The organism is Marinobacter koreensis, from assembly GCF_023156285.1.
GTDB classification, from domain to species: Bacteria; Pseudomonadota; Gammaproteobacteria; order Pseudomonadales; family Oleiphilaceae; genus Marinobacter; species Marinobacter koreensis.
This window is the reverse complement of sequence record NZ_JAKZAJ010000003.1, coordinates 1-57,671: the sequence shown is the minus strand read 5'-3', so window position 1 is coordinate 57,671 and position 57,671 is coordinate 1. Positions and strand designations below refer to the sequence as shown.

The 57,671-nt window shown below is 58.0% G+C and carries 55 protein-coding genes (1 of these 55 running past the window's edge); 22 read left to right on the top strand and 33 right to left on the bottom strand.

The features are described from left to right. The 3 genes in view from hda to MLD04_RS08525 are tightly spaced (at most 21 nt apart) and all read right to left on the bottom strand, a layout consistent with a single transcriptional unit that may run on beyond the window. Window positions 1-214, bottom strand: the start of a protein-coding gene (gene hda, locus MLD04_RS08535) for a DnaA regulatory inactivator Hda (protein ID WP_248157024.1). Its footprint begins 485 nt before the window's first position; the window shows 214 of its 699 coding nt (coding positions 1-214); it begins with the start codon at window positions 212-214; its stop codon lies beyond the left edge, outside the window. Next, the gene (locus tag MLD04_RS08530; protein WP_248157023.1) at window positions 211-771 is read right to left on the bottom strand and encodes a CDP-alcohol phosphatidyltransferase family protein; all 561 of its coding nucleotides are present in this window, start codon (window positions 769-771) and stop codon (window positions 211-213) included. The genes hda and MLD04_RS08530 overlap by 4 nt, the downstream gene beginning before the upstream one ends. A 21-nt stretch (window positions 772-792) precedes the next feature. After that, window positions 793-2,121: a DUF2066 domain-containing protein gene (locus tag MLD04_RS08525; protein WP_248157022.1), complete on the bottom strand. Its 1,329-nt coding sequence runs from the start codon at window positions 2,119-2,121 to the stop codon at window positions 793-795. Window positions 2,122-2,254: 133 nt separating this feature from the next. Here MLD04_RS08525 and purM point away from each other — a divergent pair, with 133 nt between their 5' ends. The 3 genes from purM (at window position 2,255) to MLD04_RS08510 (ending at window position 4,807) form a co-directional block, all read left to right on the top strand. Beyond that, complete coding sequence (gene purM, locus MLD04_RS08520; protein WP_248157021.1) at window positions 2,255-3,319, top strand: phosphoribosylformylglycinamidine cyclo-ligase; 1,065 nt, start codon at window positions 2,255-2,257, stop codon at window positions 3,317-3,319. Next, complete coding sequence (purN, locus tag MLD04_RS08515) at window positions 3,316-3,978, top strand: phosphoribosylglycinamide formyltransferase (protein ID WP_248157020.1); 663 nt, start codon at window positions 3,316-3,318, stop codon at window positions 3,976-3,978. The genes purM and purN overlap by 4 nt, the downstream gene beginning before the upstream one ends. A gap of 76 nt (window positions 3,979-4,054) precedes the next feature. Continuing rightward, a complete protein-coding gene (locus tag MLD04_RS08510; RefSeq protein ID WP_248157017.1) occupies window positions 4,055-4,807 on the top strand; it encodes a DUF3108 domain-containing protein in 753 nt (250 codons plus the stop codon). Here the strand turns inward: MLD04_RS08510 and MLD04_RS08505 are convergent. The 4 genes from MLD04_RS08505 to apbC form a co-directional block, all read right to left on the bottom strand. Continuing rightward, window positions 4,804-6,081, bottom strand: coding sequence for a valine--pyruvate transaminase (locus MLD04_RS08505; RefSeq protein WP_248157015.1), 1,278 nt, complete (start codon window positions 6,079-6,081; stop codon window positions 4,804-4,806). The genes MLD04_RS08510 and MLD04_RS08505 overlap by 4 nt on opposite strands. Window positions 6,082-6,147: 66 nt before the next feature. Then, window positions 6,148-6,747, bottom strand: coding sequence for a YjaG family protein (locus MLD04_RS08500; RefSeq protein ID WP_248157014.1), 600 nt, complete (start codon window positions 6,745-6,747; stop codon window positions 6,148-6,150). Beyond that, a complete protein-coding gene (gene dcd / locus MLD04_RS08495; RefSeq protein ID WP_008937974.1) occupies window positions 6,744-7,310 on the bottom strand; it encodes a dCTP deaminase in 567 nt (188 codons plus the stop codon). The genes MLD04_RS08500 and dcd overlap by 4 nt, the downstream gene beginning before the upstream one ends. A gap of 333 nt (window positions 7,311-7,643) precedes the next feature. Next, the gene (gene apbC / locus MLD04_RS08490) at window positions 7,644-8,744 is read right to left on the bottom strand and encodes an iron-sulfur cluster carrier protein ApbC (protein ID WP_248157012.1); all 1,101 of its coding nucleotides are present in this window, start codon (window positions 8,742-8,744) and stop codon (window positions 7,644-7,646) included. A gap of 192 nt (window positions 8,745-8,936) precedes the next feature. Between apbC and metG the strand changes: the two genes are divergently transcribed. The 8 genes from metG to nth are packed head-to-tail and all read left to right on the top strand — an operon-like array spanning window position 8,937 to window position 17,124. Beyond that, complete coding sequence (metG, locus tag MLD04_RS08485; protein WP_248157010.1) at window positions 8,937-10,967, top strand: methionine--tRNA ligase; 2,031 nt, start codon at window positions 8,937-8,939, stop codon at window positions 10,965-10,967. Window positions 10,968-10,991: 24 nt separating this feature from the next. Continuing rightward, entirely contained in the window at window positions 10,992-11,573 is a 582-nt protein-coding gene (gene rsxA, locus MLD04_RS08480) for an electron transport complex subunit RsxA (protein ID WP_008937971.1), read from the top strand. A 16-nt stretch (window positions 11,574-11,589) separates the two neighbouring features. Beyond that, entirely contained in the window at window positions 11,590-12,168 is a 579-nt protein-coding gene (gene rsxB / locus MLD04_RS08475; RefSeq protein ID WP_248157000.1) for an electron transport complex subunit RsxB, read from the top strand. Then, window positions 12,168-13,988: an electron transport complex subunit RsxC gene (gene rsxC, locus MLD04_RS08470; RefSeq protein ID WP_248156998.1), complete on the top strand. Its 1,821-nt coding sequence runs from the start codon at window positions 12,168-12,170 to the stop codon at window positions 13,986-13,988. Before rsxB ends, rsxC begins: the two co-directional genes overlap by 1 nt. Before the next feature lie 21 nt (window positions 13,989-14,009). After that, on the top strand, window positions 14,010-15,062 hold the full coding sequence (rsxD, locus tag MLD04_RS08465) for an electron transport complex subunit RsxD (protein WP_248156996.1): 1,053 nt from the start codon (window positions 14,010-14,012) through the stop codon (window positions 15,060-15,062). A 3-nt stretch (window positions 15,063-15,065) separates the two neighbouring features. Beyond that, window positions 15,066-15,737: an electron transport complex subunit RsxG gene (rsxG, locus tag MLD04_RS08460; protein WP_248156994.1), complete on the top strand. Its 672-nt coding sequence runs from the start codon at window positions 15,066-15,068 to the stop codon at window positions 15,735-15,737. A 1-nt stretch (window position 15,738) separates the two neighbouring features. Further along, entirely contained in the window at window positions 15,739-16,458 is a 720-nt protein-coding gene (locus MLD04_RS08455) for an electron transport complex subunit E (protein WP_248156992.1), read from the top strand. Between the two features lie 27 nt (window positions 16,459-16,485). Continuing rightward, window positions 16,486-17,124, top strand: a complete 639-nt coding sequence (gene nth, locus MLD04_RS08450; protein ID WP_248156990.1) for an endonuclease III — start codon at window positions 16,486-16,488, stop codon at window positions 17,122-17,124. Window positions 17,125-17,180: 56 nt separating this feature from the next. On the opposite strand, the gene MLD04_RS08445 is transcribed toward nth, so the two are convergent. From MLD04_RS08445 to MLD04_RS08365, 17 genes are all read right to left on the bottom strand, one after another. Next, a complete protein-coding gene (locus tag MLD04_RS08445; RefSeq protein ID WP_248156988.1) occupies window positions 17,181-17,756 on the bottom strand; it encodes a chalcone isomerase family protein in 576 nt (191 codons plus the stop codon). A gap of 195 nt (window positions 17,757-17,951) precedes the next feature. Further along, window positions 17,952-18,938, bottom strand: a complete 987-nt coding sequence (gene rpoS, locus MLD04_RS08440) for an RNA polymerase sigma factor RpoS (RefSeq protein ID WP_248156986.1) — start codon at window positions 18,936-18,938, stop codon at window positions 17,952-17,954. A 199-nt stretch (window positions 18,939-19,137) separates the two neighbouring features. Next, on the bottom strand, window positions 19,138-19,923 hold the full coding sequence (locus MLD04_RS08435) for a peptidoglycan DD-metalloendopeptidase family protein (protein WP_345799618.1): 786 nt from the start codon (window positions 19,921-19,923) through the stop codon (window positions 19,138-19,140). 251 nt (window positions 19,924-20,174) lie between these two features. Next, on the bottom strand, window positions 20,175-21,152 hold the full coding sequence (locus tag MLD04_RS08430; protein WP_379883680.1) for a polyprenyl-phosphate transporter: 978 nt from the start codon (window positions 21,150-21,152) through the stop codon (window positions 20,175-20,177). Next, window positions 21,149-21,805: a protein-L-isoaspartate(D-aspartate) O-methyltransferase gene (locus MLD04_RS08425; RefSeq protein ID WP_248156969.1), complete on the bottom strand. Its 657-nt coding sequence runs from the start codon at window positions 21,803-21,805 to the stop codon at window positions 21,149-21,151. Before MLD04_RS08425 ends, MLD04_RS08430 begins: the two co-directional genes overlap by 4 nt. Then, window positions 21,802-22,572 (bottom strand): 5'/3'-nucleotidase SurE, encoded by a 771-nt coding sequence (surE, locus tag MLD04_RS08420; RefSeq protein ID WP_040886631.1) that lies wholly within the window; start codon window positions 22,570-22,572, stop codon window positions 21,802-21,804. Before surE ends, MLD04_RS08425 begins: the two co-directional genes overlap by 4 nt. 21 nt (window positions 22,573-22,593) lie before the next feature. Beyond that, complete coding sequence (truD, locus tag MLD04_RS08415; RefSeq protein WP_379883456.1) at window positions 22,594-23,637, bottom strand: tRNA pseudouridine(13) synthase TruD; 1,044 nt, start codon at window positions 23,635-23,637, stop codon at window positions 22,594-22,596. Then, window positions 23,634-24,113, bottom strand: coding sequence for a 2-C-methyl-D-erythritol 2,4-cyclodiphosphate synthase (ispF, locus tag MLD04_RS08410; protein ID WP_248156965.1), 480 nt, complete (start codon window positions 24,111-24,113; stop codon window positions 23,634-23,636). Before ispF ends, truD begins: the two co-directional genes overlap by 4 nt. 28 nt (window positions 24,114-24,141) lie before the next feature. Further along, the gene (gene ispD / locus MLD04_RS08405; RefSeq protein WP_248156963.1) at window positions 24,142-24,858 is read right to left on the bottom strand and encodes a 2-C-methyl-D-erythritol 4-phosphate cytidylyltransferase; all 717 of its coding nucleotides are present in this window, start codon (window positions 24,856-24,858) and stop codon (window positions 24,142-24,144) included. Window positions 24,859-24,910: 52 nt separating this feature from the next. After that, window positions 24,911-25,183, bottom strand: coding sequence for a septum formation initiator family protein (locus tag MLD04_RS08400; protein WP_248156961.1), 273 nt, complete (start codon window positions 25,181-25,183; stop codon window positions 24,911-24,913). A 192-nt stretch (window positions 25,184-25,375) separates the two neighbouring features. Further along, complete coding sequence (eno, locus tag MLD04_RS08395; RefSeq protein WP_248156960.1) at window positions 25,376-26,668, bottom strand: phosphopyruvate hydratase; 1,293 nt, start codon at window positions 26,666-26,668, stop codon at window positions 25,376-25,378. Window positions 26,669-26,746: 78 nt separating this feature from the next. Continuing rightward, window positions 26,747-27,592 (bottom strand): 3-deoxy-8-phosphooctulonate synthase, encoded by an 846-nt coding sequence (gene kdsA, locus MLD04_RS08390; protein WP_248156951.1) that lies wholly within the window; start codon window positions 27,590-27,592, stop codon window positions 26,747-26,749. 2 nt (window positions 27,593-27,594) lie between these two features. Beyond that, window positions 27,595-29,223, bottom strand: coding sequence for a CTP synthase (gene pyrG / locus MLD04_RS08385; RefSeq protein ID WP_248156949.1), 1,629 nt, complete (start codon window positions 29,221-29,223; stop codon window positions 27,595-27,597). 88 nt (window positions 29,224-29,311) lie between these two features. Beyond that, the gene (gene tilS / locus MLD04_RS08380; protein ID WP_248156947.1) at window positions 29,312-30,661 is read right to left on the bottom strand and encodes a tRNA lysidine(34) synthetase TilS; all 1,350 of its coding nucleotides are present in this window, start codon (window positions 30,659-30,661) and stop codon (window positions 29,312-29,314) included. Then, window positions 30,645-31,598 (bottom strand): acetyl-CoA carboxylase carboxyl transferase subunit alpha, encoded by a 954-nt coding sequence (accA, locus tag MLD04_RS08375; protein WP_248156945.1) that lies wholly within the window; start codon window positions 31,596-31,598, stop codon window positions 30,645-30,647. The genes tilS and accA overlap by 17 nt, the downstream gene beginning before the upstream one ends. Before the next feature lie 193 nt (window positions 31,599-31,791). Beyond that, window positions 31,792-35,274, bottom strand: a complete 3,483-nt coding sequence (gene dnaE, locus MLD04_RS08370; protein WP_248156943.1) for a DNA polymerase III subunit alpha — start codon at window positions 35,272-35,274, stop codon at window positions 31,792-31,794. A 43-nt stretch (window positions 35,275-35,317) separates the two neighbouring features. After that, a complete protein-coding gene (locus MLD04_RS08365; protein ID WP_248156935.1) occupies window positions 35,318-35,785 on the bottom strand; it encodes a TlpA family protein disulfide reductase in 468 nt (155 codons plus the stop codon). A gap of 72 nt (window positions 35,786-35,857) precedes the next feature. Here MLD04_RS08365 and arsC point away from each other — a divergent pair, with 72 nt between their 5' ends. Genes arsC through tfpB form a run of 3 tightly spaced genes read left to right on the top strand, consistent with a single transcriptional unit; the run spans window position 35,858 to window position 38,420 of the window. Next, window positions 35,858-36,211 carry an arsenate reductase (glutaredoxin) gene (gene arsC / locus MLD04_RS08360; protein ID WP_248156933.1) on the top strand — a complete coding sequence of 118 codons (354 nt, stop codon included), beginning with the start codon at window positions 35,858-35,860 and terminating at the stop codon, window positions 36,209-36,211. Between the two features lie 13 nt (window positions 36,212-36,224). Continuing rightward, window positions 36,225-36,584 carry a DUF2069 domain-containing protein gene (locus tag MLD04_RS08355; RefSeq protein WP_248156931.1) on the top strand — a complete coding sequence of 120 codons (360 nt, stop codon included), beginning with the start codon at window positions 36,225-36,227 and terminating at the stop codon, window positions 36,582-36,584. A gap of 36 nt (window positions 36,585-36,620) precedes the next feature. Next, on the top strand, window positions 36,621-38,420 hold the full coding sequence (gene tfpB / locus MLD04_RS08350) for a type IV pilus assembly ATPase TfpB (protein ID WP_248156922.1): 1,800 nt from the start codon (window positions 36,621-36,623) through the stop codon (window positions 38,418-38,420). Here the strand turns inward: tfpB and MLD04_RS08345 are convergent. From MLD04_RS08345 to smrA, 9 genes are all read right to left on the bottom strand, one after another. Next, window positions 38,417-39,475 carry a DUF3080 domain-containing protein gene (locus tag MLD04_RS08345; protein WP_248156920.1) on the bottom strand — a complete coding sequence of 353 codons (1,059 nt, stop codon included), beginning with the start codon at window positions 39,473-39,475 and terminating at the stop codon, window positions 38,417-38,419. The genes tfpB and MLD04_RS08345 overlap by 4 nt on opposite strands. Window positions 39,476-39,501: 26 nt before the next feature. Further along, window positions 39,502-40,191, bottom strand: a complete 690-nt coding sequence (gene mtnC / locus MLD04_RS08340) for an acireductone synthase (protein WP_248156918.1) — start codon at window positions 40,189-40,191, stop codon at window positions 39,502-39,504. Next, on the bottom strand, window positions 40,188-40,748 hold the full coding sequence (locus MLD04_RS08335) for a 1,2-dihydroxy-3-keto-5-methylthiopentene dioxygenase (protein ID WP_248156910.1): 561 nt from the start codon (window positions 40,746-40,748) through the stop codon (window positions 40,188-40,190). Before MLD04_RS08335 ends, mtnC begins: the two co-directional genes overlap by 4 nt. Further along, complete coding sequence (locus MLD04_RS08330; RefSeq protein WP_248158227.1) at window positions 40,745-41,371, bottom strand: methylthioribulose 1-phosphate dehydratase; 627 nt, start codon at window positions 41,369-41,371, stop codon at window positions 40,745-40,747. The genes MLD04_RS08335 and MLD04_RS08330 overlap by 4 nt, the downstream gene beginning before the upstream one ends. A 69-nt stretch (window positions 41,372-41,440) precedes the next feature. After that, window positions 41,441-42,439, bottom strand: a complete 999-nt coding sequence (locus MLD04_RS08325; protein ID WP_248156908.1) for an XdhC family protein — start codon at window positions 42,437-42,439, stop codon at window positions 41,441-41,443. Then, complete coding sequence (locus MLD04_RS08320) at window positions 42,432-44,636, bottom strand: xanthine dehydrogenase family protein molybdopterin-binding subunit (RefSeq protein WP_248156907.1); 2,205 nt, start codon at window positions 44,634-44,636, stop codon at window positions 42,432-42,434. The genes MLD04_RS08325 and MLD04_RS08320 overlap by 8 nt, the downstream gene beginning before the upstream one ends. Window position 44,637: 1 nt before the next feature. After that, on the bottom strand, window positions 44,638-45,117 hold the full coding sequence (locus MLD04_RS08315) for a (2Fe-2S)-binding protein (protein ID WP_248156905.1): 480 nt from the start codon (window positions 45,115-45,117) through the stop codon (window positions 44,638-44,640). A gap of 81 nt (window positions 45,118-45,198) precedes the next feature. Next, window positions 45,199-45,396: a hypothetical protein gene (locus MLD04_RS08310; RefSeq protein WP_248156903.1), complete on the bottom strand. Its 198-nt coding sequence runs from the start codon at window positions 45,394-45,396 to the stop codon at window positions 45,199-45,201. 45 nt (window positions 45,397-45,441) lie between these two features. Then, complete coding sequence (gene smrA / locus MLD04_RS08305) at window positions 45,442-46,023, bottom strand: DNA endonuclease SmrA (protein WP_248156901.1); 582 nt, start codon at window positions 46,021-46,023, stop codon at window positions 45,442-45,444. A 168-nt stretch (window positions 46,024-46,191) separates the two neighbouring features. On the opposite strand from smrA, the gene MLD04_RS08300 reads away from it, so the two are divergent. From MLD04_RS08300 to MLD04_RS08265, 8 genes are all read left to right on the top strand, one after another. Beyond that, window positions 46,192-48,105: a putative nucleotidyltransferase substrate binding domain-containing protein gene (locus MLD04_RS08300; protein ID WP_248156899.1), complete on the top strand. Its 1,914-nt coding sequence runs from the start codon at window positions 46,192-46,194 to the stop codon at window positions 48,103-48,105. A gap of 12 nt (window positions 48,106-48,117) precedes the next feature. After that, window positions 48,118-48,819, top strand: coding sequence for a 3'-5' exonuclease (locus MLD04_RS08295; RefSeq protein ID WP_248156897.1), 702 nt, complete (start codon window positions 48,118-48,120; stop codon window positions 48,817-48,819). 209 nt (window positions 48,820-49,028) lie between these two features. Next, a complete protein-coding gene (locus tag MLD04_RS08290) occupies window positions 49,029-49,292 on the top strand; it encodes a DUF4212 domain-containing protein (protein WP_248156895.1) in 264 nt (87 codons plus the stop codon). Window positions 49,293-49,298: 6 nt separating this feature from the next. Further along, window positions 49,299-51,065: a sodium:solute symporter family protein gene (locus MLD04_RS08285; RefSeq protein WP_248156893.1), complete on the top strand. Its 1,767-nt coding sequence runs from the start codon at window positions 49,299-49,301 to the stop codon at window positions 51,063-51,065. Window positions 51,066-51,162: 97 nt separating this feature from the next. Beyond that, entirely contained in the window at window positions 51,163-51,669 is a 507-nt protein-coding gene (locus MLD04_RS08280) for a hypothetical protein (RefSeq protein ID WP_248156891.1), read from the top strand. A 45-nt stretch (window positions 51,670-51,714) separates the two neighbouring features. Next, entirely contained in the window at window positions 51,715-55,233 is a 3,519-nt protein-coding gene (locus MLD04_RS08275) for a hybrid sensor histidine kinase/response regulator (protein WP_248156889.1), read from the top strand. After that, window positions 55,230-56,867: a tetratricopeptide repeat-containing response regulator gene (locus MLD04_RS08270; protein ID WP_248156887.1), complete on the top strand. Its 1,638-nt coding sequence runs from the start codon at window positions 55,230-55,232 to the stop codon at window positions 56,865-56,867. Before MLD04_RS08275 ends, MLD04_RS08270 begins: the two co-directional genes overlap by 4 nt. Continuing rightward, window positions 56,864-57,544, top strand: a complete 681-nt coding sequence (locus MLD04_RS08265; protein ID WP_248156885.1) for a sensor histidine kinase — start codon at window positions 56,864-56,866, stop codon at window positions 57,542-57,544. The genes MLD04_RS08270 and MLD04_RS08265 overlap by 4 nt, the downstream gene beginning before the upstream one ends. The last annotated feature ends 127 nt before the right edge of the window (window positions 57,545-57,671 follow it).

The following is a 57,671-nucleotide window of genomic DNA, read 5'->3' as shown; positions in this document are numbered from 1 at the left end:
CGCCCATCGCTTCCACCTGGTGGCAGGCGGCCTGGAGCAGGTGACTTTTCCCGGTATCCGAATCGCCGCAGACCACGACGACGGGAACACCTTCCGGGCGCTGGCATACGGCCCTCAGCCGCACTGCCACGTCCTGATTCCGGTCACCGTGAAAATTATCGAACCGGGCATCGTCACGCAGTTTTACGCCAAGAACCAGTTGGGACGCCATCATTCCTGTCTCGCCCTCCAGGCCCGCATTCCCCAGACCAGCAAATAATGGCCGCCACTTACTACCGCTGAAAGGGCAACCAGCAACACCCCGACATCACGCACCCAGGGCGGCATCGGGAAGCCCGCCAGAAGAATAATAATCGCCAGCACCACGAGAATCTGAACGAACGTGTTGATCTTGCCCGGGATACTCGGTTCCATTTCGAACCGACCAACGCCGTAATGGTAAGCCAGCGCCCCACCGACAATAAGCAGGTCGCGGCCCAGAACGATGGCGAACAGCCAGACCGGGAGTACCGACGTGAGGGTCAGCATAAGGTAGGACGTGATCAGAAGGGCTTTATCCGCCAGCGGATCGGCAATCGCACCAAACCGGGACCGCCAATTGAAGTGCCTTGCCAGAAAGCCGTCGAACGCATCGGTCACGGACGCCACGAAAAAGATGGCGAGAGCGTATCGATAGTTCTCCATCAGCAGGGCCGCAGCGAAGGGAACAATCAGGACAATCCGCAAAAACGTCAAGGCATTGGGTATCCAGCGCCAGCGTTGCGATTTCACAAGACTCCCTCCACTGTCGCCTTACTGTTCGGGATTTGATCCGATGTTGGGCGCAGGCTGCCAGCGATAATAAAGCACCTGATAAAGCGAGTCGAAGGCCTGGGACGCATCTGCTTTGTCGTTTGCCAACGGCTGGTAGGTAAACGTTGTGGATGCGACGCCTTTGTCCTTGAGGTCCGCACCCTTGCCCGGTAGTGACACACCGTCTGGGCTTCGAGCGGCCTCATTCGAAGCGTTCTCGGCGCCAGTGCCCGGGACATTCGCAGCCGACGCCTGGCTGCCTGTCTTTTCGAGCGTTTTAGGGGCTAATGACCCCGGGTCCATGGCGACGAACCGTGAGTCCAGTGCAATGTACTGCTTCAACTGGTCCAACTCCCCGGTAAAAGTCGCCCTCAATGTCAGCTGGGAACCTTTCACCCTGGCCGCACTCACCTCCTGTACCGGCGTGAGCCCTTCAAGGACATCTGTCACACCGCCATAATCGGCGACACTGTCAACTCCATCGATAACGATATCCACCTGCGGGGATTCGCCGACTTCGTTCGCGGACACTGCGTATTGGCTAGCGTACTGTTCAGTCCAGCGATCGATAACGGCGTTGACCAACTCATCGGGCGTAGCGGCCGTTACTGACTGCTCGCCACCATTGGCAGCGCCACCGTCAAAGACCCAACCAGCTCGCCATTGCCCGCCACTGCGGTTGATTCGAACGAGGGCCATGGCATCGTGGCTCAGATCCGAAGCAGCCGACTGAACGTTGCTGACAAACTGCCCCCATATTTCCGACAGCAGTTCCCGGTCGCCTTTGGCAGATGCAGGTGGCAGCGCCAGGGGCAGCCCTCGATCTGCAGCGGCTTCTTTGAAGGCAGCCCGCCAGGGATCTTCCGCTGGCCCGGCACCATCCGCATCACCTTCAGTAACAAGGCGTCGGGAGCCCCGTTCCTCAACCGCGACCCAGGCGAGCGTCAAAGGCCGGTTTGCCCCCCACACCGGGGCATTAACGGATGCCAGAGCCTTGTTAACGCCCACGGCACCAAAGGACATCTGCAGGCGGTCATTGCCGTTGTCATCCCTAAGAAACTGGTAGGAAAGCAGTAAAGACTCGGCATCGTCCATCAGCGACTGAACGCCATCAAGGCTCAAAACGTCTCGGCTTCCAGAGACGCGAACCAGCACACGTCCGAGGCCCTCCGCAGCTCCCTTCGCCAACTGATCAGCTCCGGAACCGGCCACCGGCACTTCTACCGAATACAGCCCGGAGACGGTAACGGCCTGCGCCTGGGATACCGTTATAATACTACTCAGCAGAACCAGTGCCGCCGCTGCGATTGTCCGTACTGTCCGCGCCAAGTTTTGTCCCGATACTGACATGAATCACCCTGGTGTTCGCATGGATGGCGCATAGGATACACCATGGCCTATACCGTGAGTAGCTGTTAAAATCCGCGGCCTGTCCCACTATTGCCAACGGTTCCAATACACCATGAGCGAACAGAAGCCCTCCCTGACCTACCGCGACGCTGGCGTTGACATCGACGCAGGCAACGAACTCGTCAACCGTATCAAGGACACTGCGGCCCGCACACGGCGCCCCGAAGTGCTTGGCGGCCTGGGTGGCTTCGGGGCCATGGTGGCTATCCCGCCCGGATACAACGAACCGGTATTGGTGTCCGGTACCGATGGCGTCGGCACCAAGCTCCGTCTGGCCATGCAGCTTGGCAAGCATGACACCATCGGCATCGACCTGGTCGCCATGTGCGTGAACGACCTCGTGGTGGGTGGCGCGGAGCCGCTGTTCTTTCTTGATTACTACGCCACCGGAAAACTGAACGTAGACGTGGCAGCGCAGGTGGTTGCCGGCATCGGTGAAGGCTGCGCCCAGGCAGGATGCGCCCTGGTCGGGGGAGAGACCGCCGAGATGCCGGGCATGTATGAAGGGGAAGATTACGATTTGGCAGGGTTCTGTGTCGGCGTTGCCGAACGCAGCGAGATTATCGACGGCAGCCGGGTTCAGCCCGGAGATGTCCTCCTTGCCCTGGGCTCGTCCGGACCGCACTCCAATGGCTATTCCCTGATCCGTAAAATTCTCGAAGTCAGTAACGCCGATATCGATCAGACCGTTGGCGATACCCGCCTTGCGGATGCCCTGATGGCCCCGACCCGCATTTACGTGAAGAACCTGCTTCAACTGATCCGCGAAGTCGACGTACGCGCCCTGTCGCACATTACCGGCGGCGGATTGCCAGAGAACATTCCCAGGGTTCTGCCCAAGGGTAGCGTCGCCACCATTGACACGGACAGCTGGACACTGCCGCCGGTATTCCAGTGGCTGAAGGACGCCGGCGGCGTTGCCGCTGAAGAAATGTACCGGACCTTCAACTGCGGCGTCGGCATGATTGTCTGTGTGCCTGCGAACCAGAAGGATCTCGCGGTCGACACGCTGAATGCGCTGGGTGAAACCGTCTGGCAGATCGGCGTCATCGAGAGCGCGGACGCCCAGGACGCGGAGCCTGTGGTGAAATACCAGCCAGGACTGTTGTCGGCATGAAGGCAGATAAAGCTCCACTGCCGCGTATCCTGGTACTCGCTTCCGGAAGCGGAACCAACCTTCAGGCACTGATTGATGCCAGCCGTGAACGCGACTATCCGGGCCAGATTATTGCGGTCGGTTCCAACCGTCCGGGCGCCTTCGCGCTTGAGCGGGCGGCACAAGCGAATATCGAGACGTTCGTTGTCGATCACACAAAATTCCAGAGCCGGGAAGAATTCGACGCCGCACTGATGGCCGAGATTCGTCGCCATAATCCGGATGTGCTGGTGCTGGCCGGCTTCATGCGGATCCTGACAACGGATTTTGTCCGGGCATTCCGCGGTATCATGCTCAACATCCACCCTTCCCTGCTGCCAAAATACACGGGGCTGAACACCCATCAGCGGGTGCTCGAATCTGGCGATCCTGTTCATGGGGTATCGATACATTTCGTGACCGAAGAACTCGACGGTGGCCCGGTCATTGCCCAGGCAGAGGTTCATGTGGCACCGGATGACACCGCCGAATCGCTCGCTGAAAAGGTGCAGGAGAAGGAGCACATCCTCTATCCCATCGTAATCCGGTGGTTCTGCGAAGGCCGCATTCACCTGGGAAGCGATTATGTGCTCTTCGACGGCGAGCCCCTGGCGGCACCGATGAGACTTCCCGAGAACTGAACAGATTGTCATGCCGGGATCACGCATCACCGGCTACACTGTCGCTAAACCTGTCAGGTGAAAAGGACCCCGACTCATGACAAGCGACCGTCACCAGCCCGTTTCCTGTATCGGAAGGCTTATAGGTTTTCTCACTACCCTTGCCTTACTCCTGGCCTCGGCGTTGGCCAGTGCGGAACAGGCCACCGACCTCGTACCCTTCAAGGCCAATTACACGGCCACCATGGAAAAGGGCATCGAACTGAGCGGCACCGGCACCCGTAGCCTGACCGACCAGGGCAATGGCGTCTGGCTGTATCGAACCGATGTTAAGTCCTTTATCGCCAACATCGACGAGTCTCTGGTCCTCAAGTGGGAAAACGGACGCGTGGTTCCCCTCCGCTACCGCTACAAACTGTCCGGCCTGTTCATCAGGGACCGGAAACAGTCTATCGACTTCGACTGGGCCGCAGGGACTGCCAGCGGGGAGTACAAAGGCAAATCCTTCAAACTGCCCCTGGAGGAAGGTACCCTCGACCCCCTCGGCTACCAGCTTCAGTTACGACAGGACATCAAGGCGGGCGAACGGGATATGACCTATCAAGTCATTGACGGGGGCGAATATGATAAAACGCACTTTGCCGTCCTGACGAAAGAGCCGGAGACAGCGTCAATCGACATCCTGAGGGGGACCCTCAAAGCGGAAAAGGTCCGGAAGGAAGGTTCCAAGCGCCAGACGCTGATGTGGTTCGATCCAGACCGGGAGTTCATCCTCGTACGCCTGCTCCAGATCGAGCCCGACGGCAAACGCTACGAACTCCACCTTGACACCGCAAAGGTCGAGGGCTAGGCGCCCTGCTCTGAACTCTGCCAGACGGCCTTGACCTCGTCTGCGATGATCCTCAACCCGGCGGCCACCCGCTCATCATCCTGCGAATAGGTGACGCGCAGGCATTCGTGACGGTGCCGCCAGCCATCATCTGGCAAACCGGGGAAGAAGTAATGCCCGGATACCACCAACACACCCCGCTGCTTCAGACGCTGGTAGAGCTCCAGGCTTGAAATTGGCAGATCCGGGAACCAGAGCCAGAGAAACATGGCGCCTTCGGGCTTATGCACGTACCAGCGACACGAGTCCTCGCCCATGGCTTCGCGGAAGACTTCGACAGCACGCTCCATCTTGGTCTTGTAGAACGGACAGACGACATCCCGGCTAAGCGACAGGATTTCACCGGATCTTACCAGCGGCTCCGCAATCATGGCCCCGAAACTACCCGTTGCCAGGTTCAGAATCGCGTTTATGCCCGATAACGCCTTGATCACCGGCTCCGAGGCAATCACGATGCCGGTTCGGGCAGCGGGAAGCCCAAGCTTCGACAGACTCAGGCACAGAATGATGCGCTCATTCCAGGTTGGCTGGGCATCCACAAACAGCAGGCTCGGGAATGGCGTTCCATAGGCGCCATCGACGATCAGGGGAATGTCGTGCTGCCCCGCCAGAGCTTCCAGACGGGCGAGCTCTTCGTCGGTGATCACGTTGCCGGTGGGATTGGTCGGGCGCGACACACAGATAGCGCCGGTTTCACCGGTGACCTCCACAGCGTCAAAATCCACCCGGTACTTGAATTCGTGCGCATCGGTGAAAGAAATATCCGGCTGAACCGCTCGGAACAACCCGGGCTCAATCCCGGCATCGGCATACCCGATGTATTCCGGCGCGAGGGGCAGCAGAATGTGTTTTCGCTGTCCGCCTCCATAGTCCCCACCAAACATGTTGAATAACATGAAAAAGGCGGCCTGGCTGCCATTGGTAAGGGCAATATTGTCCGGACTGAGGTCCCACCCATACTCGCGGTTCAACAGCTCTGCCAGAGCACTGATGAATCCTTTTTCTCCCTGGGGCGGATCGTAGATGCCTACGAGTCGACGGACCTCATCCTCGTTCTGGCCCATCTCAGACAGAATGGTCTGAACACGATGCTGGATTTCCGGGATGTGGCCCGGATTACCACCTCCCATCATGATCATGTCGTCACCGGACGCCATGGCATTGCCAAGGTCATCCATCAGTGAGGTTATACCGGCATCGGCGGTGAATTTACGGCCAAACGCAGAGAGTTTCATGGCACCATCCATTCAGCAACGAAACGCAGGGAGTTTTAAACAGAGTGAAGCGCGGACTACCCCGGGTCAACTGTCCAGCGCAATGCCGAGGTTACTGACGCCCTCGTTGGCGGCACCGGTCCGCAATTCCTCAACAAAGGATTCTTTCGGAGTACGCTGCCGCTTGAGCGCCAGCACCAGGTCCCTCTGGAACATCTTGTCTTCTTTCATCAAGGGATGATGATCCAGCAGACGGACCAGCTCATCTTCGGGCAGCGACTCGCCTTCCGACAGTTCAATAAAATTCATGACCGTTGTCGTGGCCAGCTGGGATGCTTCGGTTGCCCGATGTTTATTCGGGTTGAGCCGATTGAGCAGCGCCTGCTCGAGTAACTGACAAAAATCGAACGCGGGATACACGCCGTAGGCGTCGTAGTCGTCAACCTGGGGCGATAGCGACTCCAGTTTGCTGAGCAACTGGGGAATTGCAGCATCACTGGTGTCTTTCTGAAGCAGCTCCCAGGCGATGTCCAGCAATTGACGCATCTTGGCGCCGGTTTTCAGGCCGACAGCCTCGACAAAGAGGGCGTAATTCGGAAACGAGCGCTCGGCGAGCGCCAGCAGGAAGGCATATTCACGCCATCCCTGCAATTGTGCAACGGCTTTGAGGAACTGGTTGGCGTTCATGTCCTTGGCAGGGTCACGCCGGTCTGACCCAGGTATTTGCCGCCCCGGTCCTTGTAGCTGGTATCGCAGACTTCATCGGACTCGAAAAACAGCATCTGGGCAACGCCTTCGTTGGCGTAGATCTTGGCCGGCAGGTTGGTGGTATTGGAAAACTCCAGAGTCACCTGGCCTTCCCATTCCGGTTCCAGCGGCGTGACGTTCACGATGATGCCGCAACGGGCATAGGTGCTTTTGCCCAGGCAGATGGTGAGCACGTTTCTCGGAATCCGGAAATATTCGACGGTCCGCGCCAGCGCAAAGCTGTTCGGCGGGATGATGCAGACGTCGCCGGTGTAGTTGACGAAGCTGTTGTCGTCGAAGTTCTTCGGATCGACCGTGGCGCTGTGGACATTAGTGAAGATCTTGAATTCATTGCTACAGCGAACGTCGTAACCGTAACTGGAGGTCCCGTAGGAGATGACACGGCCTTTTCCGGTTTCCCGAACCTGTCCGTGCTCGAACGGTTCGATCATGCCGTGCTGCTCGGACATCCGGCGTATCCACTTGTCGGATTTAATGCTCATCGGTGAATTCTCGTTTCCGCTGGAAAAATTGAGGCGTAGTTTACCTGTTCCCTTGGGGTCTGTCGAAGGCTCCTCAGGCTATCTCCAGACTGCTTGATCTGTGGGCTGCAAGGCCAGAAAACGCTCTCCAAAACACGCTACGAGCACCCCTCCGGGGTCCAGCCAGCAATCACAGATTGCTGTCGTTCGGCTGTCGCATGAAGCTTTGCTTCATAAACGCTCGGCCTCACCCATGTGCGCTTGTCTCAGGCCATCCATGGCCTCCAACATTTTTGGAAAGCTATTCCTGCATCCGCGAACGGGCCTTGTGCAGCCCCGCCTGAAAAGAATCGGTCAGTGTTCGGTTACCGAAACACTGGAGATTGAACCCGACAGATTCCGCTCCCGCGTTGACAACTCCGCACCAACCCGGCGAGCGATGTCGCGGTAACGGCGCGCCACTTCGGAGTCCGGTTCGGCGATCACCGAGGGAGTACCGCCATCGGTCTGTTCCCGGATGGTCATGTGCAGGGGCAGCTGCCCGAGGAGGGTGGTGTCGTATTCCTCGGCAATCCGCTCACCGCCGCCGTGGCCGAACAGGGGTTCTTCATGGCCGCAGTTGCTGCAGATGTGGACACTCATATTCTCGATCACGCCGAGTACCGGAATCTCCACCTTGCGGAACATTTCGATACCCTTTTTGCCATCCAGCAGCGCGATGTCCTGGGGCGTGGTGACGATGACCGCACCTGTCACGGGCACCTTCTGCGCCAGGGTGAGCTGAATGTCCCCGGTTCCCGGCGGCATGTCGACGATCAGGTAGTCAAGTTCGTTCCAGAGGGTCTGCTGGAGCAACTGCATAACGGCACCACTGACCATGGGGCCCCGCCAGACCATGGGCGTTTTTTCGGTGACAACGAACGCCATGGAGTTGGCCTGCAGGCCATGGGCGTCCATGGGAACGAAGTATTTGTTTTCCCGGGTGTCCGGACGCTTGCCTTCCGGCACTCCGAGCATCATGCCAATACTGGGACCGTAGATGTCGGCGTCAAGAATGCCGACTCGGGCGCCTTCGGCCTGCAGGGCCAGCGCGAGGTTGACCGCGGTAGTGGATTTGCCGACGCCACCCTTGCCGGAGGCCACAGCGATGATGTTTTTAACGCCGGGGACAGAGGGAATGTCTTTCTGCACTTTGTAGGAGTGGATCTTCTGGCCGACATGCACGTCGGCACTTTCCACGCCCTCAACGTTTTCGAGCGCATTGGTAACGATTTGCTTGAGCGCTCCGGCAATTCCTTTGGATGGATAGGGCAGCTCAACCATCAGGGTGACTTTTCCACCCTCTTCCGAGGCGAGATTCTTGACGGCGCCGAGTTGGTACAGGTCCTTGTCGAGATAAGGATCCCGATATTCTCGGACAGCGGCCTCCAGGGCCTGCTGGGAAATCTGGGTCATCGGCTTCTCCGGAATAAGCTCATGAACACGAAAACGGGTGTTTCGGGTGAAAAATTGCTGCTTGGAAGGTATCATCTGTGCCCGTTTCTGACCATATGGGGTCGCCACCCGCGACTATCAACACGGGTGCTTTCAACCGGCCCCTTTTATTTGCATTGCCAATCCTTATTCACAGAAGGTTCGGACATCACCATGACGCAAGCGAGCAAGCAACAGCGCGACATTCTGGTTACCAGCGCCCTGCCCTATGCCAACGGGCCGATCCACCTGGGTCACCTGCTGGAATACATTCAGACCGATATCTGGGTGCGCTATCAGAAAATGCGGGGCCAGAACTGCTACTACGTTTGCGCCGACGATGCTCATGGCACTGCGATCATGCTGAGAGCGGAGCGGGAAGGCATCACGCCGGAGCAGTTGATTGATCGAATCCGTCAGGAGCACCAGCAGGATTTTGCCGGTTTTCATATCCGTTTCGACAATTATTACTCCACCCATTCCGAGGAGAACCGCTTCTTCTCCGAATACATCTATCGCCAGCTTCAGGAAAACGGGCACATTGCCACCCGGAACATCACCCAGTTCTTCGATCCGGAGAAGGAGATGTTCCTGGCAGACCGGTTTATCAAAGGGACCTGTCCCAAATGCAAGACCGAAGACCAGTACGGAGACAACTGCGAAGCCTGCGGTGCCACCTATACGCCGGCGGAGCTGATCAACCCGCGCTCTGCCGTATCTGGCGCCACGCCGATTGAGAAAGAGTCCGAGCACTACTTTTTCAAACTCCCGGATTTCCACGATTTCCTGGCCAAGTGGACCCGCAGTGGCACCCTTCAGCCGCAGGTTGCCAATAAACTGGCCGAATGGCTGGATGCCGGGCTGCAGGAATGGGATATCAGCCGTGACGCCCCCTACTTCGGCTTTGAGATTCCTGACGCGCCGGGCAAATTCTTCTATGTCTGGCTTGATGCCCCCATTGGCTACCTGGCGAGCTTCAAGAACATGTGTAACCGCGAGAACATCGACTTCGAGCACTTCTGGCGAGCCGATTCCTCCGCCGAGGTCTATCACTTCATCGGCAAGGACATCATCAACTTCCACGCCCTGTTCTGGCCGTCCATGCTCCACGATGCCGGCTTCCGGACGCCGACAGCCGTCTGGGCCCATGGCTTTGTGACCGTGAACGGCAAGAAGATGTCCAAGTCCCGCGGCACCTTCATCATGGCGCGCACCTACCTGGATCACCTGGATCCCGAGTACCTCCGTTACTACTTCGCCGCCAAGCTGACCGGGGGCGTGGATGACATGGACCTCAATCTTGAGGACTTCGCCGCACGGGTCAATTCGGACCTTGTCGGCAAGGTCGTCAATATTGCCAGTCGTAGCGCCGGCTTTATTACCAAACGGTTCGATGGCCAGCTGGGTGAAGTGACCGAGCAGGAGAAGCTCCGGGAGTTCATTGAAGCCGGAGAACAGATCGAAGAGTTCTTCGAGACCCGCGAATTTGGCCGGGCCATGCGCCGGATCATGGAGCTGGCCGACATCGCCAACCAGTACGTGAACGACGAGCAGCCCTGGGTCATTGCCAAACAGGACGGCCAGGATGGAAGGCTGCACGCGATCTGCACGAATGCCATCAACATGTTCCGCATCCTGATGACCTACCTCGCGCCGGTTCTGCCGAAAACAGCCGAGGCATCAGAGGACTTCCTGAAGGCCAAGCTGGACTGGAACAACCGCAAGGAACTGCTTGAAAACCACGGCATCAGCAAGTTCAAGCCGTTGATGAATCGAGTGGACATGGCCCAGATCGAGAAAATGCTCGATGCCTCCAAGGAGGAACTGCCCGCAGCGACCGGTCAGCCCGAACCGGCTGCCAATCTTGAACCGATTGCGGACGAGATAGAATTCGGTGATTTCGCGAAAGTGGACCTTCGGGTGGCTAAAATTGTCAAAGCAGAGCATGTCGAGGGGGCAGACAAGCTTCTCCGCCTGACACTTGACATAGGGCATGGCGAACGCAACGTGTTTGCTGGTATCAAGTCTGCCTACAAGCCGGAAGAGCTGGAGGGCCGAATGACCGTCATGGTGGCCAACCTGAAAGCTCGAAAAATGAAGTTCGGACTGTCCGAGGGCATGGTCCTTGCGGCTGGCCCCGGCGGGAAGGATATCTTCATTCTTTCTCCGGATTCCGGTGCCACTCCCGGCATGCGGGTGATGTAAGCAAATCGAGGTACGAAAGATCCGATGACAGAGTATCTGCTGATCCTGGTCAGTACTATCCTGGTGAACAACTTCGTGCTGGTGCAGTTCCTGGGCCTCTGTCCGTTCATGGGCGTGTCCGGGAAGCTGGAAACCGCCATGGGCATGTCGTTGGCCACCACCTTCGTGCTGACGCTGTCATCGGTATGCAGCTACCTCGCCTACACCTACCTGCTTGCACCGCTGGACCTGGCCTTTCTCAAGACGATCACGTTTATCCTGGTCATCGCGGTCGTGGTTCAGTTCACCGAGATGGTGGTTCGCAAGACCAGTCCCCTGCTTTACAGGGTTCTCGGCATTTTTCTGCCCCTGATCACAACGAATTGCGCGGTTCTCGGGGTTGCCCTGCTCAACCTGAACAAGCACAACAATTTCGTCGAATCCGTTCTCTATGGGTTTGGCGCGGCTCTCGGCTTTTCCCTCGTCCTGGTACTGTTCGCAGCCATGCGGGAGCGTATCGCGGTTGCTGACGTACCGGTTGCCTTTCGGGGCGCTGCGATTGGCATGGTAACGGCGGGGCTGATGGCGCTGGCGTTTTTGGGCTTTACCGGTCTGGTCACCGTCTGACGGAGCGTAGGTTGTTATGTGGACTGGCATTATCATCGCCGTTGTCGTTCTGCTGGCCCTGGCCCTTGTGTTCGGGGGCTTGCTGGGCTTTGCCTCCGAGCGTTTCCGGGTTGAAGGCAATCCACTGGTAGACCAGGTTGATGCGCTCTTGCCCCAGACCCAATGTGGCCAGTGCGGGTTTCCGGGCTGTCGCCCCTATGCCGAAGCCATCGCCAATGGCGAATCCATTAATAAGTGTCCGCCCGGGGGCGAGGCTACCATTAAGGCCCTGGCCGACCTGCTCGACGTCGAACCGGAACCACTCGATGCGGAACATGGAGAGGAGCAGGCCAAGCGGGTCGCTGTTATCCGGGAGGACGAATGCATTGGCTGTACGAAGTGCATCCAGGCATGCCCTGTGGACGCCATCCTGGGGGCCGCCAAGCACATGCACACCGTGATCGAGAGTGAATGCACCGGCTGCGACCTCTGTGTCGAGCCCTGCCCCGTAGACTGTATCGACATGGTCACCGTTGAACCGGATATCCGCACCTGGACCTGGTCGCCACCCGAGCCCAGCATTATTGCGACCGATCGTCAGGGAGTAAGCGCCTGATGACACAGCTCTGGGACTTTGCCGGGGGCATCCACCCGGCCGAAAACAAACATCAGTCAACCCGCAGCCCGATCCGGGACGCGGGCATTCCCGATTTACTTGTCCTGCCCCTGCAGCAACACATTGGCGAACCGGCGGAGCCACTGGTCGAGGTCGGTGAGCGTGTGCTCAAGGGCCAGAAACTGGCGGATGTCCGCAGTGGCATTGGCGTTCCCGTCCACGCCCCCACGTCCGGAATCATCGAGAGCATCACTGAGCGGCCCGTGCCGCATCCATCGGGCCTGGATGACTGGTGCATCGTGCTGAGACCAGACGGTGAGGATCAGTGGCGGGAGCGTCAGCCGATTACCGAATACCGGAAGCTGGAGCGGGAGACGGTTCTTGAGCGGATTCGGGAAGCGGGCATTTCCGGCATGGGCGGTGCGGGCTTCCCGACCAACATCAAACTTCGGCCCCCGAAGGATCGCAAGGTCGACACGCTGATCCTCAATGGCGCTGAGTGCGAACCCTACATCACTGCCGATGACATGACCATGCGCGAGAAGGCGACCGAGGTCATCGCCGGGCTCAAGATCATGGCCTGGATCCTGCGCCCGGAGCGTTGCGTCATCGGCATTGAAGACAACAAACCCGAAGCCATCGAAGCCATCAAGACCGCCTGCGAAGGCACCCAGATTGAAGTTGCCGTGATTCCGACCAAGTACCCGTCGGGAGGCGAAAAGCAGCTGATCCGGATTCTGACCGGCCTGGAGGTTCCCAATGAAGGGATTCCCGCCGACATCGGCGTGATGTGCCAGAACGTAGGCACCGCGGTGGCCGTGGCACGGGCCATGCTTGAAGATTCGCCCCTGATTTCGCGAATCGTAACGGTCACCGGAGATGCCGTGCGGGAGCCGGGAAACTACGAAGCGTGGATTGGCACCCCCATCGAGCACCTGCTGACCAAGGCGGGTGTCGATGAGAAAAAGCTGAATCGGCTGGTGCTCGGCGGCCCGATGATGGGTTATACCCTGACCACGACGGCCATCCCCGTTACCAAGACGACCAATTGCGTCATCGCGGCGACGGCGGCAGAACTTCCCGATCCCCCAACGGAACAACCGTGCATCCGTTGCGGCCAATGCGCCGAAGTCTGCCCGATGGAGCTTCTGCCCCAGCAACTGTTCTGGTATTCGAAGTCTGAAGAATTCGAGAAAGCCGAACACCTGAACCTGTTCGACTGCATTGAATGCGGGGCCTGTTCCTACGTTTGCCCAAGTTCCATTCCCCTGGTCCAGTACTACCGCTATGCAAAGGGTGAAATCCGGGTTCAGCGAGCCGAACAATTAAAGGCTGACCGGGCCCGTGAACGCTTTGAAGCCCGCAAGGCAAGGCTCGAGAGGGAGCAGGAAGAGAAAGAACTGCGCCGCAAAGAACGAGCCAGGGCCGCCGCGGAAGCCCAGGCCCGAAAACAGGCTGAGGCTGAACAGGCGGCGGAAACCGGTGACGCCACGGACGATCGCGCTGCCAAGGCAGCACTGGTGCAGCAGGCTCTCGAACGCAAGAAAGCGAAGGTCGCGACGGGCGAGCAAAAGTCCGCTCCGGAACAGGACGACAAACCAGATATTGAAGCTCTTGAGAAGCAACTGACCCAGGCCCGATCAAAGCTTGAAACGATGCAACGGATGCTCGATGAGGCGAAGGAACAACAGGCTGATAACGTCGACAAACTTGAACGCGCGGTCGCCAAGAACCACGATCGGGTAGCCAGGGCGGAACAGGCCTTGCAGGAAGCCCGCGAGGCCCCGGCGAGAAATACCGAAAACCAGACGTCCGATTAACCGAGCCAAGGCCCGATTCTCATGGCATTCGTTCAACAGTCTTCACCACACGCCCGTAACGCCCGACCGACGTCGCGCGTTATGCTCTGGGTCATCATCGCTGCGCTTCCCGGTCTGCTGGCGCAAGTCGGCTTTTTCGGATGGGGCAACCTGATCAATGTAGTCTGGTGCATCGCCGTCGCTGTCGGTTCCGAGGCGGCATTCCTCACGCTTCGCAAAAAGCCGGTTGCTTTCTTTCTCAGGGACAACACCGCAGCCGTTACCGGATTGCTGCTGGGCTTGTCCCTGCCGCAGTTTGCGCCCTGGTGGGTATCCGGTATTGCCGTGGTCACCGCCATCGTCATTGCCAAGCAACTCTACGGCGGACTCGGCTCCAACCCTTTTAATCCGGCCATGGTGGGTTACGCCCTGGTCCTGATTTCGTTCCCCGTCGCCATGACCACCAATTGGGCAGAGCCGTCCGGCCTGTTCAACGGCGCCCCGGATTTCACGGACACCCTGGGCCGTATTTTTTCCGCCTCCCAGACCAGCTTCGACGGCTGGACCATGGCCACCCCTCTTGATGAGTACAAACATCAGATCGCATCACACACGGCTGCGGAAGTTCTGAATCACCCCATGTTCGGCGATGGAATCGCCAAAGGGTGGGAATGGGTGAACCTGGCCTTTCTGGCAGGCGGGTTGCTGCTTGTTTTCCTGCGGATCATTACCTGGCACATTCCGGCCGGATTTCTGGGCGGGTTGGCTGTTATGAGTCTCGCCTTTGGCAGTAACGCCGACCAGTACGCCCCCCTGACCCTTCATCTGCTGGCCGGGGGAACCATGCTTGGTGCGTTCTTTATTGCGACCGACCCGGTTTCCGCGGCGACAAGTCATCAGGGCAAGCTGATCTATGGCGCCGGAATCGGCATTCTGATTTACATCATTCGTACCTGGGGCAACTATCCGGATGCCGTCGCGTTCAGCGTGCTGCTGTTGAATTTTGCCGTGCCATTCATCGATCACTACACGCCACCACGCACGTATGGCCATCATAAGCCACGGCGTGGCGTTCCGGGCAGGAATCAGGGGTAAAGCATGGCCGCACTTGCACAGTCCATTCGTCGTAGCGCCATTGGCCTCGGTATATTTGCCATCATTACCGGCGGTTCGATCGCCGTCACCCAGGCGCTCACACAGGAAAAGATCCAGGAACAGGCGGCCCGGGCAGAAGCCAGTGCTTTGTTCGAAATCTTTCCGGAGAGTGGCCACGATAACGATCTGTTGAGGGATACCGTCCAGTTGCCCGCCAGCGAACGGCTGGCAACGCAAGGGCCGGTGCAGGTCTGGGTTGCCCGGGATCAGGGAAAGCCGATAGGTTTCATCATGCCGGTGATCGCCCCGGAAGGTTACTCGGGAGACATTCACCTGCTGGTCGGGCTGGACGTTGAGGGCAAAGTGATCGGCGTACGGGTGACGCGCCACAAGGAAACCCCCGGCCTCGGCGACCGGATCGAAACCAAGAAATCCGACTGGGTGACGGAATTCAATGGCCGATCTCTGGACAATACGCCCCCACCACAGTGGAAAGTAAAGAAAAACGGAGGGGTGTTCGATCAGTTCACTGGCGCCACCATTACTCCCCGGGCCGTCGTCAAATCGGTCCAGAGTGCGCTGGTCTATTTCCGACAGAACCGAAAGGAAATCCTGTCCCGACTGGGGGCTTCAGAACGACCGGTCGGCCATTCAATGAGAAGGGGGCAATCCTGACATGGCAAGCAAAACTCCGGCAGAGATCGTCAGAGATGGGTTATGGGACAATAACCCGGCGCTGGTTCAGGTGCTGGGCCTCTGTCCGCTGCTCGCCGTAACCAGCACTGTTGTCAATGCTGTCGGGCTTGGTTTGGCGACGTTGATGGTTTTGATAGGGTCCAATCTCGCCGTATCCCTGATTCGTAACTTTGTCAGCGAATCGGTCCGTCTACCGGCTTTCGTGATGATCATCGCATCGTTTGTCACCTGCGCCGAACTGCTCATGCAGGCCTACACCTACGAGCTCTACCAGATCCTCGGGATCTTCATTCCCCTGATCGTCACCAACTGTTCCATTCTTGGAAGGGCCGATGCTTTTGCCTCCAAGAACCCTCCGCACCTGGCCGTGCTTGACGGCGCCATGATGGGACTCGGGTTTCTCGCCGTTCTGATTGTCCTGGGAGGCATGCGAGAGCTTATTGGGCAAGGCACCCTGTTTGCCGACATGCAGCTCCTGTTTGGTCCGATGGCATCGAACTGGGTGATCCGTCCATTCGAAAACTACCCTGGCGTGCTGTTCATGGTGCTGCCACCCGGAGCCTTCCTGGGGCTGGGTTGCCTCATCGCCCTGAAAAACGCCATCGATCATCACCGGCAGGCAAAACGCGCCAAAGAGACGGCACCGGAGACCGTCAGTAGCGGAAGCATACGGGTCCGTGTCACCGGAAACGTCTCATGATCCACCCTAAGAGCTCTTCCGGACGTCATGAATAAACAGAAACGCGTTGAGATCTTTTCCCGCTTGCGGGAAGCAAATCCCTCACCGACCACCGAGCTGAACTACTCCAGCCCGTTCGAACTGCTGGTGGCGGTTATTCTATCGGCCCAGGCAACGGATGTGGGGGTCAACAAGGCGACAGACCGTCTCTTTCCCGTTGCCAACACGCCGGAAGCCATCCTGTCCCTCGGTGTGGAGGGGCTGAAGGAATACATCAAGACCATCGGACTGTTCAACAGTAAAGCCGAGAACATTATCAAAACCTGCCGGATTCTGATCGACCAACACGGCAGCAATGTCCCGGATAACCGTGAGGCGCTCGAGGCTTTACCTGGCGTAGGCCGGAAGACCGCCAACGTTGTACTGAATACGGCCTTCGGTCAGCCGGCCATGGCCGTGGACACGCATATCTTTCGGGTTTCGAATCGCACCGGCATTGCGCCCGGCAAAAACGTGCTCGAAGTCGAAAAGAGACTGCTCAGACTGGTCCCGAAGGAATTTCTCCAGGACGCCCACCACTGGCTGATTCTTCACGGCCGTTACACCTGCACCGCGCGTAAGCCCAAGTGCGGTGCCTGCATTATCGAAGACCTGTGTGAATTCAAGCAGAAGCGGGATTACCTCTGACCGGACACAAAAAAGCCGATGTGACGAATCACATCGGCTTCTGTCAGCTGCCGGGATCAACGCTTACCCAGCATTTCCTCTTTCAGGTCTTCCTGAGCCGGCTTGTCCGACAGCCAGATTCCGAACAGGGCCTTTTTAAAGGCCAGCCCGCCGATGGTATCTTTCACCTTGCCGTTCTTCAGCACACGAACGCCCTCATCGGGAACGTAGACCAGATCGAACACGTCGCCTTCCTTGATCTCGTCCTTGAAGACGTCCATAAAGCGATCAATCTCGTCCTGAACCGGTGCCATGTTGCCGTGGGTGGACGCTTCGAAGCCCTCCAGAGTTGCTTCGGTCATACGGTCACTGGTGATGAGACCAGAGATGATGTGGAGCGTGATCGCCTGGGGTTCGTCGGCGTCGATGACAGCCTGTCCGTCGCTTTCGGCCTGGGGAACGTAGAGACCGCCAACGTATAGATCCATGAACCATTTGGAACGGGTTCCCGCACCATTGAGCTTCAGATCCGTTCCCATGGCCTGATAGGTTTCAGGCACATCCACACCTTCGATTGTGCGTGCAGAAACAGGAGCTGACAGAACCCCCGCCATCAGAAGTGATGCAACACCTGTCAACAGAGCCTTCTTCATAGTCCTTTCCTATTCAGTCGTTATTATTCACGTGTTTCATTCGTACCAGGTGACAGCCATATCTCCCCCGGTCCGCGCATTCTAGCAATGTCGCCAAGGGCCTTAGCGCAACCTGGTTCTCATTTGGACACCATGAAAACAGAAAAGCCGGCCCTGAACACTGGCCGGCTTTTTCTCAATTCGCGTCACGAAGGATTATTTGAACAGCAGATTGCCAGAGAGTCCCTCTTTCTCGAGGATTTCCCTCAGTCGACGCAATGCCTCAACCTGGATCTGACGGACGCGCTCCCGCGTGAGACCGATCTCCTGCCCGACTTCTTCAAGCGTGCTTACCGGGTAACCCCGAAGCCCGAACCGCCGGGACAGTACCTCCTGCTGTTTGTCACTGAGCTGATCAATCCACTTCTCCAGGCAAGAGCACATGTTGTTGTCCTGAAGCAGGTCCGCAGGATCCGATGCCCCCTCATCCGCCACGGTATCCAACAGGGATTTCTCACCGCCAGACCCGATGGGGGTGTCCATGGACGCAACACGCTCGTTCAGCCCCAGCAGACGCTCGACATCCTCTACCGGCTTGTCGACCAGCTTCGCAATCTCTTCGGCCGACGGCTCGTGGTCCAGCTTCTGAGTCAACTCACGCGCTGCCCGCAAGTAAAGATTGAGCTCTTTTACCACGTGAATCGGCAGACGGATCGTCCGCGTCTGGTTCATGATAGCCCGTTCGATGGTCTGACGAATCCACCAGGTGGCATAGGTCGAGAACCGGAACCCTCGCTCGGGATCAAATTTCTCCACCGCCCGGATCAGACCAAGGTTGCCCTCCTCGATCAGATCCAGCAGCGTCAGGCCCCGATTGACATAGCGGCGCGCGATTTTAACCACCAGACGGAGGTTGCTCTCGATCATCCGCTTCCGGCCTGACTCCTCGCCTTTCTGGGCCAGTCGCGCGAAGTAGACTTCTTCTTCGGGTGTCAGTAGGGGTGAAAAACCGATTTCGTTCAGATAGAGCTGGGTCGCGTCGAGCTGCTTCTGGCTCGTAAAATATCGGCCCTGTGTGGGGAAGTCCTGGTCGGCGTCTCCCGCCGACGGCTTTGCCACCTTGTCTTCTGCGAGCAGCTGATCCTCGGATTCTTCCAGATCCTCTACCCGATCAATGATGATGTCTTCTTGCTCAGCTGACATGTTTATTGCCCCGCCTCTCAATAATCCTGTATGAACGCCCGATACTTCTTTTTATTGCGGACACCTGTAGCTGTGTTCGTGTTTTTTCTTCAGGACATTTGTTGGTTGGCCGGCTTGAGCCGGTCACTTGTTGTTATTGTTTCTGTCGCGGTTTCTGTCAGTGCCGTTGTTCGCAGCATCCCGGCTGCAAATCGCCGGATTAACGCGGAGGGAGATAATGGATGGGATCGACCGGATTGCCATTTTTCCGAATTTCGAAATGCAACATGGGTCTGTCCGCACCACTGCTTCCCAGTTCAGCGATAACCTGGCCGGCTTTCACATCCTCCCCTTCGTGCACCAGAATTTTCCGGTTATGGGCATAAGCACTTAGATAGTGCTCATTATGGTTCACAATAATCAGATTGCCGTAACCTAGCAACCCATTCCCGGCGTAGACCACATTGCCTTTGGCCGCAGCCTTGACCGGCTCGCCGGGTTTTCCGGCAATATCAATGCCTTTGTTGACTTTACCGGATGTTGAGTAACCTGCAATTACGGTGCCAGCGTGAGGCCATCGCCAATTCACGTGGGCCACCGTCTGGGTCCGTTTTTCCAGGGGTGCATTACGGTCAGCCGAGCGGGTCACCTCTGGTCTGGGAGCCGAACTCGGAGTCTGCACCGGAGGCGGTCTTTGTCGGGTGCTGGCTGATGCGGTGCGGCCCGATGATGATCGATTATGGGTCGCAGATGTGACCGTGCCGCGAAGATCCAGACGCAGCACCTGTCCTGCCTCAATGGTCCAGGGCGGGCCGATGCCATTGGCACTGCCAAGTTCCCGGTAGTCCCTGCCGTATCGCCACGCGATACTGTAAAGGGTTTCGCCGGGCTGAACGACGTGCCTCCCCCAATAGACCGGCGGATTATAAAGATCGTCCTGATAGATGGCAGAGGTGTTACAGCCACCCAGTATGGACAGGACGATTCCCAGGATCAGAATTTTCAGAGCACGAGTGAAGGGGCAGGTACCGGAGGGGAACCGAAGTATGACCGGACAGGTGGCGTGGAGGCATCCACGAAAGAATCTCACAGAAATAAAAATGCCCCAGTTATAATAAATCCGTATAAAACGGACAGTGAATCTATGCAGATTCTAAAGTTTTAAAAGTAACTTGCTAATTTATTGCACATTTTCCCTCGCAATCCAAGTTACGCACCAGCCAGGGGTGTTACCGCCGGAAACACTGTTTTTGTGCGTCAGGTAACACTTCTGCGAGATCCGAGCCATTCAATTCCAAGGACCAGAGCAAGGCCGAGGCAAGCCATGACCAAAGCCACCAGCAACTGAGGATCCTGCCCTGTCACCTGGTGAAAGGTTTCCGGACTGACACTCAGCTCCGTCAATGGCACACGATCCCCGGAATGGTTGATCCGCCAGCTCAGCGTTTCCTTCCATGGCCAGACCTTGTTGAGCGCACCAATCATAAAGCCGGTCAGCAGTGCCATCACGTAATCGTGGAAATGATGAAATGCCCAGGTGATCAGGCGGGCAATAGACAGCAGTCCCAGAAGGCAGCCGGCACCGAATAACAGAAGAATACCGAAATCGCCGGATTTAACAGCACCAAGAACGGGTGCGTACATGCCAATAATCAACAAAATGAAGCTGCCGGATATTCCCGGAAGGATCATGGCACAAATGGCCAGTGCACCGGCTCCGAAAAAAGCCAGGGATGACGGTGAAACCTGACCTGCCGAGAGGGTTGTCACCCACCACGCAATGGCAGTGCCCACCAGCAGGGGCAAGGCAAGTGGCCATCTATATCGCCGGACCTGACGGCCGACGTGCCATACCGAGGCTATGATCAGCCCGAAGAAGAAACTCCAGATCAGTACCGGATAATTCATCAGTGCAAAGGTAATGGCAGACGCCAGGGTAACCACGCTGGTCAGAATGCCGGCCAGGAGACAAATGAGGAATGTCCCGTCCGCCTCCTGCCAGAAGGCTCCGACCCTGCCCCGCACCAGGTGACGGAAGAAAGCCACTGGTAGCGCGCTGATGGCTTCCAACAACCGGAAATAGATGCCGGTAATAAAGGCAATCGTGCCACCGGATACTCCCGGAACGACATCGGCCGCACCCATTGCAACCCCCCGGATGAATACACCCAGGGGGCGCTGGTTCGTACCTTCATGGCTGGATGAACGTGAGCTCTGAGTCTCGGAAACCGTCATCGAATGACTCCCCCAAGCAGAGGTACAAAATGTACCGGTTCCAGTTCCCGGTGTTCGAAACGATCACCACGGCGAATCACTTCCACCAGCATTTGCTTTTCCTCTCCAACAGGCGCAATCAGAACGCCGTTATCAGCGAGCTGTTCAAGCAGCTCCCGGGGTACTTCTATCGGTGCCGCGGTCACGACGATACCATCAAAAGGGCCGCGCTCAGGCCAGCCCATTCCACCATCCGCATGTTTCAGCTGGACGTTCCGGGAACCCAGTTGTCGGAGGCGCTCCCTGGCCCTGTCCTGCAACGGCCTGATTCGCTCAACACTGCAGACTTCGGGAACCAGATGGGCCAGAACGGCGGTCTGATAGCCGGAGCCTGTGCCGAGTTCCAGCACACGAGCCGGCTCATGCGCCATCAGAATCTCGGTCATCCGGGCGACAATGTAGGGCTGGGACAGTGTCTGGCCATATCCGATCGGGAGCGATGTATCCTCGTAGGCGCGATGGGCCAGCGCCTCGTCCAGGAAAATATGACGGGGAACGTTGCCAATGGCTTCAAGAACGCGCTCATTTTCAATGCCGCCCTCCCGAAGCCGCTGAACCAGACGCATGCGAGTCCGGCGGGAGGTCATGCCAATACCCTGGAGCTGAGCACTCATTGGTCGGTTTCTCCCCCGAAGCCAAGGCCATCTACCCAGTCGCGCAGAGATATCAATGCCTCATGCCGGGTCATATCGATATGTACCGGCGTGATGGACACATAACCCTCGCGGACTGCGTGGAAGTCGGTACCGGGTCCGGCATCGCCGCCGGCACCCGCCGCCCCTATCCAGTAACGCTGCTTACCCCGGGGGCACGTCATGGGAACTGCGCCTTCCGCACGCTCCCGGTGGCCGAGACGCGTCACACGAATACCGGCAATCCTGTCCCATGGCAGGTCCGGCACGTTGACGTTGAGTATGGAACGGGGACCGAGCTCCAGGGGCTGACGCTGCTCCAATAACAAACGCACAACGTGGGCCGCTGTTTCATAGTGGAAGTGGCCATCATTAACCAGCGATACCGCAATGGCAGGCAATCCGAGGTGCCGTCCCTCCGTTGCTGCCGCTACCGTACCGGAATAGATGATGTCGTCACCGAGGTTGGCGTGGGTATTGATACCGGAAATCACCCGGTCGAAAGGCTGCTCGAACAGACCGTTGACAGCAAGGTGCACGCAGTCTGTAGGTGTCCCGTCTACTGAGCGAAAGCCATTGGGATGCGTCTCGACAGTCAGTGGACGGTTGAGGGTCAATGCGTTACTGGCGCCACTGTGGTCACGGTCAGGTGCCACCACTTCCAGATGCCCCAGACCCTGAAGCCCCTCATACAGAGCTACGAGCCCGGGCGAATGTACACCATCATCATTCGACAAGAGAATGCGCACTGTGTTCTCCGCTAGCGTTTTTTATTGATTATCGGGACCAAGGCTACGGTCCTCCAGTTCCAGAACATCTCCCAGAACCGTTGTGGCAAATTGACCCGGCGCCAGCTGAAACTGCACTTCCAGCACATCGTCCGCGAGCCAGCGCCAGGTCAGATTGTCTGGTCGTGCCACCAGCGGTCGGCGTTCCGGTTTCATGCGTGTTGCGGAAAACAACGCCGCAATGTCGGGATGCTGCGCGACGACGTCGCGCTCCAGCCGTTCCTGATCGCCGGTGGCGTCGGTTCCACCATCGCCCCACATAGGGCCTGTGGGCGCGTCTCCAGGCTCGGCTGGCTCCCCCGGAAGAGGATCCCTCCAACTGCCATCACTCACCCGGGCAGCCAGCACTTCATTAAAAAGCCACGAGCGTGCTGCCGAAAAGTACAATACGTTTTTCGTTCTTTGACTGCCACCTTTGGCGCCACGTTTTGACCGCCGATTCAGTCGTGCCGGATCGATCTGCAGGGCCTTGTCGAGGTTCCCTCCGCCCCTTCCGAACCGTTGCGGACCAAAATAGTTTGGCGCGCCCATGTCCCGCAGACGGCTTAATGCTTCATCCACGGGACGCCGATCACCAGAAACCGCTCGAAGCACGATCGTAAACCGGTTGACTGCATGATCTCCCCGCCTGAGCTTCTTCGGCGCCCGGGTCTGCGACAGCACCCGCCAGTGCTCGCCAATTCGGTCAATCAGGGCCGCATCATCCTGCTCCAGTCCCGGACGATAAAGGCTGAACCATTGAGTTGTGACGGCGTGACGATCCTTGAGACCGCAATATCCGACATCGAACGAACGGCAACCGACCAGGCTGGCAAGTGTGCGGGCCACGTAGTCGGTGTTATCGCCAACCTTTTCAAGCAGGAGAAAGAGATGCTCGCCCTCCCCGGCAGGCATCTCGGTATCCGCAAGATGCTCGTCCACACGGAAGTCCTCGGGAGAGCATTTCAGCCATGCCCGCCCGGCACGGCCTGAGGAAGTAGGCCAGTCCAATCGCCAGTTACCGGGAGTCGAACCGCCGTCGTTCACAGTGCCCCCGATTCAAGCAGGCAGATAGCCTGACAGGCAATGCCCTCCGAGCGCCCGGTAAAACCAAGCCGCTCGGTTGTGGTTGCCTTGACGCTGACCCGGCTGACGGAGATGCCCAGGTCCTCGGCAATGTTCATGCGCATGGTCTCTACGTGAGGCGCCATTTTCGGAGCCTGCGCGATGATCGTGGTGTCGACGTTAACGACCTCGAATCCTGCCTCGCGAACACGCTCAACGACACGGCGCAGCAGATCCCGGCTATCTGCACCAGCCCACTCGTCACTGGTATCCGGGAAAAAATGCCCAATGTCCCCCAGCGCTGCGGCTCCCAGCAAAGCATCGGAGAGGGCATGCAGCAGAACGTCACCATCAGAGTGCGCCTTCAGCCCTCTTCCATAGGGAATCTGAACACCGCCAAGCGTCACAAAACTGCCATCGCAGAAGGCGTGGACATCGAAGCCCTGACCAATTCGCATGTTGTTCTCCGATAAAAAGGAATCCGTTTCAGACGGAGTCCGTCTGTAGCCGTTCCAGAATGAAACTGGCCAGCTCAAGATCCGACGGTACGGTGATTTTAATGTTATCCGGTCGCCCTTCAATAAGAACCGGTCTGTCGCCCATCATTTCCAGTGCAGAAGACTCGTCCGTAACCGTGTATCCCCGCGAAAGACATTGCTCCAGAGCGCGGGTGAGTGCGCCGAAACGAAACATCTGGGGGGTCAGTGCACGCCAGAGATGCCGCCTGTCTATCGTTGTGTCCACCCGGGCCGGCTCGCCACTATCCGCCTGTTTGAGCGTATCGGTCACCGGCGCTGCCAACAAGCCGCCCACCGGGTGATCCGATAAAGCAGTCAATAACCGTGACAGATCACCGGAATGGAGACAGGGGCGCGCCGCGTCATGGACCAGAACCCAGTCATCTGGCTGCGCCTGTTCCTGAAGGGCGTGCAATGCCGAAAGTACCGAATGCACCCGTTCCTCGCCACCGGTGCAGGTCTGAATCCTGTCGTCGCCGGAGGCCTCCGTATCCTGCCACCACCGATCCCGCGCATTGAGGGGCACCATGCAACCGGCAAAATCAAACTGGTCGAGAATCCGGGACAATGTAATATCGAGGAGGTACCGATGCCCCAGCGTCAGGTACTGTTTAGGCAATTCGGATTTCATTCGGGTGCCGATTCCGGCGGCGGGAACGACAAGCCAGTGTTTGGGTTTGTTCATGAGGCATTCGCACGAGGTAGGGAAACCCAGGCGCCCGGAACTCAACAGTTCATCAATTGTCCACGACGAGGAAGAACGTTTCGTCCTTGCGGATCAGTCCGAGATTCATACGGGCCCGCTCTTCCACGGCCCCCTGTTCATTGCGAAGGTTGCGCACTTCCGCATACAGGCTTTCATTGCGAGCGGCAAGATCCGCATTCTCGGCACGCTGATCTGCGATGGCGTTCTTGAGGGACCACACCTGCGCGAAACTGCCCTCCCCGACCCACAGGCGAACCTGAAGCAGGAGTATGAGCACAACCATGATTGCCCAGAGCGTTTTCATCTCGATCCCGTATAAACTTTAACCAGCCAGCAAACCAGCGATGAGTGTTGAGTATAGACCCTAGAGTAGATTAGCAACAAATTGTTCTAACTGGTTGTACAAAAAGGCCATCGTGTCCGAATTTTCACCCGGAACGCGATGGCCTTAACATTTTGTTACCCGAAAACCGGCGGCACTCGGGTAACGGGCGCTTTACTGCCCCTTAATTTCACTCAGGCCGCGATACGGCGCTTTGCCTTCCAGTGCTTCTTCGATTCGCAGCAACTGGTTGTACTTGGCCACACGATCAGAACGACACAGAGAGCCGGTTTTGATCTGGCCCGCACAGGTCGCAACGGCAAGATCGGCAATGGTGGTGTCCTCGGTTTCGCCTGAGCGATGGGAGATCACCGCGGTGTAACCGGCATCCTGAGCCATCTTGATGGCATCGAGAGTCTCGGTAAGACTGCCAATCTGGTTGAACTTGATCAGAATGGAATTGCCGACTCCCTTGTCGATACCCTGTTTGAGAATTTTCGTGTTGGTCACAAACAGGTCATCGCCCACCAACTGGACTTTGCTGCCCAGCTTGTCGGTGAGCACCTTCCAGCCATCCCAGTCACTCTCGTCCATGCCGTCTTCAATGGAAACAATGGGATAACGCTCGGAAAGACCCGCCAGATAATCGGCAAAGCCTTCGGAATCGAAGCTCTTGCCCTCACCAGACAACTGGTACTGGCCATCCTTGTAGAATTCGGAAGAGGCACAGTCCAGCGCCAGGGTAACGTCTTTGCCCAGCTCGTATCCGGCCTTTTCTACCGCTTCCTTGATGGCGGCCAGTGCGGCTTCGTTCGAAGGCAGGTTCGGGGCGAAACCACCCTCGTCACCCACGGCGGTATTCAGACCCTGGGCCTTCAGAACTTTCTTCAGGCTATGGAAAATCTCCGCACCGACACGAAGCGCTTCGGCGAAACTCTTGGCCGCAACCGGCTGGACCATGAATTCCTGGATGTCGACGTTGTTGTCAGCATGCTCACCGCCGTTCAGGATGTTCATCATCGGAACCGGCATGGAGAACTTGCCGGACGTTCCGTTGACGTCGGCAATGTGCTCATACAAAGGCTTGCCAAGCGCCTCGGCTGCGGCTTTGGCAGCCGCCAGGGAAACCGCCAGGATCGCATTGGCGCCGAGGTTGGCCTTGTTCTCGGTACCATCGAGATCAATCATGATCCGGTCCAGTGCGCGCTGGTCCGCCGCGTCTTTACCTGTCAGCGCCTCGCGAATCTTTCCGTTTACAGCCTCAACAGCCTTGAGCACACCCTTGCCCAGATAACGGGACGCATCACCATCCCGCAGCTCCAGAGCTTCGCGGGAACCGGTAGAGGCGCCAGAGGGAGCACAGGCACGGCCAAGGGTACCGTCTTCCAGGATAACGTCCGCTTCCACGGTGGGATTACCGCGGGAGTCCAGAACCTCACGGGCTTTGATGCTAGCAATCTTGGTCATTCGACTGATTCTCCAGGTTTTCTATATCTAAACGGTAATGACTTGTTATTGGGCATAGAGCAAAACAAACACCGCCAATCAGGCGGTGTCGATTGCTTTAAAGCTTTTTACCAGATCATCCACAGCCTTCACCCGCTGCAGGAAAGGCTCCAGCTGGCTGAGCCGCAGAGCGCAGGGGCCATCGCACTTGGCTTTGTCCGGGTCCGGGTGCGCTTCCAGGAACAAACCGGCCAGCCCCTGGGACATACCAGCCAGTGCCAGATCGGTCACCTGGGCACGGCGGCCACCGGCCGAATCCGCTCGTCCGCCGGGCATTTGCAGGGAATGGGTGACATCGAACATCACGGGCACATTCATCGCCTTCATGATGCCGAAGCCGAGCATGTCCACCACCAGGTTGTTATACCCGAAGCTGCTGCCCCGCTCACACAGGATCACTTTGTCGTTACCGGCTTCCTCACACTTGGTGATGATGTGCTTCATCTCCTGCGGCGCGAGGAACTGGGCCTTTTTTACATTGATCACGGCGCCGGTTTCAGCCATCGCCACCACCAGATCGGTCTGGCGGCTCAGGAAGGCCGGCAACTGGATGACGTCGCAGACCTCGGCCGCAGGGGCGGCCTGGGAAGGCTCGTGAACGTCGGAAATAATCGGCACCCCAAAACGGGCCTTGATATCAGCGAGGATCTGAAGCCCCTCGTCGAGCCCCGGACCCCGGAAAGAATGCACGGAAGATCGATTGGCCTTGTCGAACGACGCCTTGAATACGTAAGGGATTCCCAGGCGACCACAGACGTCCACATAGGTTTCTGCCACCTCAAAGGCTAGCTCCCGGGATTCGAGCACGTTCATGCCTCCGAAAAGCACGAAAGGCTGATCGTTGGCGACCTCAATATCTGAAACGGCAACGGAGCGCTGAGCCATATTCAATCCTCCTGTTTATATGTAAGAGCCGCGTTTACGAAGCCCTTGAACAGCGGGTGGCCGTCCCGTGGGGTAGAGGTAAATTCCGGGTGGAACTGGCAGGCCACGAACCAGGGATGATCCGGTGCTTCTACCACTTCAACCAGTTTTCCGTCAGTGGATCGACCGGAAATCTGAAGACCGGCACCTTCCAGCTGGGGCAGGAAATGGTTGTTCACCTCGTAGCGGTGACGATGGCGTTCGCGGATGGTTTTCTTGCCATAGCAGTTGGCGATCGTGGATCCCTCGGTCAGGACACAGTCCTGAGCGCCCAGACGCATGGTACCGCCCAGATCGGACTCTTCGGTGCGCTCCTCGCGTTCACCGGTGGAATCCAGCCACTCCGTGATCAGCCCCACCACCGGCTCCGGGGTGTGGGTGCGGAATTCGGTACTGTGGGCGTCTTTGAGACCGGCAACATTGCGGGCGTATTCGATGACCGCCACCTGCATCCCGAGGCAGATACCCAGATAGGGAACCTTATTCTCACGGGCATACTGTACGGTGCGGATCTTACCCTCGACTCCACGTTCACCAAAGCCACCCGGCACGAGAATCGCATCGGCCGACTCCAGAACCCGGGTACCGTCCCGCTCGATGTCCTCGGAGTCGATGTAGTTGATGTTGACCTTCGTCCGGGTCTTGATACCTGCGTGAAGCAGGGACTCAATCAAGGACTTGTAGGCATCCAGCAGCTCCATGTATTTGCCGACCATGGCGATGGTCACTTCCTGCTCGGGATGCATCAGCGCTTCAACAACACCGTCCCATTCGCTCAGGTCGGCTGAACGCGCGTCCAGATTGAACCGCTCGATGACCAACTGGTCGAGGCCATGCTCATGCAGCATCCGCGGGATCGCATAGATAGACTTGGCATCCTGAAGCGGAATGACGGCGCGTTCTTCGACGTTGGTAAACAGCGCAATCTTGCGACGGGAGCTGGCATCCACCTCGTGCTCGGATCGGCACAGCAGAATATCCGGCTGCAGACCAATGGAGCGCATTTCCTTGACGGAGTGCTGGGTCGGTTTGGTCTTGATCTCGCCGGCAGTGGCGATATAGGGAACCAGCGTCAGGTGCATAAAAAGAGCACGCTGAGGGCCGACTTCAACCTTCAGCTGACGACAGGCCTCAAGGAAGGGCAAGGATTCGATGTCGCCCACGGTGCCGCCAATTTCGATCAGTGCGACATCAACACCGGCAGCGCCTTCCACGACTCGACGCTTGATTTCGTCGGTAATGTGCGGAATCACCTGTACCGTGCCACCCAGATAATCACCGCGGCGCTCCTTGCGGATGACTTCTTCGTAGACACGGCCTGTGGTGAAGTTGTTGCGGCGGCTCATCCGGGTACGGATAAAACGCTCATAGTGGCCAAGGTCGAGATCCGTCTCAGCCCCATCTTCGGTGACAAATACCTCACCGTGCTGGAACGGACTCATGGTGCCGGGGTCTACGTTGATGTAGGGGTCCAGCTTGAGAATAGTGACCTTCAGGCCGCGTGCCTCGAGGATGGCTGCCAGAGAGGCAGACGCAATACCTTTCCCCAAGGAGGACACGACACCGCCGGTGACGAAAATATAACGCGTCATGCAGATTCCGTGATTATCTGGTTCGGTGAAGGAGGGAGATTGTTCATCTCAAGATGGGACGCCAGACTACCAGAAACCCCCTCCTGACTCAATCACAATCCCGCTCGACAATCAGCCTCCAGCCGGCGGCAGGAGCGCTTCCCGAGTATTGACCAGAACACCACAAATCGCCAATTGCAATCAATCTTTGCCGATCCCCATCCACCCTGAAAACCAGCGGTAGCCGTGCCCTTTCCCAGGGTGGAACCGCGTGTTCCTGGAGCCACTTCTTCAAGGGCCGCTCAACCCCCTGCGGAGACGGCCGGAAGGTTTCACCACCCTGCCTCGTAGATACCCGTATTGCAGGATTCGGCCGGCTCTGCTCAGTTGAGGGAATCAGCCGGATAGACCATTCACCCCATCGAAGGGGCTGTTGCGGGAACAATTCAGCACCTACCGGCAACGCCTCCGGCGCCGCCGGCACCAGATAGAGCCAACCCTGGAAACGACGAATAACAAATCCGTCGCCCACCACCTCAGGCGAACCATCCTGGCGAGCTCCGATCAACTCGCCGATGACCTGCCCCCAGTCCCGAAGCGAAGGTTCAGCGTAACCGGCACGCCGGATCCACCAGGTCACAAGATTTTTCCGCTCCACTGGACTCAAGCCGGCAAGATGCTCGATCGCCAGGCGACCCCGCTGATCGGCACACTGCTCCCAATGGAGTGCCGCCAGCCGATCGGCCAGGAACGAATTCTCCCCACAGGCCCTGGCCGTGTGGGAGAGTCTCCGGTTCAGCTCAGGCCAACGGGATCGGATGAGCGGTAACACGCGCTGCCGAAGGAAGTTCCGGTCAAATCGCGCATCGGCGTTGCTCGGATCCTCAATCCATGTCAATCCGGCATCAGCCGCCCAGCCGGACAGATCCTCGCGACTAAAATCCAGTAAAGGCCTATAGAGCCGGCCTTTGCCGAGTGGGCGCTGCCTGGGCATACCAGCGAGTCCACGCACCCCCGTGCCCCGAATCAACCGAAAGAGCAGCGTCTCGGCCTGGTCGTCTGCGTGATGCGCCATCAGCAACAGATCACCAGGCTCCAGCAACTGTTCAAATACCTCATAACGGGCCTGGCGAGCGGATTCCTCGAGTCCCCCGGCTCGACTTCCCGAGCGCTGCACCTCAACCCGACGGCAGGTCAGCGGTATGGCCAGCCTCTCGCACAGGTGCTCACAGAACTGCTCTGTGGCATCCGCATTGGCCTGGAGTTGATGATTGACGTGAATCGCCCGGACATCGTGGGTCGGGCAATAACAACGGACAGCAAGGTGTGCCAGGAGGGTAGAATCCAGACCGCCGCTCAGAGCAATCCAGAGGGTCCGGTGTTCGGGAAGCGACCTGACCGAAGCGCAAAGAACCTCCGGCCAGGCATAAGCTTCAGAGGGCTTATCGCCCTGTGTCATAGCGGGTGAGGCGCTCGTAACGGCGGGAAACCAGCTCATCCTGCGGCAAGCGCGCCAGCTCGGCCACGCCCTGAGCCAGGGTCTCTTTCAGTGACTCTGCCATGGCCTCGGGGTTGCGATGGGCACCGCCCAGTGGTTCGGCAACGACGTTGTCCGCCAGTCCAAGATCCTTCAGGCGATCGGCCGTCACGCCCATGGCCTCCGCCGCCTGCGCGGCATACTCCGCACTTTTCCAGAGGATGGAGGCACACCCCTCGGGGGAGATGACCGCATAGGTGGAATACTGCAACATGTTGAGCTGATCGCAGACACCGATTGCGAGGGCCCCGCCAGAACCACCTTCACCAATCACCGTGGAGATGATCGGGGTTTTCAGGCGGGACATGACTGCCAGGTTGAACGCGATGGCCTCGCTCTGACCACGCTCCTCCGCGCCAATGCCGGGATAGGCACCAGGAGTATCAATGAAGGTCAGAATCGGCATATTGAAACGCTCAGCCATCTCCATCAGGCGCAGGGCCTTGCGATAACCTTCCGGCCGCGGCATGCCAAAATTCCGTTTCACCTTGTCCCGGACTTCACGACCTTTCTGGTGACCGATCACCATGACCGGTTTGTCGTTCAGTCGGGCGGTACCACCCACGATGGCCAGATCGTCAGCGTAGCGGCGGTCCCCGTGCAGCTCATCGAAATCGTCGAAGATCATTTCGATGTAATCGAGTGTATAGGGACGCCGTGGATGTCGCGCCAGGCGGGCGATATCCCATGGCTGAAGATCGGAGAAGATGCTTTCCGTGAGACTGACGCTCTTCTTCTTGAGGCGACTGATCTCGTCGGTAATGTTGATGTCGGTGTCGTTACCGACCATTCGAAGCTCTTCAATCTTGGCTTCGAGGTCGGCGATCGGCTGTTCGAAATCCAGGTAATTAGGGTTCATGATGTTCCATCATTTGATTGCCTGACGACCACGCGGGTCGCCAAAACCAGAATTTGGGACAAAGATAACAGCGCCCGAAGCCCGGCTAAAGCGGACATTGGTATGATGCCGTTTTATGACAAAACCGTAATTCATGAACCACTTAGCCGTTTCAGGAGCTGGACTCTACCGGCATTTCCAGAGCCTGCGTGGCTTAATCATAGACCAGTTCCACGGATTGGTCGCCCACCAGGTACCGAAGCTCCAACAGGAGATTGTCATCGGGCTGCACCCGCCAGGACTCACCCAGCTCGATCCGGGTTCTGGCATGGGGGCTGCTGTATTCAATCCACACCGGACTGCCGTCACAGCGGAAGGGGCGCAGTGTCTCGTCCAGCTTGTCCAACAGGCCATTCTGCAGCTGGTCCGTCTTGAGTGCGAGTTTCAGGCCACGGCTGAACTGCTGGCGCGCCGTCGCAACGTCCAGCACCGAGTTGACCCGCATCTTCATCTGTCCCGAATAGTCATCGTGACTGACCTGACCTTCCACCACGATCACCTGGTCCGACTGCAGCAGCTCCCGGTTCTCGAAAAAGGTTTCAGAGAACAACGTGGCCTCAATACGGGCACTGCGGTCATCGAGCGTAATAAAGCACATGGTGGAGCCGGTGCGGGTTTTCATGGTGCGCTGGGCGACCACCAGGCCCGCTACCCTCTGGGGCGATTTGTTCGGCTTGAGGTCGGCTATGGACGAGCGCACGAATCGTCGAACTTCTTTTTCGTACTCATCGAACGGATGACCGGTCAGGTACAGGCCGAGGGTATCCTTCTCACCTTTCAGCCGCTGTTTTTCCGGCCACTCACGGACGTTCGCCACATCCGCGTAGAGGTCTCCGTCTTCCCCGCCCTGCAGCATTTCACCAAACATGTCCATCATGCCGGCCGCATCGTTGCGGGACTGCTGATCAGCCTGCTGAACCGCCTTGTCGATGCTGGCCATCAACTGGGCACGGCCCGGACCGAGTTTGTCCATGGCACCGGCCCGAATAAGGGCTTCCATCGCCCGCTTGTTCACCTTCTTGAGATCAACGCGGCGGCAGAAATCAAAGATATCCTCGAACGGCCCCCCCTCTTTCGCGGCCGCCACGATACTGTCGATCGGACCTTCGCCAAGCCCCTTGATGGCGCCCAGACCATAAACAATCTGGCCCTCGTCGTTGACGGTGAATGTGTATTCGGAACGGCTGACATCCGGCAGGACCAGATCCAGCTTCATGTTCCGGCACTCCTCCACCAGCGTCACAACCTTGTCGGTATTCTGCATATCAGCGGTCAGCACCGCCGCCATGAATTCCGCCGGGTAATGGGCCTTGAGCCAGAGCGTCTGATAGGAAACCAGCGCATAGGCCGCCGAGTGGGACTTGTTGAAGCCGTATCCGGCGAATTTTTCCACCAGATCAAAGATATTCTCGGCCAGCGTCTTATCGATGCCGTTGTTCTCGCAGCCATCCAGGAAAATCGCCTTCTGCTTGGCCATTTCCTCGGGCTTCTTCTTGCCCATTGCACGCCGGAGCATGTCAGCACCGCCCAGGGTGTACCCGGCCATCACCTGGGCAATCTGCATGACCTGCTCCTGGTAGAGGATGACCCCGTATGTGGGCTCCAGCACCGGCTTCAGGCCCTCGTACTGATAATCCGGGTGCGGATAGGACATCGGCTGACGACCGTGCTTCCGGTCGATGAAGTCATCCACCATGCCTGACTGAAGGGGACCAGGACGGAACAGGGCCACCAGGGCGATCATGTCCTCCAGGGAGTCGGGCTGAAGACGGCGGATCAGGTCTTTCATACCACGGGATTCAAGCTGGAAAACCGCCGTGGTTTCCGCACGCTTGAGCATTTCAAAGGACGGCTTGTCGTCCAGCGGGATGGCGCTGATATCAAGAATCCCCTCGCCACGCTTTTCGCGCCGGGGATTAATCATGTGCAGGGCCCATTTGATAATCGTGAGTGTCCGCAGACCGAGGAAGTCGAACTTGACCAGGCCGGCTTCCTCTACGTCGCCTTTGTCGAACTGGGTAACGAGGCTGCCACCTTCGTCATCGCAGTACAGTGGCGAGAAGTCGGTAATCTTGGTGGGTGCGATGACTACGCCGCCGGCGTGCTTGCCGGCGTTCCTGCACACCCCTTCCAACTTGAGGGCCATCTCCCAGATTTCCTGGGCCTCTTCGTCCTGTTCCAGGAATTCCTTGAGCTGGGGCTCCTGCTCGATGGCCTTTTCCAGGGTCATGCCCACTTCAAATGGAATCAGTTTGGATAGTTTATCCGCGAGCCCATAGGATTTGCCCTGCACCCGCGCCACGTCCCTTACCACCGCCTTGGCAGCCATGGTTCCAAAAGTAATGATCTGCGACACCGCTTCCCGGCCGTATTTCTCGGCGGTGTAGTCGATGACCCGATCCCGGCCTTCCATACAGAAGTCGACGTCGAAGTCCGGCATCGAGACCCGCTCCGGATTCAGGAAGCGCTCGAACAGCAGATCGTATTCCAGAGGATCAAGGTCAGTAATCAACAAGGCGTAGGCCACCAGTGAACCGGCGCCGGAACCACGGCCAGGCCCAACCGGCACACCGTTGTTCTTGGCCCATTTGATGAAGTCCATCACGATCAGGAAGTAGCCCGGGAACCCCATCTGGATAATGATGTCCAGCTCGAAGTTGAGCCGTTTGTAGTAGACGGCCCGTTTTTCCTCGTACTCCGGATCCTCTCGGTCGAGAATGGTTTCCAGCCGGGCTTCGAGCCCTTCCTCCGACACCTGACGGAAATAATCGTCCATTGTCAGCCCGTCCGGAATGGGATAATTCGGTAGGAAATACTCCCCCATCCGGACCTTCACGGAACATCGCCGGGCGATTTCAACGGTGTTTTCGATGGCTTCAGGAATATCCTCGAACAGATCGATCATTTCCTCGGCACTACGAAGATACTGTTGATCACTGAAGCGGCGGTCCCGGCGCGGATCATCCAGCGTCCGGCTCTCGCCAATACAGACACGCGCCTCGTGGGCCTCGAAATCGTCTGCCTCCAGGAAGTGCACGTCGTTGGTGGCCACCACCGGCAGTTGCAGCCCTGCGGCCAGTTCCACGCTCATATGCAGGCAGTCTTCATCACCCGGACGTCCGGTACGCTGAAGCTCGAGGTAATAGCTGTCAGGATAGAGTTTCATCCAGTATTCGGCACGTTCGCGGGCCAGCTCCGGCTTGCCAGCCAGCAGTGCCTTGCCGACATCACCCTGTTTGGCACCGGACAACGCGATCAGGCCGTCGGCCCGCGCCTCCAGCCATCGACGCTGGATAATGGGCTTGCCGAACCGCTGGCCCTCGGTGTAGCCCAGGGAAATGATTTCGGTCAGGTTCAGATAGCCGTCATTGTTGCGGGCCAGTAGCGTCAGGCGAAACGGGTTGTCAGGCTCATCGGGATTCTCCAGCCACAGATCCGCACCGATTATGGGCTTGACGCCCGACCCCACCGCCGCTTTGTAGAAGCGCACCAGCGAACACATGTTGGACTGCTCAGTCAGGCCGACCGCCGGCATACCCAGCTCCGCAACGCGACTGACCAGCGGTTTCACACGAACCAGGCCGTCCACCATGGAGTATTCGGAATGTACGCGAAGATGTACGAAGGTCTGCGCCATAACGTAAGGCTTTTCCTGCTGGTTTTCTGAATGTTGTTACGGGTCAACCGCCAATCAGCGATCGGATGTCCGCTTCTGTCTGTGGGCCGAATCTGACTTCGACCAGATCGCCATCCGGGTTGATAATGAACGTGGCTGGCAAGGCCATGGGAGTTTCCCACCCGAAGCGCTTGCCGGGATCCTCCTCGAGCATTGTATATTCAATGCCCATCCGGGCGCCGATGTCGCTCAGATCCTTACCCGTTACGCCATCGAAATTCACACCGAGCACGGCAATATCCGGTGCTTTATCCAGGTTGTTCAGCTCGGGAATTTCCTCTCGACAGGGCTTGCACCACTCAGCCCAGTAGTTAACCAGAACCCACTGGTTACGAAGATTGTCCCAATTCAGCTTCGGGCCGTCGGCACGCGCAAATTCCTGTTTCTGACATCCGGCCGCCAGAGCCGAAAGAATGACCATCACAACAGCGATCAGCCATCGACCGGGCCAGACCGAAACGGGGTACTGCACGTTTACGCCTCCTGTTAGACTACGGGCCTTGAATAACCCGCTGATCTCACTCAGACAAAATCAGGCCCGAAGATGACAGAACCGACCCGGATTTTCCACAACCCCCGCTGCTCCAAATCACGACAAACATTGGAACTCCTGAAAGAGCGCGGCATCGAACCGGAGATTATACGCTACCTCGAAACACCTCCGACAGTGGAGGAGCTCACACGCATCCTCGATCTGCTCGATTGTGAACCACGCGAACTGATGCGTACGAAGGAACCGGAATACAAGGAGATGGGGCTGGACGATCCCGATCTCGGCCGGCAGGCATTGATCAAGGCGATGGTAACCACACCGAAACTGATCGAGCGCCCGATTGTCATCCACGACGGCAAAGCGGCTATGGGCCGCCCGCCGGAAAACGTTCTGTCGATTCTCTGAACCGGATCTCTCTATGCTTCAAAATGAAACGGCCAAACTGACGGCCCGGGTGACCATCCTGCTGTACCTGGCGGTACTGGCCACTCTCGTCGTCACCACGTTTTATCCGGCGCCTGTCGAGGGAGTGTCGGTCACCTTGATGCTGTCGGTAAAGCTTGTTCCGCTGCTGGCGTTCGCGGTTCCGGTATTCCGGGGCCATAACCGGGGTTATATCTGGATGGCCTTCGTGGTGATCTTCTACTTCACCCAGGCAGTCGTTTCGGCGTGGCTCAGCGAGGGTGCACCAGGACCGGTCATGCTCACGGCGCTGACCTTCCTGCTGTTTGTCAGCGCCATGATCCATCTCAAGGTCAACCGGCCTTCAGCAGGCTGACAGAACTTCCAGAACCCCTTTCCGGAGTCAAGATTCATGGTGCAACAAAACCGCTTTGAAGCCCAGCGTACCAGCGGCGCGGCCCTGTCACTCCGGGAGCTCTGCACTGCCCTTGAGCGGACCGGGGAGATCAGCCAGGCCGATGCCGAGAGGGTCATGTCCGCCAATCTGGGCACAGCGACAGGAAACCGGGAGGCCGGGAAGCGACATCCTCTGGAGCTGATTGCCATCGCGGGACTGAAGAGCGAGCAGGACGGTCGGCCCCTGGACCTTGAGCGCCTCACCCGCTGGCTGGCTGACTGGTCGGGGCAAACGTACTATCACATAGACCCCCTGAAGATTGATTCACCGGCCATTGCCCGGGTGATGTCCTACGCCTTTGCCCAACGCCACGGCATACTGGCCGTCGAAATCGATGCCAACGAAGTGGTCGTCGCCAGCGCCGAACCGTTCAAAACCGACTGGGAAAGCAACCTGCAGCAGGCGGTTCGCCGCGATATCCGACGCGTTGTGGCCAATCCGGAGGATATTCGCCGGTACACGGTCGAGTTCTACCAACTCGCCAATTCCGTGAGCAAAGCCAGTGGCCAGGCTGCCGGGTCCGGCAACCAGAACTTCGAACAGCTTCTGGACCTGGGCACCAATGAAAATCCGGATGCCAATGATCAGCACGTGGTTCGGATCGTCGACTGGTTGCTCCAGTACGCGTTTGACCAGCGGGCCTCGGACATCCACATCGAGCCCCGGCGGAACCTGACCCGCGTCCGGTTCCGGATTGACGGCGTTCTTCACAACGTTTATGAGTTTCCCGAGCATGTCGGGGTAGCCGTGACCAGTCGCCTGAAGATTCTCGGGCGCCTGAACGTGGCAGAAAAGAGGCGGCCACAGGACGGCCGGATCAAAACCCGGAAGCCGGATAACAGCGAGGTGGAGCTGCGTCTCGCGACCATGCCGACGGCGTTTGGTGAGAAAATGGTGTTGCGGATCTTTGATCCGGAAGTCCTGCTCAAATCTTACGAGCAACTGGGCTTCAGCAAAGACGACCAGGAACGCTGGCACGACATCACCGCCCATCCCCACGGCATTGTGCTGGTCACCGGCCCTACCGGTTCGGGAAAAACCACCACCCTGTATTCCACGCTCAAGCAGATATCCTCGCCGGAACTCAATATCTGCACGATCGAGGACCCGATTGAAATGGTGGAACCGGCATTCAACCAGATGCAGGTGCAGACCAACATCGACCTGACGTTCGCGGCAGGGATTCGGGCACTGCTGCGACAGGATCCTGACATCATCATGATCGGGGAAATCCGCGATCTGGAAACCGCCGAAATGGCGGTCCAGGCGGCGCTCACGGGCCACCTGGTGCTCACCACGTTACACACCAACGATGCCCCCAGCGCCATTACCCGGCTGATGGAACTGGGTATACCGCCCTACCTGATACGCGCAACCGTGCTCGGCGTGATGGCCCAGCGACTGGCAAGAACCCTGTGCCCTCATTGCAAACACCCGGCTCCGGTCGACGAAGAGGCCTGGCGGACCCTGACCCGGCCCTGGAAAGCACCGGCACCGAAGACCTTCTACGAACCCGTTGGTTGCCTCGAATGCCGAAATACCGGCTATCTTGGCCGCGCAGGCGTCTACGAAATCATGACGCTTTCGGACAACCTGAACCGGCAGATCACCGAGCAGTGTCAACTGGAACAGTTGCGGCTGGATGCCTACAAGGAAGGCATGAAGTCCCTTCGACTGAGCGGCGCACAGAAAGTGGCAGCCGGGCAGACCACCGTAGAGGAAATCCTGCGGGTGACTCCCGAAAGCCAGCGCTAGGCGCCCGGGCGCAGACCGCACTGGCCCAACAGGTCCTGCCAGGCTTTGGTATGCATGCTCATCGCAATGTCCAGAGAGCGCCAGAGGCTGCCTTCTCCCGTCATGGACAAATAACGTTGGTACCAGCCCTCGAACGCATCCGGCATGGTCGCCTGCTGCAGTGTCGCAAGGCGACCGAGCGGCACCATCAGCTCATCCCTGGCTCGACGTACATCCGCCAGATAGGGCTGTACCTTCTCAACGTACACGCTGAAAAACATGCCCTTGACAATGTCCGACTGATTATTGGGCTTGCTGTTGAGGCACAGCGGACGATCCTCAAGCCTGGAGCGAATGACCCGGGTTGCATCCCGTAACCGGGTGACGAGCAGGTTCGCGCTGTTGATCAGCTGACCGGCACGGTATTCCGCCTGCCAGCGCTGCTGGACCTCTCCGGCGAAATCCAGAGACACGTCCAGATCCCCGGCAACCAGCTTCTTTACGGCAACATCAAGACGGCTGACTTCTCTCGCCAGGTCCGATACAGGGTCGCCCGCTGCAGCCACCGGATAGGTACCCTTGGCCAACGTAAACAGGGTCTCGATCTCTTCCACACCCCAGGTACCGTTCCAGACCGCGATGGGGAGCGATTTGCGCTTACTCTCGATGGCCTTTTTGAGCGTGTCTTTCAGATCTTTGTCGTCGATCTCCCCGATACATGCCCGGGCGGCATGGATGAATCGAAGTTCGTAGCGAAGACGATTCAGAGGCTGCATAACCCGCCCCATGACCGAATTCTTCTCCCCAACCACATGCTGAAGCTCACAGCCGTAAAGCGAGAGAAAATCCAGCATGCCCAGTTCCAGCTCGGGCATTTCCAACACCCGGTCGCGACGGCGGGGAATCTGATCCGCCGTTGGTAGGGGCGATAACCGGGGTTCCGCTTCGAGGACGCGGGCCACCCGCTCCACATATTCATCCATCATGGGGCGGGCTTCGGAGAACGGGTTGCAGGCGGAGAGCAGCGGAAACAGGAGGAGCGGCAGAAACCTCAGAGTATGGTATGCCCGTATCATGATCGCTGTCTCCGGATACCGGAGGATCAACGCTTGCGCAGCAGCGTATCCACCTCCGCAAAGTTTCGGGCGACATGGCGGGCGGTTTCCGGCAGATCGCCGTCCCTCACCAGCCAGGCTGTTTTCATGCCGGCGCTCTCGGCCGCTTCCAGTTCTGCTTCCACATCAGAAAGAAACAGTACGGTGCCAGCCTCGACGCCAAGCTCTCCCAGGATGTTGCGGTACGACGCCGCCTCTTTCTTGCCGCCGATCCGGGTATCAAAATACCCGGAAAAGAACGGGGTGAAATCCCCTTCGGTCGTAAATCCAAAAATCAGTTTCTGGGCCTTGACCGATCCCGAGGAATATACGAACAGCCTCAGCCCCCGATCATGCCAACGTTGAAGGTAGTCGGCGGCGTCCGGATAGATGTGACCTTTCAGCTCGCCTTCCTGATACCCCTGCTCCCAGACCATTCCCTGGAGCGCCTTGAGGGAGGTCTCTTTGCGGTCATCCCGGATCCAGCCGGACAACACGTCAATCAGGCCCTCCAGATCGCTTCGATCCACCCCGGAAACCCGGGACACTTCATCAAGCTGCTCCGAAACGGCCGGTTCATCACCATGTTCGCGAATAAACGTCGGAAGGTGCCTGGCGGCGAACGGGAACAAGACATCGTGGACAAACGAAATCGAGCTGGTCGTCCCCTCTATGTCGGTCAGGATCACCCGGATCATCCGCCGGCCCCCGCAAGCGCCTCATAGCGCGGGAGATGGCTGGCAATGTCCTCGCCGGTAAAGTCGGCCACCCAGCCCTCGGGGTTGGAAAACAGGCGAATACAGGTAAATGCCGGCTCCGGTCCCATATCAAACCAGTGGCGGGTGCCATCGGGCACATTGATCAGATCGTTTTTCTCGCAAAGCACGGCGTAAATCTGATCACCGAGATGGAGATAGAACAGGCCGTTACCCCGAACGAAAAAGCGCACCTCGTCTTCGCTGTGCACGTGTTCATCCAGGAACTTCTGGCGAAGTTCCCCTTTTTTGGGGTTGTCCGGATTCAGGCTTATCACATCGGCGGTCTGGAAACCGGATTCCTCCTTGAGGCGAGCGATTTCATCGCCGTAGGCCTCAAGAATGCTGTCGGGTGTTGCGTCCGCCGGCAGATCCCGGGTCGGCCACTGCTCAAAGCGGATGCCCTGCTCCGCCAGCCGCTCGCGGATCTGTGCGGTATCCCGGGTCACCGTGTGGGCACGATCCGGCTGGTCCTGGTCAAAAATGCTCAAAGTGGTCATGGACGAACCCTCATGGTTTCAAGTTCACAATCAAACAGAAATTCAAACGCTTCTACATGGCGGAGGCAGTCCTCCATGGTTCTGCCCCAGGTGTAGAGGCCGTGGCCACGGATCAGATAGCCGGGCTGACCGGGGTGATCACGGAACCAGCTTTTTGTCTCTTCGGCGAGCGCATCAATATCCTGGGTATTTGCAAAAACGGGCACGGTCAGCACGGATTCATGGGTCTCTACGCCGGCGAACGCCTTTTGCAGCTCGTAGCCCTCCAGTTCCAGCGAGTGCCCCGGCGCAATCAACCGACTCAGTACCGTCGCCTTCACGGAATGAGTATGCAGTACCGCCCCTACCTCCGGGAACAGTTGGTACAATACGGTATGCAGACGGGTTTCCGCCGACGACCGGCTATTGCTCTGTACCGCACGGCCGTCGAGGTCCACAACCATGATGTCTCCAGCGGACAACTGCCCCTTGTGGCGGCCGGATACGGTAATCGCAATGTGCTGACCATCAATGCGTTCGGAGTAGTTGCTGCTGGTTGCCGGGGACCAGCCACGCTGATAGAGAAAGCGGCCGGCCTCGATAATGGAATCGGCGGCAACGGCGTATCGGATGACATCGAACACGGTGTTCTCCAGCAGGAATGGGCCGGGGAGCATCAACCTTTCCTGTCTTCCGCCCCCTGTTTGCGGCCATTATAGGCCGGCTTGAGCAACCCGCAAATCATGTCTTGCGGCGATCAGGTCCGCCACGATGGAAATTGCGATTTCGGCCGGCGTCTTGCTGGGAATATCAACACCAATAGGCGCCCGGAGACGGGCCAGACGATCGTCCTCCAGCCCCAGAGACGCAAGGCGCTCCCGACGCGCATCGGAGGTCCTTCGGGAGCCCATCGCGCCCACGTAGAACGCTGGTGAATGAAGCGCCGCCAGCAGACCCATATCGTCGATGCGGGGATCGTGCGCAAGCGCGAGAATGCCGCACCAGGGATCCTGGTAGGACTCGGCCACCAGATCGTCCGGCAGGCGCCGGCTCAGTGGAATGTGGGGGTAATTCCAACCATCCGCGAAGGTATCACGGGGTTCACAGAGGGTGACCTCAAAGCCGGCAGCCGAGGCAAATTCGGACACATGCCGTGCGACCTCCCCGGCACCAATCAGCAGCAAACGGCATTCGGGCTGGAGCGTGTGACGAACCACTGATCCATCGAACTCGACACCGTTGCGGGACTTTGCATCCGCTGACCTTGCCTGAGTATTTCCGTGATCAACCCACACTTCCCGGACGACGGGCTTTCGATCCTCGAGGGAACGACAGACCTCGTCAATATGAGCGGCCGATCGTTCCGCAGTAAGCGGCTCCACCAACAGGCGAATCCGTCCACCACAGGGCAACTGGAAATGATCGCGATCATCGTCGGTTATGCCGTAGTCAACCACTTTGGGGCTGTCGTCTTCATCATCCGAGGCGCGCCGCAGCAGGTCTTCCTCCAGGCAACCTCCGGAGACCGACCCCCGCCAGCGTCCCGACTCCGAAACCGCCAGCCAGGAACCGGCTGGGCGCGGTGATGATCCCCAGGTTTCGATAATTGTACACAGCCACACCCGCTCTCCTTCCGCCAGCCAGTTGCGAACGGAGGCAAGAACCGACCTCTGGTCATTCATGGTCATCAGGAGCGGCGTGGAATCAGGCATCGGCTTTCAACGGCAGGGTTCGTTGGCGTTTGCCCGTCAGCGCAAAGAGTGCGTTGCCAAGCGCAGGAATCACCGGCGGCACGCCCGGCTCACCCACGCCGGTAGGCTCCGCCCGGCTATCAACAATATCCACCGCCACCTCGGGTTTGTCGTACTGGCGAAGCAGTTGATAGTTGTGGAAATTGCTTTGCTGCACCTCACCCTGCTCAAGGGTAATCTCGCCATAGAGCGCGGCGGTCAGGCCAAACAGGATGCCGCCCTCGATCTGATCCGAAACGATTCGCGGGTTGATCACCTGCCCGCAATCAACCGCGGCCGACACCCGATACACCCGAATCGCCCCATTCTCGATACCAGCCTCAACCACCTGGGCCACGTAGGTACCGAAGCTTCGAACCACGGCAATACCTCGGGCCCTGCCGTCAGGCACGTCACTGTCCCAGTTGCCGAGCCGGGCAGCACGGTCCAGTACCGCCAGGTACCGCGGTTCCTGCGCCAGCATCCGGCGGCGGAAGCGATAGGGGTCGTCTCCGGCCTGGTGGGCCAGCTCATCCATAAAGGTTTCCACTGCAAAGCCGTTATGGGAATAGCCGACCGACCGCCAATAACTGATTGGCACACCGGGATCGGTATGGGTATGCCGGATATCGATGTTAGCGACCTGGTAAGGGTATTCCACCGCGCCTTCGATGGCCGAGGTGTCCTTGGGGGTGGCTAAGCCCTCGGCCCAGACACCTACCGTACCCAACGTGTCGTAGAGAAACTTAGGCGTCCAGGGGAACTGTGCCGGACCGGCATTTCGGACATACCAGTTCAGAATCTGAGGACCCACGATCTGATGGTGCCAGCCGGTCACGTCCTTCTGCTTCAGGCTCGCTTTCATACGATGAAGCATCGCCGGGCGGTAGAGATCGTGCTGGGTATCCTCCTCCCGCGACCAGATCAGCTTGACCGGGCGGTCGGTCCGGAACGCGATGGCGGCCACTTCTTCGATATAGTCCTGGGTCAGCCGCCGGCCAAAGCCGCCGCCGAGAAACGTCGTGTTGACAGTGACATCCTCGGGTGACAGGTCCGTCACCCTCGCCACCGCAATACGCGCCAGGTCCGGTCCCTGTGTGGGCGCCCAGACTTCCATCCGGTCACCCCGATACCAGGCGGTTGCATTCATCGGCTCCAGGGTGGCATGGGCCAGGTATGGCTGTTGGTATTCCGCCTCGACCACCTGATCTGCCGACGCCTCGGCCTCGCCGTAATCGCCCTCACTCCGTTCCGACTCGCCCTCCTCGTCTTTCGCGGCCCTGGAATACGAATCGAAAACGTCTGCTGTGGAAAGCCCCAGCGCCTCACTGTAATCCCAGTCGACCTTCAAGGCAGCCTGTGCTTTACGGGCACGCCAATACTTGTCGGCGACCACGGCAATCCCGCGTTCGATTTCAAAGACATCAAGAACACCGGGCATGGCCCTGACGCTGTCGGCATTGAATTCCCGGGCCTTGCCGCCGTATCGGGGTGACCGGGTCACCACAGCGTGCACCATCCCGGGCAGCTCCACATCGATGCCATAGATGGGTGCTCCGGTACTCTTCAACTCGGCGTCCAGCCGGTGGTTCTGTTTGCCGATGTATTTCCATTGATCCCGTGGTTTGAGCGCTACGTCGCCACGAATGACTTCTTTTGAGGCCAGCTCCACCAGCTTGCCGTAAGGCATGGAGTCGATGCCGTTGGGATGCACAACCCGGCCTTCCTGCGTCGAGCAATTGATGGCCTCGACATTCCAGACCCGGGCCGCGGCCATCACCAGCATTTGCCGGGCAGAGGCCCCTGCGGTACGTAAGGGTTCCCAACTCGTGGCAACACTGGTACTGCCTCCGGTGAGTTGCAGGTTGTAGAGCGGATTGCGGTATTCATCGGCCACGGGAGCAAAACGCTGCTCGATCGTTTCCGGCGGCACATCCAGTTCTTCGGCAATAAGGGTGGTCAGTCCCGTATAGGTTCCCTGCCCCATTTCGACGCGAGCCAGGGTAAAGAAGATCCTGTCGTCCCGGGTCAGCTCCAGCCAGGCATCCGGGCGCCATTGTCCGGTTTCTTCCTGATAGCCGGTTGGCAGGCCGGCACACCCGGGCAGGGAAAGCGATATCAGAAGGCTGCCGGAAGCGCCGGCACTGGCTTTCAGAAAATCACGGCGATTCAGGCTCATATCAGGCGCCCTCCGTTTGCGAGGACGCGCTGGCCGCAACAGACTCTACGGCCTCAATGATTCGGGTGTAGGTCCCACAGCGGCACAGGTTGCCGGTCATGGCCGCTACGATTTCGTCCCTCGACGGAGCCGGGTTATTGGCAAGCAGATACGCGGCACTCATGATCTGTCCGGACTGGCAATAACCACACTGGGGCACTCCGTGCTCAATCCAGGCATGCTGGAGGGCATGCGTCGTATCTCCGCCGCCAAGCCCTTCGATGGTAACCACTTCGTCCCCGGCCACTGCACTGACCGGAATCGAGCAGGATCGGGTCGCCTCGCCGTTGACATTCACGGTACAGGCACCGCAAAGCCCGACGCCACAACCGAACTTGGTACCCTTGAGCCCCAATTCGTCCCTCAATACCCACAGCAAAGGTGTGTCGCCTTCGACATCGAGAGAATGGCGCATACCATTCACCATCAGACTCACAGCCATTTTCTGTTCTCTCCCGGTTTCAATCGCCGTTGCCCGACGCTCGTTATTGTTATTCGACGCACCCCCGGTCAGGGGTGCCTTTTATTTGATGATTTCCTTTCCATCCTTGTTAACCCAGATCTTCCGGTCACCGGAATCCATCTGGCCATTGCTGTCCCAGACTTCACGATCCTTGGACGCATTTTCGAGCTTACCGTTGTCATTCCAGATCACCCGATCCTGACACCCGGCCAGAACGAGAACCGACATCAGCACCAAACTGAATTTCTTCACTGCCATACCTCCAAAACCGTTAATGAATAAGAATGTGGGTAAGTGTTTCTGTTAACGACTTCCGTGGATCTCACGATTGTGCTGCTTGTCCCGTTCGCTTTTTCTTACCATGACATAAACAGCACCTGTGCCTCCATGGTGTTTCTGGGCCGAATGAAAGGCGAGAACATCATCAAGTTCGGGCAACCATTTGGCCAGATAGCTTTTCAGCTGGGCGATACCGTCAGGATTCCTCTCCCCCTTGCCGTGAAGAATGATCACCGAACGGAGACCATACCGCACGCAGTCGCCAATAAACCGGTACACCTCTCGCCTGGCCTCCTCAACCGTCATGCGGTGAAGATCAAGCCGGGCCTCAATCGGATACTGGCCGAGGCGGAGCTTACGAAACACACCATGCTGAATGCCTGGTCGTTGCCAGCTCAGAATGTCATGGGCCGTCAGCGGCTCAACCATGTCGGACGTCAGAGGATTGGTATCCTTGAGTGGCGTGGCCACCGCAGCACGCTGCCGCTCGACATGCCCGGGCGTCAGCTGGCGGGGCGTTGCCACGTCAGCCCGGTTCGCTTTTCGTATGCGCCTGACGTCCTTCATTTCTTCCAGGAAGGCCAGGCGCTCTTCTTTACTGGTCATGGAACATTTCGGATCTGATTTGATGGATGTCAGAACTTTACCACCGGGCCGGCCTACCATAAAGAAAGCCAGCCACTACAACTCGCCTGCGACCAAAATCGTAAGGTTGCACCCGGTGGCCTGCACTACACTCAGACGGATAACAACAACGACCACATGGATCCAGACATGGCAGCAAACGTGGACAGTCAACGCCCCCAGAATACGCGCGCGATCATGGGCTTCCTTCGTGAGCACGCCCCCTTTTCGAGCATGGATGACACCCACCTGGCTCACTTTGCCGAACATGCCACCCTCCGCTTTTTCGCGGACGGGGATGTCGTGCTGTCGCCGGACGATGGCATGGTTAAACGATTTTACGTCGTCAAGCAGGGACGGATTCGTGGTGAACGCCATAATGAGAAAGAGGATCGAACCGAAACCACATTCGAGATCAGTCAGGGTGAATGCTTCCCCCTGGCGGCGTTGATCGGTGAACGCCCTACCCGAACCCTGCACCGGGCCACCGGTGACACGTTCTGCCTGAGTATCGAGCAGGACGCGTTCATCACTCTGTTCTCAGAAAGTGACCCGTTCCGGGATTTCTGCCTCCGGGGCGTCAGCAGCCTTCTCGACCAGGTCAACCAGCGTATCCAGTCCAATGCCATGGCATCCATAGGTTCCAGCAATTCGCTGGATACCCCGCTGGAGCGATATGCCCTGCGCAACCCCATTGTGTGCTCGCCGGACCTTCCTGTGCGCAAGGCCGTTGCGCGTATGCATGAAAACAATGTCGGCAGCATTATCATCACCGACGACAACCGGCACCCGACCGGCATATTCACCCTTCGGGACTTGCGCACAATGATTGCAGAGGAGAAAGGGCCTCTCGACACGCCGATCCGACAGGTCATGACTCCGGATCCGTGCCGCCTGTCGGCCCAATCCGATGCGTTCGAGGCCGCGATGCTGATGGCCGAACATCACTTTGCGCACCTGTGTGTCGTCGATGAGGATCAGCGCCTGATTGGCGTGGTCTCCGAGCGGGACCTGTTCTCGCTGCAACGGGTGGACCTGGTTAACCTGGCGCGTACGATCGGCACCGCAACCCACTTACGCACGCTGATCAGCCTCCGCTCCCAGGTCTCCCGGCTGGTGGATACCATGCTGGCCCACGGTGCCGACTCCGGCCAGGTGGTGAAAATCATCACCACACTGAACGACGTGACCGTTCGCCGCGTGCTCGAGCTGAATCTCAAGAAGAATGACCCGGGCATCCCTTTCACCTGGCTGACCTTCGGCTCCGAAGGTCGACAGGAACAGACCCTGTTGACCGACCAGGACAATGGCATCCTGTTCCGGACGCCCGAGGGAATGACCGAAGAACAGGTTCGCGAAAAGCTTCTACCCTTCGCTCAGACCGTCAACCAGGAGCTGGCCGAGTGCGGCTTTACGTTGTGCAAGGGCAACATCATGGCGAGCAACCCCAAACTCTGCCTGAGCGACCGGGAATGGGACGACTGGTTTATACGGTTCATTGATGCCTCGACACCCCAGAACCTGGTCTATTCATCCATCTTCCTGGATATGCGGGCCGTTTTCGGCCCCACCGAACCCTTGCACGAACTGCTGGACAAGGTTCTGACCCGAATTCGCAAGAACGCACTGTTCCAGAAAATGCTCGCCGGTAACGCATTCCAGCGAAAACCTCCGCTGACCATGTTCCGAAACTTCCGGTACGTGAACGACGGCAAGAAGCACGCCCTGGACCTCAAGCGACAGGGGCTCGCGCCATTCGTCGAGTCGGTGCGCGTATTTGCCCTGGCCAATGGCGTCGAAACCGCCAACACGCTCGAACGTATGGAGGAGCTTTCCCGCAAAGGGGTTTTCGACGCCAAAGATGCAAACGCCTGGAAAGAGGCCTACAGCCTCATTCAGGCCATCCGCATGCGCGCGCACCAGGAGATGCTGGATCGTGGCGAGGAGTTGACGAACTACATCAATCCGGACGACCTGAACCCGCTGGATCGCCGAATTCTCCGGGAATCGTTCCGACAGGCCCAGCGTCTCCAGCAGAAGCTGGAAGTCACCTATCAACTGTGAGTTGTCCCAGGCATGCTCGAATACATCAGACACTGGCTTGAAAAACGACGGGGCCTGAAGGATGGCGACTGGGACAACCTGCCTTCCCCAAAGACCGTAGGCGACCAGCTACTCTCCGAGATCCGCCTGATCGTTCTCGACCTTGAAACCACCGGCCTCAACCCCGGACAGGATGAGGTGATCGCCATCGGTGCGGTTGCGATCACCGGGGGCGTCATTCACCTCGACGACCAGTTCGACTTGATTCTGAGACGGCCGGATCTGGATATCAGCGAAACCGTCCTTATCCACGGCATCGGCCCGGAGGCCCTTACCCAGGGCCACGAAACCGAGGACGCACTACTGTACCTGCTGGACTGGATGAACGGCGACCCGATCCTCGCCTATCACTCTGCCTTTGACCAGAAATTCCTGGAAAAGACTCTAAAGCACCAACTCGGCTATGCCCGGAACCATGTCTGGATCGATGTCGCCGACCTGTTACCGGCGTTTTTCCCCAATGCTCAAACCGGTGGCAAGGGGCTGGACCATTGGGCGGATTTCTTCGGGCTGGAGGTCAGCGAACGACACCATGCGGCGGCAGATGCACTGGCGACAGCGGAACTGACTCTGGTAGCCCTCAATCGCGCCAGAAAGGATGGCGTGAAAACCGTGAAGGCGCTTACCGACAAACTTCGATATCACAGGCAACTTCAAAACATGAAGCGCTTTTGAACCAAGCGTAGCCCTGCCCCGGAAAACGGCGATTTGTGCCCCAAATTACTGAGAATTAGACCTTTTGCCAATATCTATAAATTAGTTGCCAAGTAAAGTCGGTAAAGACAACAGTCGGAGAAATACTTATATGAATAATAAATTCTCTATCCGAAAGGTCTCACCAAAAATCCACCCAACCTCCACAACAACAACACAGGAGTGAGCTTATGTCAGGTCATAGCTACGACGCTGAAAAGTACTGGAAGGCGAATCTCCGTCTGATATTCGGGAGCCTGATTGTCTGGGCCCTGGTGTCATACGGATTTGCGATTCTTCTTCGTCCCATGCTGTCCGGTATCGCCGTTGGCGGCACCGACCTTGGGTTCTGGTTTGCCCAGCAGGGCTCGATTCTTACCTTCATCGGTCTGATCTTCTTCTATGCATGGCGCATGAACAAGATCGACGAACAATTCGGCGTGCACGAGGAGTAAGATCGAATGAGCCAGTTTGCAATCAACATCATATTCGTTGGGGGCTCGTTCCTCCTCTACATCGCCATTGCCATCTGGGCCAAAGCGGGAAGCACCAAAGACTTCTACGTGGCCGGTGGCGGCGTTCACCCCATCACCAACGGCGCAGCCATTGGTGCGGACTGGATGTCAGCGGCATCCTTTATTTCCATGGCGGGTCTGATTGCCGCCGGCGGCTATTCCAACTCCACCTTCCTGATGGGCTGGACCGGTGGCTACGTGCTGCTCGCGATGCTGCTGGCCCCGTACCTCCGCAAGTTCGGTAAATTTACCGTTCCGGAGTTCATCGGGGACCGTTTCTACAGCAAGAATGCTCGCCTGGTCGCGGTTATCTGTCTGATCGTTGCGTCAGTGACCTACGTTATCGGCCAGATGGCGGGTGCAGGTGTCGCCTTCTCCCGCTTCCTGGAAGTTGACTCCACCATGGGTCTGATCATCGCTGCGGTCGTGGTATTCGTGTACGCCGTTCTCGGCGGCATGAAGGGCATCACCTATACCCAAGTGGCCCAGTACTGCGTACTGATTGTGGCTTACACCATCCCGGCCGTGTTCATCTCCATGCAACTGACTGGCAACCCGATCCCGGGTCTTGGCCTGTTCTCCACCCACGTGGATTCCGGCATGCCGCTGCTGACCAAGCTGAACCAGATCATCACCGATCTCGGTTTCAACTCATATACAGCAGATGTGGACAATAAACTGAACATGGTTCTGTTCACACTGACCCTGATGATCGGTACTGCCGGTCTGCCGCACGTTATCATCCGGTTCTTCACCGTTCCCAAGGTTGCCGATGCTCGCTGGTCTGCTGGCTGGGCTCTGGTCTTCATCGCCCTGCTGTACCTGACCGCACCGGCCGTTGCTTCCATGGCGCGTCTGAACCTGATGACCACTATCTATCCGGAAGGCACCCAGGCCGCCCCGATCAAATACGATGATCGTCCGAACTGGGTCAAAGAGTGGGAAATCACGGGTCTGATCAAGTTCACCGACAAGAACGGCGATGGCCGCATCCAGCTGTACAACGACACACCTGCGTTCCAGGACCAGGCTGAGGCCCGTGGCTGGAAAGGTAACGAGCTGGTGGTGAACCGGGACATTCTGGTACTGGCTAACCCCGAAATCGCCAACCTCCCCGGCTGGGTTATCGGTCTGATTGCAGCCGGTGGTCTTGCAGCGGCGCTGTCCACGGCGGCGGGGCTGTTGCTGGCGATATCCTCTGCGGTCAGTCACGACCTGATCAAAGGTTCCATTAATCCGGACATCTCGGAGAAAGGCGAGTTGATGGCAGCACGGGTCTCCATGGCCGTTGCTATCGTCGTCGCGACCTATCTGGGCGCCAACCCGCCGGGCTTCGCGGCCCAGGTTGTGGCACTGGCCTTCGGTATCGCGGCCGCGTCGCTGTTCCCGGTACTGATGATGGGTATCTTCTCCAAGCGCATCAACAACAAGGGTGCGGTTGCGGGTATGCTGACCGGTCTTGCCTTCACACTGTGCTACATCTTCGTGTACAAAGGCTGGCTGTTCATTCCGGGTACCAACAACCTGCCGGATAACGCAGCGAACTGGGTACTGGGCATCTCCCCGCTTTCCATCGGTGCGATTGGTGCCGTCATCAACTTTGCGGTAGCCTTCCTGGTATCCAACGCAACTGAAGAACCGCCCGTTGAGATTCAGGAACTGGTCGAAAGCGTCCGTTACCCACGTGGTGCCGGCCAAGCTCAAGACCACTAAGCAACAACTCAGCCTGATTCAGTCTCTGAATTGACAGGTTGATACTGAACGGGCTTCCTCTACGAGGGAGCCCGTTCTTTTTTGAGGATATGTAGTTATGTTCTGGAACCTTATTGCCACTGTCTTTTGTGGCCTCGGCGCTGCCGGTATTGCCCTGGGCATTCGCGCAGCGACCCGGAAAAAGGCCCCTCGCTGGCTGATTCCGGCTTTTGCCGGCGCGGGCATGCTCGCCTACCTGATTCACGGTGAGTACACCTGGTACGATCACAAAAAAGAACTCCTTCCGGACGAAGCCGTCATCGTCGATACCGAAAACGACGGGATCATCTGGCGCCCCTGGACCTTTGTCTTCCCGTACGTCACAGCCTTTTCAACGGTCGATCTCAAAAGCATCAGCCGGGATACCGACAATCCTGACATCGTGCGGTTTACTCTGTATCGGTTTGAGCAGAAGGTGACGGATGCCGTGTCCCACCGCGTCCACCTGTTAAACTGTGCAACGGACGAACTGGTCCCGCTCGGCTCGAATGGATCACCGCGGATCGACAACATGAAAGTGCTTGACCAGAGCGATCCGCTGTTGACGACAGTCTGCTCCCATTAATTCAAAACCAACAAAAACCACAGGGATCAGGAAGAACGGCCACTTATGATTAGCGCCTGGCTGCTGGTAGCCATCTCAATCACCTACATTTCCATTCTGTTTGTCATCGCCTGGGCCGGTGACAAACACCCGGGACTGTATCGGCGCCGCCTGGCCCGAACCCACATCTACGCGCTTTCACTGGCCGTTTACTTCACTTCCTGGACCTTTTATGGCGCCGTAGGGCGCGCAACACAGGAGGGCCTGGGTTTTCTGCCCATCTATCTCGGCCCCCTTCTGGTCTTTGTTTTCGGCGCGCCCCTGCTGCGCCGGATCATTTACATCAGTAAGCGCAATAACAGCACCTCTATCGCGGATTTCATCGCTTCGCGATACGGCAAGTCCCAGCTTCTGGCCGCCATGATCGCAACCTTTGCGCTGATCGGCAGCGTGCCGTACATCGCGTTGCAGCTTAAAGCCATCTCCATGGGCTTCAACGTCCTGTCCGATCGCGGCAGTGGTTATGGAGAGCTCAGCTCGGCGGCATGGAACGACTCTGCCTGGTATATCACGCTGGCGTTGGCGGTATTCACCGTCCTGTTCGGCACACGTCATCTTGAATCCACAGAACACCATCGAGGCATGATTCAGGCCGTCGCCTTTGAATCCCTGATCAAGCTCGTGGCCTTCGTCGCCGTTGGACTGTTCGTCGGTTATGGACTGTTCAATGGATTCGGGGATCTCTTCGAGCAGGCACGCAACGCCGAACTCACTGGCATCCTGACCACAGAGCAGCTTGGTACAACGGCCTTCATTACCCAGACACTCGTCGCCATGCTGGCGATCATTTGCTTGCCCCGGCAGTTCCACGTAATGGTCGTCGAGAATACCGATCACAGAGATTTCGAGGTGGCCCGCTGGGCCATGCCGATTTACCTGGTGGTTGCCAGTGCTTTCGTCATCCCGATTGCAGCCGCCGGCCTGCTCTATCCCGAGTCCATGAATGGCAATCCGGACATTCTGATTCTGCAGCTGCCGATCATGGCGGGGAAAGAGTGGCTGGCCGTTCTCGCCTTTCTGGGCGGCGGCTCTGCAGCCGCCGCCATGGTTATCGTCTGTTCGGTAGCCATCGCGACCATGGTGAGCAATGAGATCATCATGCCCGCGCTGCTCAAATTCTTCCGTCCGGGCATGAACCGCCGGAGTGATCTGAGTTATCTGTTGCTGAGCATTCGACGGGTCGCCATCTTCGTCGTTCTGCTTACGGCGTATGGTTTCTACCGCATGGCCGGAGAGGACTACAGTCTGACGGCATTCGGCCTGCTTTCCTTTGCGGCGGCAGCACAATTCGGACCGGCACTGGTCGGTGGTATCGTCTGGCGACAGGGCAACTTCACGGGTGCAGCCTGGGGACTGGCACTGGGCTTCCTGATGTGGTGCTACACGCTCCTCCTGCCAGCCCTTGCCTCCACGGGCTGGGTCGCGGACAACCTCATCAATCAGGGGCTATGGGGCCTCTCCTGGACCCGGCCGACCGCGCTTTTCGGCTCGGACCTGGACCAGACCAGTCACGGTATTATCTGGAGTCTCGGCATCAACACCGTGACCTACATAGTCCTGTCCATGCTGACCCGACAGCGGGTTCGGGAAAAGATCCAGATTGCCTCATTCTTTCATGATCCCCAGCCCCGCCCGGAAACTCCCCATCATCAAAGCTGGCAGGGGGAAGTCCTTACCTCAGACCTGCAGGCGCTGACGGACCGATTCATGGGGGAAGAGCGTTCGGAGACGATTTTCCGCAATTACGAACGCCGAAATGCCATTCGCCTGCACCCACAGCGCCCCGCATCCACCCATTTGATGAAGTACATCGAGCGGCAACTGGCGTCGGTCATCGGTGCATCAACGGCTCGAGTTGTGCTCGAATCGACCCTGACCGGCCGGGACATGCAGATCGAGGATGTGGTCAGTATCGTCGACGAAGCATCACAGGCAATGACGTTCAGTCGGGAACTGCTGCAGTCTGCCATCGAAAACATCAGCCTGGGCGTCTCCGTGGTAAACCACCAGCAGCAACTGGTGGTCTGGAACCATCGCTATCTGGAGCTGTTCAACTATCCCAAGGGCTTCGTTCGCGTTGGCCGCCCGATTGAAGAGCTCATGCGGTATAACCTGACCAATGCCAACCTCTCCGCCCGGCGTATCGACGATATCATCACCGACCGTTGCGACAGCATGAGACTGGGCAAGCCCATGTCCTATGAACGTCAGCGTCCCGATGGCACGGTTGTGCGGATCGACGGTAGCCCGATTCCCGGTGGTGGCTATGTAACCACCTTCCAGGACATCACCGCGATGCGTCGGACCGAACAGGCGCTCAAGGAGACCAACATATACCTGGAGCAGCGCGTCAAGGAACGCACCCAGGAACTGCAGGTCATCAACGAGCAGATGCTCAAGGCAAAATCGGTTGCAGAACAGGCAAACCAGAGTAAAACCCGGTTCCTGGCCTCTGCCAGCCACGATCTGCTTCAGCCCCTCAATGCCGCCCGACTGTTCACATCCGCCCTTGCCGGCAAAGCCGAGGATGGCGAGATGAAGGAGCTCGTGGACCATATCGACAGCTCGCTCGGTGCCGCAGAAGAAATCATCAGTACGCTCCTGGACATCTCCAAACTGGATGCCGGCGCGCTGGAGCCGAATATCGGCGTTTTTCCGGTGGATGATCTTCTGAAGCACCTGGCCACCGATTTTACCGCCATCGCCAAGGAGCAAGGGCTTGAGCTTCATGTCGTGCCCAGCACTGCCTGGGTTCGTTCGGATTCAAAGTTGCTCCGGCGGGTCGTCCAGAACTTCCTGTCCAACGCTATCCGATATACCCCGAGTGGCAAGATTCTTCTCGGATGCAGACGGCTCAAGGGGTATATCAGAATTGAGGTCTGGGACACCGGCCCCGGGATTCCCGAAGACCAGCTCGCCCACATTTTTGAAGAGTTCCGCCGCTTCCAGCAGGGGCGCGACAAGAAGGGCCTGGGGCTTGGGCTTGCGATTGTTGATCGCATCAGCGGCATGTTGAACCACCCGGTCTCCGTACACTCGTCGCAGGGTCGTGGCAGTGTGTTCGGAATTACGGTTCCGGTCGCACCACCGGAACAGGATCGTCAGAGCGTCGCCACTCCAACGGCGGCCTCTCGCCGTGTATCCAGTCTGGGTGGGCTGCATGTGCTCTGTATTGATAACGATCCCACGATTCTGCAGGGTATGGTTGCGCTGCTGAGCAACTGGCAATGTGAGATAACTGCCGCAGAGAGCCTGGAGGATGCCATGGAACAGCTCGCGGGCGGTCGCCCGGATATCATACTGGCGGATTACCAGCTGGACGATAACAAAAATGGCCTGGATGCGATGGACAAACTGAGAGCCAATATCAGCGATGATATTCCCGGCATCCTGATCACCGGATATATGGGGCCGGAAGTTCGCGAGGATGCTATCCAGCGCGGCTATCAAATCCTGTATAAACCGGTCAAACCCGCTGCACTGCGGGCACTGGTCAATAAACTTCTGAAGCAGACACGCTCATGACAGACTCACCGTCTCTTGGAATAAACCGGTTCGGCAAGCTGAGCTTCCTGGTTGTGGATGATTTCGAAAACTTCCGGTTGTCCATGCGCCAGATGCTGAGGAGCTGCGGGGCCGACAAAATCGAACTGGTTGCCCACGCAACCCAGGCCATCCAGTACTGCGCGTACAACCACGTGGACGTGGTGCTGTGCGACTACAATCTCGGCGAAGGAAAAAACGGGCAGCATGTACTGGAGGAATTGAGGCACAAGAAACTTCTGAAACGTTCTTCCCTGTTTTTGATGGTTACCGCGGAAACGTCCAAAGAGATGGTGATGGGCGCTCGGGAGTATCAGCCGGATGGCTACCTCACCAAGCCTATAAACCGGGCAATGCTCGAGAAGCGACTCAGCGCCCTGATCGACCAGCGCAATGCCCTGCTGCCCATCAATCGTGAAATCGACCGGGAGAACTATCCCGAGGCCATTTCCCAGTGCCTTGAGGCTCTGCCGCGGCAACCGCGATACAAAACATGGCTCATGAAAACCCTCGGTGATCTCTACTTTCAGCTAGGGGATCTGGCCCATGCCCTGAAAACCTATGATGACGTTCTGGCCCAGCGTGAGCTCTCCTGGGCAAGGCTTGGGCGTTGCCGTGTGTTGCTGGCGAATCGTAATTACGATGAGGCGGTGGATGCTCTCCGGCAACTTATCGAAAAGCATCCTGACTACATGGAGGCATACGACCTCCTGGCGGAGGGCCTCGAAAAACAGGGCCGCCCCGCCCGGGCCCAGAAAGTCCTGGAACAGGCTGCAGAGCATTCACCCAATGCCATGTTACGCCAGCGGCATCTGGCGGAGCTTGCCGGTGCTAACCAGGATATAGCAATTGCGTCAGAAGCCTGGCGCCAGACAGTTGCCCTGGGCACGCACTCGATTCACGACAGTAGCCAACATTACCTGTCACTCGCCCATACCCTTTCTGAGCTCAGTGAGGGGGAAACTGGCGAAGAAGCCTCCGCCCAGGCCAACGAAGCCCTGGCAGTCCTCTCTCGCATGGAGAAGCGTTTTGAAGAGGACGGACTCCAACTCAGGAGTGACATCGTAAAGTGCCGCGTTCACGCGGGCCAGAATCGCACGAAGGAGGCTGAGGCACTGCTGAGCACTATCCGGAATCAGGTGGACAGTCTGGAACACCTTTCAGCGGACCTTGGGATCGACTACGCACGCACCCTGTTTCGATTGGGACACGACAACGACGCAAAAGCACTACTGGGAAAACTCGCCGAGGATTACGCCGAGGAACCCGAGATTGTGCAACAAATTGAAAACCTGCTGGACGAACCCGTGGGCTTCCGTCAGAAACTGAAAGCGCGCACTCTCAACCGGGACGGGATCAAGGCCTTCGAGTCCGGTGACCTTACGGCCGCTGCAGAGGCTTTTCGAGAAGCGCTGGCCATAGTGCCAGATCACGCCGCGCTGAACCTCAACCTGATCCAGGTACTCATGAAGGAATCCGAGAAGACGCCGGACCGAGCAAAGCTGATCGAACAGTGCCTCGCCTACCTCGATCGTTTGAAAGGCCTGCCGGAACAGCACCGGCAATACCGCCGGTACATCGCTTTGAAAAAGAAACTGGAAGGACTGCAGTCATGAGCGACCAGAACATCGATTTTTCCATGGTTATCGCATCTGCGGTCCATGATATGAAGAATTCCCTGGGGATGCTTCTGAACTCACTCGATGAGCTTCGTACGGAGCATCAGAGCACTCTGGGCGGCTCACCACGGTTCAATACGCTGCAGTACGAAGCTGAGCGGATGCATAACGACCTGGTCCAGCTTCTGGGGATCTACAGACTGGGTGAAAACAACCTGTCTGCACACATCGAGGAACATTTCGTACCGGATTTCCTCGCCGAACACCTGGCCCGACACACCCCGCTGCTGGAGGGGCTTGGAATCCACTGCTCTATCGAGGCTGATGACATCAACGGCTTTTTCGATGATGACCTGCTGACCGGTGTTCTGAACAATACCCTCAATAACGCCATCCGTTACACCAAAAGCGCGATCCGGCTGACGGCACGTCAGGAGGACGGTTATCTCGTGATCGGTGTGGAGGATGACGGTGAGGGCTATCCCGACAATATGCAGCACTCAGGCACGTTGAATTTCAAATCCCTGGATTTCAACAGCGGAAGCACCAGTCTCGGGCTCTTCTTTGCCTCATCCGTCGCCCGGTTGCACGCTGAGGGCGACCGATGCGGATCCATCAAATTGCACAACGGCGGTACCCTGGGCGGCGGCGTGTTCGAAATCTGGCTGCCTTGAGACAACGGAATTACAGGCAATAAAAAACCCCAGCATCGGAGATGCTGGGGTTTGGGTTAGGAGCCTGACGATGACCTACTCTCGCATGGGCCATGCCACACTACCATCGGCGCTGGTCTGTTTCACG

Bases quoted from the DNA above. Each gene is read 5' to 3' on its own strand.
- purM (WP_248157021.1), top strand. From the start codon at position 2,255: ATGAGCGAACAGAAGCCCTCCCTGACCTACCGCGACGCTGGCGTTGAC.
- purN (WP_248157020.1), top strand. From the start codon at position 3,316: ATGAAGGCAGATAAAGCTCCACTGCCGCGTATCCTGGTACTCGCTTCC.
- MLD04_RS08510 (WP_248157017.1), top strand. From the start codon at position 4,055: ATGACAAGCGACCGTCACCAGCCCGTTTCCTGTATCGGAAGGCTTATA.
- MLD04_RS08505 (WP_248157015.1), bottom strand. From the start codon at position 6,081: ATGAAACTCTCTGCGTTTGGCCGTAAATTCACCGCCGATGCCGGTATA.
- MLD04_RS08500 (WP_248157014.1), bottom strand. From the start codon at position 6,747: ATGAACGCCAACCAGTTCCTCAAAGCCGTTGCACAATTGCAGGGATGG.
- dcd (WP_008937974.1), bottom strand. From the start codon at position 7,310: ATGAGCATTAAATCCGACAAGTGGATACGCCGGATGTCCGAGCAGCAC.
- apbC (WP_248157012.1), bottom strand. From the start codon at position 8,744: ATGACCCAGATTTCCCAGCAGGCCCTGGAGGCCGCTGTCCGAGAATAT.
- metG (WP_248157010.1), top strand. From the start codon at position 8,937: ATGACGCAAGCGAGCAAGCAACAGCGCGACATTCTGGTTACCAGCGCC.
- rsxA (WP_008937971.1), top strand. From the start codon at position 10,992: ATGACAGAGTATCTGCTGATCCTGGTCAGTACTATCCTGGTGAACAAC.
- rsxB (WP_248157000.1), top strand. From the start codon at position 11,590: ATGTGGACTGGCATTATCATCGCCGTTGTCGTTCTGCTGGCCCTGGCC.
- rsxC (WP_248156998.1), top strand. From the start codon at position 12,168: ATGACACAGCTCTGGGACTTTGCCGGGGGCATCCACCCGGCCGAAAAC.
- rsxD (WP_248156996.1), top strand. From the start codon at position 14,010: ATGGCATTCGTTCAACAGTCTTCACCACACGCCCGTAACGCCCGACCG.
- rsxG (WP_248156994.1), top strand. From the start codon at position 15,066: ATGGCCGCACTTGCACAGTCCATTCGTCGTAGCGCCATTGGCCTCGGT.
- MLD04_RS08455 (WP_248156992.1), top strand. From the start codon at position 15,739: ATGGCAAGCAAAACTCCGGCAGAGATCGTCAGAGATGGGTTATGGGAC.
- nth (WP_248156990.1), top strand. From the start codon at position 16,486: ATGAATAAACAGAAACGCGTTGAGATCTTTTCCCGCTTGCGGGAAGCA.
- MLD04_RS08445 (WP_248156988.1), bottom strand. From the start codon at position 17,756: ATGAAGAAGGCTCTGTTGACAGGTGTTGCATCACTTCTGATGGCGGGG.
- rpoS (WP_248156986.1), bottom strand. From the start codon at position 18,938: ATGTCAGCTGAGCAAGAAGACATCATCATTGATCGGGTAGAGGATCTG.
- MLD04_RS08430 (WP_379883680.1), bottom strand. From the start codon at position 21,152: ATGACGGTTTCCGAGACTCAGAGCTCACGTTCATCCAGCCATGAAGGT.
- MLD04_RS08425 (WP_248156969.1), bottom strand. From the start codon at position 21,805: ATGAGTGCTCAGCTCCAGGGTATTGGCATGACCTCCCGCCGGACTCGC.
- ispF (WP_248156965.1), bottom strand. From the start codon at position 24,113: ATGCGAATTGGTCAGGGCTTCGATGTCCACGCCTTCTGCGATGGCAGT.
- ispD (WP_248156963.1), bottom strand. From the start codon at position 24,858: ATGAACAAACCCAAACACTGGCTTGTCGTTCCCGCCGCCGGAATCGGC.
- MLD04_RS08400 (WP_248156961.1), bottom strand. From the start codon at position 25,183: ATGAAAACGCTCTGGGCAATCATGGTTGTGCTCATACTCCTGCTTCAG.
- eno (WP_248156960.1), bottom strand. From the start codon at position 26,668: ATGACCAAGATTGCTAGCATCAAAGCCCGTGAGGTTCTGGACTCCCGC.
- kdsA (WP_248156951.1), bottom strand. From the start codon at position 27,592: ATGGCTCAGCGCTCCGTTGCCGTTTCAGATATTGAGGTCGCCAACGAT.
- pyrG (WP_248156949.1), bottom strand. From the start codon at position 29,223: ATGACGCGTTATATTTTCGTCACCGGCGGTGTCGTGTCCTCCTTGGGG.
- tilS (WP_248156947.1), bottom strand. From the start codon at position 30,661: ATGACACAGGGCGATAAGCCCTCTGAAGCTTATGCCTGGCCGGAGGTT.
- accA (WP_248156945.1), bottom strand. From the start codon at position 31,598: ATGAACCCTAATTACCTGGATTTCGAACAGCCGATCGCCGACCTCGAA.
- dnaE (WP_248156943.1), bottom strand. From the start codon at position 35,274: ATGGCGCAGACCTTCGTACATCTTCGCGTACATTCCGAATACTCCATG.
- arsC (WP_248156933.1), top strand. From the start codon at position 35,858: ATGACAGAACCGACCCGGATTTTCCACAACCCCCGCTGCTCCAAATCA.
- MLD04_RS08355 (WP_248156931.1), top strand. From the start codon at position 36,225: ATGCTTCAAAATGAAACGGCCAAACTGACGGCCCGGGTGACCATCCTG.
- tfpB (WP_248156922.1), top strand. From the start codon at position 36,621: ATGGTGCAACAAAACCGCTTTGAAGCCCAGCGTACCAGCGGCGCGGCC.
- MLD04_RS08345 (WP_248156920.1), bottom strand. From the start codon at position 39,475: ATGATACGGGCATACCATACTCTGAGGTTTCTGCCGCTCCTCCTGTTT.
- mtnC (WP_248156918.1), bottom strand. From the start codon at position 40,191: ATGATCCGGGTGATCCTGACCGACATAGAGGGGACGACCAGCTCGATT.
- MLD04_RS08335 (WP_248156910.1), bottom strand. From the start codon at position 40,748: ATGACCACTTTGAGCATTTTTGACCAGGACCAGCCGGATCGTGCCCAC.
- MLD04_RS08325 (WP_248156908.1), bottom strand. From the start codon at position 42,439: ATGCCTGATTCCACGCCGCTCCTGATGACCATGAATGACCAGAGGTCG.
- MLD04_RS08320 (WP_248156907.1), bottom strand. From the start codon at position 44,636: ATGAGCCTGAATCGCCGTGATTTTCTGAAAGCCAGTGCCGGCGCTTCC.
- MLD04_RS08315 (WP_248156905.1), bottom strand. From the start codon at position 45,117: ATGGCTGTGAGTCTGATGGTGAATGGTATGCGCCATTCTCTCGATGTC.
- MLD04_RS08310 (WP_248156903.1), bottom strand. From the start codon at position 45,396: ATGGCAGTGAAGAAATTCAGTTTGGTGCTGATGTCGGTTCTCGTTCTG.
- smrA (WP_248156901.1), bottom strand. From the start codon at position 46,023: ATGACCAGTAAAGAAGAGCGCCTGGCCTTCCTGGAAGAAATGAAGGAC.
- MLD04_RS08300 (WP_248156899.1), top strand. From the start codon at position 46,192: ATGGCAGCAAACGTGGACAGTCAACGCCCCCAGAATACGCGCGCGATC.
- MLD04_RS08295 (WP_248156897.1), top strand. From the start codon at position 48,118: ATGCTCGAATACATCAGACACTGGCTTGAAAAACGACGGGGCCTGAAG.
- MLD04_RS08290 (WP_248156895.1), top strand. From the start codon at position 49,029: ATGTCAGGTCATAGCTACGACGCTGAAAAGTACTGGAAGGCGAATCTC.
- MLD04_RS08285 (WP_248156893.1), top strand. From the start codon at position 49,299: ATGAGCCAGTTTGCAATCAACATCATATTCGTTGGGGGCTCGTTCCTC.
- MLD04_RS08280 (WP_248156891.1), top strand. From the start codon at position 51,163: ATGTTCTGGAACCTTATTGCCACTGTCTTTTGTGGCCTCGGCGCTGCC.
- MLD04_RS08275 (WP_248156889.1), top strand. From the start codon at position 51,715: ATGATTAGCGCCTGGCTGCTGGTAGCCATCTCAATCACCTACATTTCC.
- MLD04_RS08270 (WP_248156887.1), top strand. From the start codon at position 55,230: ATGACAGACTCACCGTCTCTTGGAATAAACCGGTTCGGCAAGCTGAGC.
- MLD04_RS08265 (WP_248156885.1), top strand. From the start codon at position 56,864: ATGAGCGACCAGAACATCGATTTTTCCATGGTTATCGCATCTGCGGTC.